The sequence below is a fragment of the Arthrobacter sp. MDT2-3 genome (assembly GCF_059090465.1).
This window is the reverse complement of the sequence record NZ_JBNHFS010000002.1, coordinates 56,828-114,224: the sequence shown is the minus strand read 5'-3', so window position 1 is coordinate 114,224 and position 57,397 is coordinate 56,828. Positions and strand designations below refer to the sequence as shown.

The following is a 57,397-nucleotide window of genomic DNA, read 5'->3' as shown; positions in this document are numbered from 1 at the left end:
GTGGATCCGGACACCGACGTGGAGCTGTTGCTGGGGGACGGAGAAGAGTTCGACGCCGGCACCCGGCTCGCGCGGGTCAGCGGCCGGGCCCGGTCCGTGCTGCTTGCCGAACGCGTGGCCCTGAACCTGGTGCAGCGGATGTCCGCCATCGCCACGAGGACCGCAGAGTTTGTCCGGCTGACCGAAGGCACGTCAGCGCGGATCACCGACACCCGCAAGACCACGCCCGGGCTGCGGATCCTGGAGCGGTTCGCGGTGCGCTGCGGCGGCGGCGCCAACCACCGGTACAGCCTCTCCGACGCCGTCCTGGCCAAGGACAACCACCTTGCCGTGATGACGGGCGGGGATGCGGCCAGGCTCACCTCGCTCCTCGCCGCAGCCAAAGCACAGCTGGGGCACACCACGCACTTTGAGGTGGAGGTGGACCGGATGGACCAGATCGAGCCCGTCCTGGCGGCCGGTGTGGACACCATCATGCTGGACAACTTCACGGTTGAAGAGCTGAAGGCCGGTGTGGCCCTGGTAGCCGGGCGAGCGCGGGTGGAGGCCAGTGGAAACGTGAACCTCGGGACGGTGGCGGCGATAGCGGCCACCGGAGTCGACGTCATTTCCGTTGGTGCCCTCACCCACACGGTGGCGGCCCTGGACCTCGGGCTGGACGTCGAACTGACTGCCAGGTGACCTTCCATGATCTTCCTTGACGCAGCCGCCACCACCCCGGTGCGCCGTGAGGTGCTGGATGCCATGTGGCCGTACCTGACGGGTGAGTTCGGTAACCCCTCCAGCCATCACACCCTGGGCGAGGCTGCTGCCGATGCGCTCGCCGGTGCCCGCTCCTCCGTCGCAGCCGTCCTTGGCTGCCGGGCCGGGGAAATTACGTTTACGTCCGGGGGAACGGAAGCGGACAACCTCGCCGTCAAAGGGATCGCCCTGGCCCGGCAGGCGGCGAACCCGCAGCTTAACCGGGTGGTGATCAGCGCCGTCGAACATCCCGCGGTGGAGGAGTCTGCCCGATACCTGGAGCGCTTCCATGGTTTCGCAGTTGATGTGGTTCCCGTTGACGCAGAAGGGCTAGTGACGCCGGAGGCGTTCCGGGCCGCGCTTCGGCCGGAAACCGCGGTGGCCAGCGTCATGTACGCCAACAACGAAGTGGGGACCGTTCAGCCCATTGCCGAACTGGCCGCCTTGGCGCGCGGACTCGGCATTCCGTTCCACACTGACGCCGTCCAGGCGGCCGGCTGGCTGCCGCTGGACATCAAGGCATTGGGCGTGGATGCGATGAGCATTTCGGGTCACAAGATAGGGGCTCCCAAGGGGTGCGGCCTGCTGTTCGTCCGCGGGCGCACCAGGTTCGAGCCGCTGGTCCACGGCGGGGGGCAGGAACGCGGCCGCCGGTCGGGGACAGAAAACGTGGCCGGAGCCGTGGGCCTCGCCACCGCGCTCACGCTGGTCCAGGCGAAACAGGCGGAGGAACGACGCCGGGTGGCGGCATTGCGGGAAAGATTTATCAATGCCGTGGTCGCCGGTGTGCCGGACGCCGTCCTGACAGGGCATCCCGTGGACCGGCTGCCGTCCGTTGCTTCGTTCTGCTTCCCGGGAACCAGCGGCGAATCCGTGCTCCTTGAGCTGGAACGCCAGGGCGTAGTGTGCTCCAGCGGGTCAGCCTGCGCGGCTGGTTCGGACGCGCCGTCGCCGGTGCTCACGGCAATGGGAATTTCCCCGGAAACAGCCCAGACGGCCATCCGATTCAGCTTCCACGCAGCGGTAACCGAGGCGGACCTGGAAGCTGCGGCAGCAGCGGTGCTCGTCGCCGTCGGACGGGTCAGGGTGTTGGGCGGCTAGCACACCGGTGAAATCAGCTGGCGGCGTTTGAGCTGGTGGGACCCGGCCACGGGGAGGTCCTGACCGGGTTCACAAGCTCACCCACGCCCTGAACCCTGCATACCACCGTGTCCCCGGGGTTCAGCGGCGCGCACTCGGCCGGAAAGCCGGTCAGCACCAGGTCGCCCGGGTGGAGGGTCAGGAAAGACGTCAGGTACACCAGGATCTCGTCGACGTTCCAGCCGAGGTCAGCGGTGCTGGCGGCCTGCAACGGGGTGCCGTTGAGCACAACGTCAATGGCCAGGCCGGACTCGTCCAGGCCCGTGACGATCCACGGCCCTGCCGGCGTGAAGGTGTCCTGGCTCTTGGCGCTGATCCAAAGTTCGTCGGTTTCCTGCAGGTCCCGGCAGGTGACGTCGTTGCCGACGGTGAATCCCAGGACCGCGTCGCGGGCGTTGGCAGGCGTCAGGCCGCGGGCTTTGGTGCCAATCACAACAGCCAGCTCCGCCTCCGGGTCCACCCTGCGCATCCCGGGAGCGAGCTCTATCGCATCCCCCGGTCCAATGACGCTCGTGGCCGCCTTGTGGAACGCCTGCGGCGGCAGGTCACGTCCGGGCTGGCCGGTGTTGTGCGCCATTCCCAGGACATTGGCCGGCACGCTGGGGGCGAGGAACGTGAAGGAGTCCTGCTGGACACGGTCGCCCGGCTGCCACCCTTCCCTGTGCCCGCTGGAAGCGTTGGCCGGCGACTGCGGGAAAGGGCTTTCGGTGACCGTCCAGGTCCTGCCGGCCGCGCTGCCAAAGTCCGCTGCGCCACTGGATACGAAGAACTGCTCCGCCGTTCCGGCAGCGGACAAGGGGCGGACACGGGCGATGCGGCGGGGGAGGGCAGTCATGAGGGAATCCTACGGGTCCGCGGGAAAGCCCCCGACTTACCCCGGTGGCCCCGCGTATGGCGGGCTCCGTCAGTAAAGCTCGCCCACCGGGATCTCGACGGCCAACCGGTTGGACGGTCCGGGCAACGGGCAGGCCCAGGCCTCGTTGTAGGCGCACGACGGGTTGTAGGCAAAATTGAAGTCCAAAACGAACCCCGCGTCCGGGCCCGTCCCGTTGACGCCGTGGAACGCACCCTTGATGGTATCCAGCAGGTACCGCCCGGCCCCATAGCTGCCCCCGGGCTGGCCGGCCGTGGCGTCCCGGAACGGCACAAAAATACCGCCGCCGTACCCCTGCAGCTTCCACACTGCGAGCTGGCCCATTTCCGGCAGGTCGAACGTTCCCAGCCGGATAAACCGGACTACGCCGTCAGTGCCGGTTTCCACGCTCATTTCGCGTCCTGCGCCCTCTTTGGTCAGCGGCACATGGAAACGGTAGATCGGATCGTAGTCGGCAGTCTTCAACCCGGAGAAACGCGCCTTGTCCCGCGCGTCCAAAGCGGAGGCCGGGTGCGTGGCGAACATCAGGTCCCGCTGGTGGCGCCAATAGGAGTGCGCCTCGGCCGGGCTCTCCAGCGAAAGTTTCCGGACGTTGTGGTACAAGGCAAAGGTCTTCAGCCGCCAGTCAGCGATGTCGACGGCGGAGATGTCCGTCCGGTCTTCTTCAGCTGTTCCCAGGTGCTCTTCCATAGCCCCAGCCTAGTCCCAGGAGCCAGCTATACCGCCCGACGGCGACACGCACCCGGATGCCTGTCGTTGGAGGGAGAGGAAACACCCTTCCGGTCACGCCGGCCGGCCGCCGGCCCCCGCTAGGCTGGCTGCATGAGAGGCAAGGCAACAACGACGGTCCTGTCTGGTGCGCTGCTGATGGTTGGCGTCCTTCTTGCAGGCTGCTCGACAGCGGGGCCCGGCGCGCCGGCCTGGACAGCGCAACCCGACTCTGCCGGCGGAACCAACGCGCCGTCTTCAGCTGACGCTGCGGCAACGTCACCGCCGACGGACGGCCCCGGGGCCAGTGCCACGCCCACCACAGACCCGCAGGCGGTTGCTACTGCGCCTGTCTGGAAGACTTTCTCGGATCCCGGCAAGTCTGTCAGCTTCGACCTTCCGGAGGACTGGATAGCGCAGTCCGTCACGCCGGAGGAAGGCACGCTGCCCGGCGCGCTGAAGGTCGAGGTGAAGAAGCCGGACGGCACTTTCCTGGCAGCGCTGCGGACCGGCCTGCCGCCGTCGTCCGCTGAATGTGCCGACGCCTCGCGGCGGCCCTACACGGTGATCAGCAGCGTTCCCGTCGAAGTTTCGGCCGCAGGCGGGGAGGGAACCATACCGCCAAGGGTGGTTTTCCGGGTGATCCAGGGGTACCGCTACTTCGGCTCGTACGGCATCACCAACGTGGTGGCCGGCGCCGGCGGAGAGGCGTGCGAGCTCCGCAACATCGTTCGTGGACCGGCCGGCAAAGGGGACTACTCCTTTGGTGATGTGGTCTCCGTGAAGGCTTATGCCCCGGATGAAAAGGTGGCGCCGGCAAAAGCCTTCGACACCTTGGACCAGGCTGCCCGGTACGTCTCGGAAGGCACTGAATTCGCCAACGTCCAGCGGATGCTAATGTCTCTGGAGATCAAAAACTAGTCCCGTTTCCGGCCCCACCATGCGCCGGGCAGAGCGGGGACTTGTCTTCCACCGCCGAACACCTCCGGAGAGCCATGGAACGCAGTGTTTCCGCACGACTGGTCTTCAAGACCGTAGCCAACACCAAGGTGGCCATGGCCATCGCCGCAGCGCGGAACAACGGCTACTCCTCGTTCGAGGAGTCGCTGTCAGTGACGGCGGGGGGAGGCGATGTTCCCCTCACCGAGGTATCGGACCACCACGGGGGCAGGTTCCATTACATGGAGTTGGCCGAGCCGGCGGAGGTAACGGTGGAATACTCAGCCACGGTGGCCGGTAAGGCGGAGCCCGAGGACGCCGGGCTCGCCGACAGGATCCGCTACGTCCGGCCCAGCCGCTACGCCGAATCCGACCGCCTCCTGCCCACGGCTTATGCAGAGTTCGAAGGAGTCCACGGCGGCGAGCTGCTGCACGCCGTCCGGAACTGGGTGAACGGGGAACTGCGGTACCTCAGTGGATCCTCCCGGGGCACGGACGGTGCGGTGGAAACGCTCCTCAGCCGCCGTGGGGTCTGCCGGGACTTTGCCCATTTGGCCATCGCGCTGCTGAGGTCCAAGGACATCCCGGCCAGGTTGGCCGCCGTCTACGCTCCGGGCCTGAGCCCCATGGATTTCCACGCCGTGGCAGAGGCTTACGTGGAAGGGGCCTGGCACGTCATCGATCCCACGGGCCTTGCCCCGCGGGAATCGATGCTTCGCATCACGGCCGGCCGCGACTCCGCCGATACCGCCTTCCTCTCCACGGTCGGGGGAAGCCTCATCCTCAACCAGCTGCAGGTCACTGCCGTTGTCAACGGCGCCCTGCCGGTAGAGGATCCTGCCCGGCTTATGCAACTGGGCTGAGCGGCGCAGGGTATCTCTAGCTGTACTGCCCAGGCAGGTTGGTTCGGTGAATGTGATGACTCGCTGAAGTCGTTGACCCAAAGGTGAGGACCTCCGGTTGCACAGTGGAGTTGCTTAGACAACCGCTGCAGCGACCAGGAGGTCCTCATGTCCCACGCGCTAATGCCGCTTTGACTCCACGCCAACGGTTACGCGTCGCGCGTCTCGTCGTAGACCACGGCTGGCCGGTGTCCCGGGCCGCTGAACAGTTCAACTGCTCCTGGCCGACGGCCAAGCGCTGGGCTGAGCGCTACGCCGCAATGGGCGAGGCCGGCGTGGCCGACAGATCCTCCCGCCCGCACCGGGTGGCGAACCGCACCCCGCAGCAGCTGGTGCGCAAAGTCGTGCATCTGCGCTGGAAGCAACGGCTGGGGCCGGTCGCGATCGGTGCGAAGCTGGCCATGCCAGCCTCGACCGTGCACGCGGTGCTGGTCCGGTGCCGGCTGAACCGCCTCCATCACGTGGACAAGCGCACCGGGGAAGTCATCCGCCGCTACGAGCACGAGACGCCCGGGGCGATGATCCACGTCGATGTGAAGAAGCTCGGCAATATCCCCGACGGCGGCGGCTGGCGCTACGTCGGCCGACAGCAAGGCAAACAGAACCGGGCTGCAACTCCGTCAAAGCCGAGGAGCAGCCACCGTAATCCGCTGATCGGGACCGCCTACGTCCACACGGTCATCGACGACCACTCCCGGGTCGCCTACGCCGAAATCCACAGCGACGAAACAGCTGCCACCGCAGTTGGAGTGCTCAAGCGTGCAGTGTCCTGGTACGCCGCCCGCAGCGTCACCGTTGAGCGGGTCCTCTCCGACAACGGATCGGCCTACAAATCCCACCTCTGGCGCGACACCTGCCGGGAACTGGGCATCAAGGCAAAGAAGACCCGGCCCTACCGCCCGCAGACCAACGGAAAGATCGAACGCTTCCACCGAACCCTCGCCGACGGATGGGCATTCAAACGCTACTACGCCACCGAATCAGCCCGCAGAAACGCCCTCCCGGCATGGCTCCACAACTACAATCACTGTGAGTCTTGCAGTGGCTGGTCTGGGACTAGCTGGCAGTGTTGATGCCGGTCGTTCTATCTGGCGCGTGACTCGAAAAAACAATTGCCCCTTGAGGGTGCATTTCCCCCGACTTGTCCGCGCTGGGTGGAGCGGCCGGCCTTGACCTGTCCCACGACGGTGGCTTGATTAGAAGCTTGCCCAGCCCCTGCGGTTGTGGCTCATCACAGTATTGCCTCGAAGTGACTCCTCCCAGGTCAGTGCCGGTCGCGATGCGACCAATCTTGCCCATTCGAAAGGAAGGAGGGTGGCCGCGTTGACTATCGTTGCGCAGACCCGCCCATTCGTAATCGGCGTGGACTGCCACGCCCGCACACACACTTACGCCGTCATCGAGACCAGCACGAAGCGACGGGTCGCGTGCGAGCAGTTCCCGACCACCTCGGCAGGGATCTCCCGTGCACTTGCGTGGGTAGGCCGACGGACAGACGGCGATCTGGCCAGTCTGTGGGCCGTTGAGGGCATCGGCTCTTATGGGGCACGTCTGGCCAGGGCAGTAGCCGACGCTGGCTATGACGTCGCCGAAGCTCCACGGATGAACGCCCGAGGGCGCCGGGCGATCGGCAAGTCGGACCCGCTGGACGCTGCAGCCATCGGGACCGCTGTCATCGGCTTAGAGGAGTCCCAGCTACGAGTTCCGCGCCGGGATGAAGGAACGCGTGCCGGACTCAGGATCTTGAGCGCAGCGCGGGATCAGTTGACCCGGGAACGAACAGTGAATGTCAATGCACTCATCGCGTTGCTCCGGGCACATGATCTTGGAATCGACGCTCGTAAACCTTTGGTTCCGGCCCAGATTGCCACGATCACCAGATGGCGGGAACGACAGGAGCAGATCGAACTATCGATCGCGCGCGAGGAAGCAGTTCGGTTGGCGCGCCGCGTTCTCGAAGTGACCACGCAGCTGGCTGCCAACCAGAAGCGCATGACAGAGCTGATCCAGCAAAGCCCGGCAGCGCCGCTGTTGGAGATGGTCGGCGCCGGGGCTGTCACAGTCGCCACCGTCCTGACAGCATGGTCGCATCCAGGAAGGGTTCGCAGCGAAGCTGCCTTCGCCTCGCTGGCAGGGGTGAATCCCTTGCCAGCCTCAAGCGGTAACACTGTCCGGCACAGGCTCAACCGGGGCGGTGATAGACGCCTCAACCGAGCCTTGCACACCATCACCATGACCCGGATGGTCCACGACCCCGGCACCCGGGACTACGTCGCCAAACGCACCCAAGAAGGCCGCAGCTACCGCGAAATCCGCAGATCCCTCAAGCGCTACATCGCCCGAATCCTCTACCGCCAACTCAACTCCCTTTACGCCACCGCGGAACCGGGCCACCTCCTCGTTTCCGACCCGACGATTGGACAGTAGAGTGCGAGGACCAGTACGACGAGTGAGGCCAGTCATCCATGTTTGAACGTTTTGTCAGCGGATTCACACCTACGGCGCGAGAACCCCAGAGGGTCGAAGAGGCAGCGTCTCCCGCTATCCTCTCCAAGCTGTTCGAAACCTATGGAGGAACCTCCTTCAACGATGGCATCTACCGGGTCCACACACCTAGCTCCTCCAGGACAGCCTCCAAGGCCGCTGCCGAGGCTTATCCGGCGCTGCGGATGCCTCTCGTGTGCTTTGGCTTCGACTGGTTAGGACGTCAGTTCGCCCTTGACCTTAACCGTGGAACACCAGAGGACCCGGAAGTAGTGCTGCTGGAACCCGGCACCGGGGAAGCCTTGGAAGTGCCCGTGGCCTTTTCCGACTTTCACGATGACGCACTCTTTCGCTACCGCGATTCCTGCCTCTTCCCGGACTGGTTCGCCGGCTGGCTCGCCAGCGGAGGTGCTGCACCTGCCTTCACTGAATGCGTCGGCTACAAACGGCCCCTTTTCCTGGGCGGCGAAGACGACATGCCCAACCTCGAGCTCACTGACATTGACGTCTACTGGTCCCTGATGGGGCAACTCCTGATCGCCACGCGCCATCTCCCTGATGGCAGCCCAGTTCCGCACCTGAAACTGCGCAACTAGGCCCACCACGGCCGAGGTGTGAGCGTTAGGGGATCCCCTTACGAACCCCCGAACCGGCCTCCAAATCCAACTCGGATGTGTCTCAAAACCTTCGCGCCTCAAGACCCTAGAGACATGCACCGGCCCAGTGTTTCAGTGCAGATCAACTCCGCGACCACTATCAATGCCCGGTGGCTCCAACGAACCTGTCTCAGGAATCGCGTCTTGCACCCCTAGCGAACGAGAGCACAGCAAATGCTGCTTCCAGGAGCAGTCGAAGAATGCTCCAAGAAAAAATGAAACACCACAGGGCGTTGACCGATAGAAACAACAAACCCTGCAGGGGTGTCGAGGAGCTATCAGAGAAGACCTGGCCCAGTGTCAGCACAACCAGTCCGAGCAAGGGGACCGCCAGCAAAAGTGCCCAGAAAGTGATGTCATAGTCTCGGGTCCACATCGCTGCGGTAAGCAAAACCAATGAGAATCCTGCGTATGTCCACGCTAACCGGCTGATGAGCTTTCTGAGGCGGGCCTTTTTCTCGGGTGAAACTCCAGCTAACGCCACAGGCCTTACCTTCTTCTCGTGAGTAATCTGTCCCCACCTTAGAAGACAGGCTAAGCTTCGCCGCCTCGCACTATCGCCCAGAGGCGATTGTCAGGCTTGATGGACGTCCCGCTGGCGTGACCGCGCAAATCAAGTTGAGCGGAGAAGTGCTCGCCTGGCCCTAAGGGGATCGGCTAACGGGACGCCTTGCAGCCGAGCCGCCGCGGACACCGTTCGTCTGACACCGGGCAAGGCAAAGGGTCCGTGCAGTCTTCTCGGAGAGGCAAGCGGGTAATAGGCTTTGCCCATCGCCGATCCGGGAGAGACCTATGGGTAATGACTCGAACACCTTCACGGTCGCCTTGCCCGAGATGCGGAAATACAAAATGCTGGACGTTGCGTGGCGATTACTCTTCTTAGTCTTCTGGATCCTCTCGGGGGTTTTGTCATTCGGAAACATAGAGCTTCCACGCGACAGGGCATTCGCCATCATGGCGGTAGCAATTGTCCTTACCGGCGCCTTCGCGTTCTATGCATATCGAGAGCAGAAGGCACTTCGGCCTCTCATAAACAGAAGATTCGCAGAAGAATTCAGCGCAAAAACTGGGCATGAGTACCCCCAAAACATCGACATCTTGACGGTCAAACAAACCGTAGCCGTCCGGAGAGATGACGGTTCTGTCCTCCTCTGGGCTGTGAACCGCTCGGCGGGCAGCGTCATAATCACGCCAGTGGCACAAGCACGATCGTAAACGCCCTTCAGTTGGGCCGTACCTATGATGGTTCCTGGTCCAGACCTATGTTTCGAAGCGCCCGCTAAAGGATCGTCTACCGGGCCGCCGGCGCTGTCGTGGGCCAACCGTCTCGTATGTCTAGGTTTCGAAACGGAGAGGTTTCGAGACACCCTGGTTGGGAAACTTTAGGGTGTGCCCAAGACGGGGCGGGAGACCTTCAACGGCCGACGCGAATCACTGCTGTGAGGTGGTGGGTTGACTTGAAGTCCAGCCCTAGGTGAGTGGCAACCGCCCATTTATGGAGGCTATGTAACATCCGGCGAGTATGTAGCCGACCGTCCATGCGAATGAAAAGGGCCATCTGGATAAGCGCTGCTGTTCAGATACAGGTTTTGCTCGGATCGCTTTTGCTGGACTGAGAACATTGAGGGGATATCTCATTTTGAGTGGGAAAATGGGCAGCGACGCCAGCAGAACAATTCCGGACGCATAGGCCAGTACTGGGGATCCAATAAATTCAGTCAAGAGTGGCATTGAAATCATGATCACCGCGGCCAGAGTGATCGATATTAGGTGAATCGAGTCCAAGACGCGTTGGGTCTTGGACTCAGGTGTAACGCGCGGCCAACCACCGCTCCAGGCCACGCCCCAGCCCATGAACAAAAACATCGCAAGAATAAGGATTTGAGTCACTAGCAGTTAGCCTCACCGGGAACAGCAGCATTGGTTGGGCTCATTCAGTCCGGTCTCTCGAAAACGCACCGCTTGGAGATCCTAGGGATTTGAGGCGCAGAGGTTACAGAGACACATCAGTTGTCACCGACATCAGCTGGGTCCTGCGGAAAAAGGACCGGATTCAGCGGGGATAGGGAACCCGGCATCGCAGTCAGGAAGAAGCATCGCGGGGCTTCCGGTCCCGTGCCGCCCGCAAGCACCAGGGGATGTAGAAGACGCAGAACAGCCCGAAAGCCAGGATGCAGGCCCCGAGCAGGACGCTGTGAGTGTCCACGTAGCTCTGCCTGCCGAAGTATTCAGGGTGCCCGTATCCGACCTCACCCGACAGCAGGGGCCCGCCCGCATCCACAAGGATGACGGCGAAGTAGGTTCCCAGGGATACCACCGGACAGATGAAAAGGACCGACCAAAGGGTCGATATAAGGTGGTAGCGCCTACGGCGGGCTTTCCAGGCACCCATGCGCTCCTCGAAGGCCTGCTGCCAGTTCTGCGTCGTCACTAATTTTTCATCCCCTATGTAACGGCCCCCACCTGTAAACGCGGACTGCGGTGCCTGATTTAGGACACGTTGCAATGGAATCCACGATTGGGGGGCTGCGCCGTTTGTAGGCTACCACTGCAATAAAGGCGTACCAGTTGAAGATGTTCCTATCAGCGGTGACGCCCGGTAGTGGATCCTTGAACGGACACCAGGAGTCTGATGACCACCCTTCACCGGACGGACAAAGCCGTTTCGATATCCAAAGATTTCGGGACTTCGCCGGCCCTCCCCTTGAATCTGCGCCTCAAAGCTCTAGGAAAAGAGTCGGCTGTCCGAAAACTCCCCTCGTCGGAGTCCAGCTGTCGTGAATGGCCAGGCTTGGTAGATGTCTTTTTGCCCGCCTCCGCCATGGCCTGCGGCGACCCTTCGGGGTTCCCAATCCAACTCTCCGGAGGCGGGCAAGAAGACACTTCCAGCCGACCGGTACGACTGCTTAGATCACTGTTACCACTATTGAAATCCAAAGGGGATCATCCTGATCAAAAACCAAGGGGCGCACATGGACGAGTCAACACGTAAAAAGACGTTCGCCGCTGCCACCGTGCTTTTCGTTTTGGCAGCGATCTTCTGCCACATTGAGGGCAATTCATCCTGGCAAGGAAGCGCCACTGTACTGGCCGCTGCGTACTCTGCCTTCAGCTGGGGACGAAGCAGAGAGCGAAGCGTGTCTCCCCGCGATTGATTGTCTAGCAACACATGCTCAATGTTCGTGGTCAAGCCCGTCGAGGTCTTGTCCACTGCGGATGACGGTAGATCGGCTTGCGCCGGCGGCCGGCGAGACTAACAATTTCGAGAACGGGGCCAGCCAGAAGGCGCCAAGGATGGACGTCTGCACGACCCGAGCGATCGTGAATGATCATCAGAACGGTGCCCTCCCGATAGACATGTCCCGCAACAACGCTGCCGTCAACCGAAGCGAGGGGATCACCTAAGATGATCTCGACTCGGTCATCGGCGTCTATAAATTGCAGCAAGGCGGCACGGGCCTCGGGTTGCCAGGCTCTCGGCCACGAGATCGACTCCATGGCACGATCCTTCCTTATGCCGCGCAATCTCACGGAATTTGCTTCGGACAATGGCGTGGTGGAGTTGACGTTTAAGGGTTGTGCACCGGCAGCGGAGGCCGCAGCCAGTCATCAACGTCCGGATCGTGCTCCACCAGGAGGCCCTCCAACGCCTCCCAGCCGTGGGTCGCAGCGAAGTTGGCCTCAGCAGGGAACAGCGGGACAAGGTTGGCAATGATGATCGGTCCATCCACGTCCTCGCAGACAGCAAACCCATCGGGTTGGTAATAGGGGCTGTACACGAGGAAAGCTTCAAGCCGGGTATCAGGATCGAGCGGCCCTCTGGGACCGATGACCTCACCTCGAAGCGGAGCGCGTCCCTCGTGGATCATCTCCTCCGCGAGCTGCTGCATCATGGAAGGAATGTACCGCTCAAAGTGGCCGCGGCGGACCATCATCAAAAGTTCAATCCGGATTGGCGCCCTGCCCGGCATGGCCAATGCGCACCGGCTCAGCCCCAGCGTCGAGTAGGCAACAACGCCGTCCAGGGGACCGTCGTCGAACTTGACGACCTGCGCATGTGCCGGTCGTCCGTCCGCGTCCCTGGACCATCCCTCAGAGATGGGGCCGAGATATTGTTCAAGGTGCTCGACAAGGTGTGTCATGGCTGCTCCTTCCTTTCCCCGCTGCCGGCGGTCGCGCGCCCAGAGAACTTCGGCCGCGCACCGAGGACAAGTGGCAAATATCGCCTGACAGCCACAATGCATCAAGCCCCGAAAGCCGCAGACCGGCGCAACTCCCCGGTCTTCAGCAGTGTCCGGATCTGATTCGAACTTAAGTTCAGCTCTTCAGCGGCCCGCTCAGTGATCAGGAAGCGGCGCTTCTTCGGTTCCTCGGTCACCAGCTCATCCTATGTGCGGGATAGATGGCGCTGCCGGTGTAGCGGAGGCGCATTCCGGCGTCTCCTATCCCTAGGTATGCGGCAACGGCTTGCTTCCGGTCTTTCGTCGAAACTTACGGGATCTGTGCCGTTGAGGGTTTCCCGCTTCGAGGCGCTGCGCAGCCTCTGCTTAATTAGCGGCGCCTTTTTGCATCTTCATTAGGCCTCGCTTGGCGTCTTTACGCACCCAGGCGCGTTTGTCTCCAAGCATGGCTTCAAGTCCGGCAGCTGCATCAGGGTGTGCCAGCTTAGCCAAGGAACTTGTCGCGTGACCGTTGACGTCTTCCTCGGCGAGAAGGGATAGAAGTAGGTTGATCGCCTCGGTCCGTCGAGATTTACCGAGCCCCAGCACGACCATCTGCCGCGAGTCCCCGTAATCGCGGTTAGATGCGATAGCCGCAAGATCGTCAAAGTATGTATCGTCCCACATGGTCTCAAGGGCGTTTCCCACTGCCCATCTCACGGACGAGGTGAGGGGCTTACCGTCTAGAGGCAAGCTTTCAAATTCCTCAAGGAGAGCGGGCGGCGCAGTTCCTCGTGCCCAAGGGTATGAGAGTGCCCTGACAATTTGTTCCTTGAGTAATAAGTCGTCAGTCTGAAGCCAGCGCAGAAGAATTGGAACGGCCTTGGTGTATCGCCTCCCCGAATTTCGGAGGCCAGCTAGGGACGTGTCCGGAAACCCGGCTGCATTGAGCTCCGAAAGAAGAACTTGCTGATCACCTATCTTTTCCGCGGACATGGAAGAACATTAACAGCCTCGTGAAGAACTTCGTCAGCCCCTCGGCTCGGTGAAGCCTTCCGCACTGATGTCTCGATAGACGTTCCCCTGGGGATCGTGCACTGGAGAGTCTGGAACTATGTTTGCATGAGCATCAGCAGCGCACATGCGGCCTCGTTCTTCGAGGAGATAATCCGTGAAGGGCAAGTTTGGACTATCCGTGATTCTGAAGGAATTCCGGCACCTTATGGCAGCGACGGAAAACGAGCAATGCCCCTTTGGTCTCTGGCTTCTCGTGCCGAGACTGTCATTAGCTCAGTTTCGGCGTACGCCGGATTCACCACAGTAGGGATTCCTCTCATTGAGTGGCGATCCCGATGGATTGAGGGCCTCGAGCGAGACGGGTTGCTCCTTGGAGTCAATTGGTCCGGCGAACGCGCGACTGGCTTCGACGTAGAACCCCGCGCGGCGCTGGCGGCCCTTGTTGCTCGGGAATAGGACACCTCGTCCAACGCCTGGTTTGGGTTCCCATCCAACTCGCTGTCTCGAAACCCTGCTGGCTCAAAACACTAGCCATGCACGACTGGACTACAACGATGGTGTGCCCCGTAAAGGATCCGCCTGCGTGCATAGTTGAGCGAGACTATCTATCACCGGGCGAAGAGGGAGCCACCGAACCAGAAAACCCCGATCACCATATAGAAGAAGCCCATAGCTTTAATGGAGCCGACGTCAGCGAACGTAAAGTGCACCGGCGAGATTCCGCGACCCTCTTTGTAGAGGCGAGACCACGTCGTTGCGGCCCCGTTTACGTCTCGATAGACACAGAAACCGAGAAGAACGAGGGCGCCCCCGGCCGCTGCGACGGCAATCCGAATAGTCCACGGCTCACCTGTAAGAGCGACTAGTAGGAAACCCAGGAGAAACGTCGACGGAACCATCCACGAGAGGGCTCGCGCGGGCTGCGGCATTTCCCGTCCCAACCTCTTGATCAAGCGAATCGTTTTGATAAATCCTCCAAGAGCAACGGCCAGCAGTAATTTCGCGATCTTTCCAATGAGTACTCGCGTCAACTCTAAGCGGGTGACCCTCGAACTCGCGTTCCTCCTGTCCGCCGTCTCTGGACGGATCGTAAACGTTGGTAGAGGAGCGAGTTGGTGACAGCAACAGTGACTGGCATGAGTTGCTCGCGCCGCCCGTAGGCCGGTCGATCACCGTGCCGCGGAAGCCCGCCGCCGCGTTTCGCGCGGTTGCTGGCTTACCCTGTGACTTTTGGCGATAAATGGCGGCTTTTTTGCGGCGCTATTTGGCGCTAGGTGCAGCCGTAAGGGGATCCTCTAACGCTCACTCCTAAGCCGTGGTGTGGTGGTAACCGTGCCTAGAAACCAAGGGAGGCTAACCATGAAGCCGATGAGTCCCGTCCCGAATGGAACCCATAGGTAAGGCGTGAAGCCTGTCGTCAGATTATTTTCGTCCGCAACTATCCCGGCGTGCCAGAGCGCGATTCCGCCGCTTACCAGGAGGGTAATGCTCACCGCCAGCGCGAGCATCGAGATTGCTACCGATTTCCTGATCATGCTGGCCCCCATGGTCTCTTTGTAAATACAAGCGCAAGTTCTCATGCTAGCCGTCCGGATGCTCGCTTAGGCGTCCGTAAGCGGGTCCTCCATTGTGCTACTCCGAGGAGCTGGAGATCGGTGAGTGGCGATGAGATGAGTCGCGTCGCGTCGCCGACTTAGATGCCTTTGATTTCGTAGTGGCGATCAATGTTCGCAGTTACCCTGCCCCATTCGCTTTCGGCGACTCGCAGCTGGTGCGCTCGGAACGACTCAGCATCCTGAAATTTCTCGTCAACCTGCCAGATCAGCGGGTTTTCGGTGACGACCACCTCGAAGAACAGGCACCCTTGCTCAGCGCGCGTCAGCTCGATGTGCACTGGGAGGAACTCTGCAACGAGCACCGCCTCGTTCTGATTGCCACAGACGAGTTGGCCGCTAAGGAAGACGTTACTCACAGAGCCATCCTTGCACCGCTCGACGCAGGGCTTAGAACGTCGTTTGGTGAAGGGCCGGCTACACATTTATCGCTGTGAAAAAGCCTCCATTATCGCTGCGATTTACATAGCGGGGATAGATGACACCTCCAGCCGCCCGTTAGCGGATCGGCTTACGGGCGGTGAGAACCCGTGAACGAGGACGACCTCGGTCTGCTGTTCATCCCCACCGCGTACGGACGAAACCTGCACGGCCGGAACAAGCAACGGCCGCTACGGGTTGTCAGGTGTGCATACAAGCTGTCCTCTTTTCGACCTGGACAACACGTTGTTCGATCACCAGGCGTCCGTCCGCTCGGGACTGAGGAGTTTCCTGCGCCATCTTCAAAGGGATCCGTCCATTGACCTGGAACGGTCCTGGTTTGAAATCGAGCAGCACAACTACGACCGGTTCCTAGCAAAAGAAATCTCCTTCCTGGAACAGCGGCGTGGGCGGCTCCGCCAGTTTCTGCCCTTGGCTGGCATGGTTATTCCGAAAGCGGATACCCAGCTCGATGAACTCTTTGCTGTCTACCTCCGGAATTATGAGATGGCGTGGAGACCGTTTCCGGACGCGGCGCCTGCGTTGCAGCACTTGCGCAGCAAGGGCATTCCGATCGCTGTCGTCACCAATGGCAACCACGCGCAACAGACATCGAAAATTGAACAGCTCGGCCTCGAACCGTTCCTGGACGGGGTCTTCAGCTCGGAGCTGACAGGTTAGGCCAAACCGGCACCCGAGGCCTTCCTGGGGGCATGCAGGAGCCTGGACATCTTGCCGGAAGAGACCCTGTACGTCGGGGATAACTACATCACCGACGTTGAAGGGGCCCGGGCTGCGGGCCTCCAAGCCGTCCATATTCACCGTGATGGCTCCGGGCTGCCCCGCTCCATCCGAAGCCTTGCGGAATTGATGACAATGATGGAACCGCGACCGACATCATTAACAGGGTGGGGGCAGCAGCCGATCGAATAGCATCACAGTCCGCGAGATAGCATCGTCAGGTGATTGTGGCAGTCGAAGGTCCCAGTGCGGCCGGGAAAACGACGTGGTGCAGAAGGACCGTGGCCGAGTTCGTCTCGGAATACGCTCCAACAGGGACCGAGCCGGACGGCAGTGATGCCGCGGGCCAGGCCCATTACTGGACCGAGGTCAATACAAAGCGCTGGTCGCAAGCGCTGGATCTTGAAGACCGTACGCGGGTGGCGGTCTGCGACACGGATCCAATGAAACTCCACTACTCGTGGTGCCTGGCGCGAGTCGGCGCCGCCCCGACTTCACGATTCGCTTTTGAGCTGGCATGCGTGCGCGAGGTAATGAGCCGACAACAGCTTGGATTTGCAGACCTCGTATTAGTGACAGTCCCCGACGAAGAGACTTTGCGGCGACAGAAGGCAGGAGACCGGACACGCTCCCGGCGCTCGTTCGAACTTCATGCAAAGCTGCGTCAGCCCCTCATGGAGTGGTACCAAGGGCTGAACCGACTGAAACCGGGTCATGTTATGTGGGAGCTGCCAGAGGACGGTATCGATTCCATCAGCAGAACATCGCCCTGCCTCGACCGCCGGTACGACGTGCGGGTTCTCGATGCACTTGTAGCCGAACTGCCTCAACTCAATTGAGTTGTCCGGTGAAGGATCCTCCACTGGGACAGCTCTGTCACCAAGGCGTGCCCCGAAGATCGATGTCACCTTTCGGCCACTCGCTCGCGTCGCGTTTGGCGGAGCAGATCAGGTTCGGGGCACCCTCAGAAACGACGACGGACTTCTGGTCCAACCGGGACAAACTTCGTTCCGTGGCATACACCTGCACCCACCCCGCTGACTCATAAAACGGCACGACTTCCCTTCGGCATCCGAGAAAGCCAAAGTCGACGCCGGTAACACCACGCATCACCTCTTGGGCATGTTGCATTACTCGCCGGCCGAGACCCGTGCCGCGTGAGCGGTCATCGACTAAGACACCCCCTGTGCCGGCCACCAGGACGTCATCGGTGCCCACTCCTATCCGGCGACGTTGAAAGCCCACATGAGCAGCCAAGGCTTGGCCGCGGAACGCCAAGACGTGAGTATCTGCAGGCGAATACCCGTAGGGTGCCTCCGGGTTCCACGGACCAAATTCGTTCAGGTACTCGCTGTCAAAAAGGTTCTGGAGCGCATCAATTTCCGTTGCAGCGAGGTCGGCGTGTCTTCGCACGCGAATGACTTCAGTCATGGTTTCAGCCTATGTCTTCGCATCAGCGCTAATCTTGGGCGGATGAATGCCCGTTAGTCGATCTGCTTCCGGGCACTGGGTCTTCATCATGGCTGGTTAGAGCGGCCGACCGTAGGGATAGTCCACCCATAGACCCGCGCCTTCTTCTGGGCATGCCAGGTCGGCGCCCTTTCGCGTGGACCAGTAGTCGGCGGGGAAGCGGGCTCCCTGGAGAACGGCGTTCAGATCGACGCCGTGCTCTTCGCGTCCGTCGGCGAATCGCGCGTCATACCGAATGCTGCGGTAACGACTCTTCAGCCAGCGACGCCTCTTCCATGAGGCAGCGGCTCGGATGGCAACCGGCATTTGTGAACTCATTCCTGCATTCTCCCGTGCCGCTCGCCCTTGTCTTGGGATCGGCACACGAAAGCGCAATCGGCATGTGCCCGTAAGCCGGTCGCCCTCAACCTTGGCGGCAGCGTCTACGACCCGCACGATCCAGTAGGAAAGCTGCTATTCAACGTCCTAGGCATGGTTGCCGAGTTCGAAGCCGACCTCATTCGCGCCAGAACGCGGGAAGGAATGGCAGTGGCAAAAGCCAAGGGCCGGCTGCGAGGGAAGCAACCAAAGCTCTCGAAAGCCCAAGAGGCGCACCTCGTTAGCCTCCACCAAGGCGGGGTTCACACCACACCGAGATTGCCGAACTATTCGGCATCGCTCGCTCCACGGTCTACCGCGCCATCCAACGTGCGACACCAACGCCACCCAGGTGACAAATAACGCCCCAAAAAGACCGCCATTTATCGCCGAAAGTCACAGGCTTACCCCATGTACGTAAGACCCGCAGGATCAAATGCACGGTGACGGGGGGATTACTGCAACCCTGTTCCTCATGACTGGAATGAAGATCGGTTATGCCAGGGTCTCGACAAACGAACAGGACCTAACCGCCCAACGAAACGCTCTCCTTGCCCTTGGTGTTGACGAGAAGCAGATCTTCGTCGATCACGGACTGACGGGATCTAATCGGGTGCGCCCTGGACTCCGTGAAGCCATGGCGGCATGCCGAGCCGGCGATACGCTGGTGGTGACCAAACTAGACCGTTTGGCGCGTTCCCTTTCCGATGCCCGGGACATTGCCGATGAGCTGACGGCCAAGGGCGTTGTGCTTAGTCTCGGCGGCAGCACCCACGATCCGACTGACCCCGTAGGCCGGCTGCTGTTCAATGTCCTGGGAATGGTGGCCGAGTTTGAAGCGGATCTGATCCGGGCGCGCACCCGCGAGGGCATGGCGGTCGCCAAAGCGAAGGGGCGACTGAAAGGCAAGCAGCCAAAATTGTCCAAGACGCAGCGGAAGCACTTGCTGACACTGCACGACGCCGGCGAGCATACGCAGGCCGAACTGGCCGAACTGTTCCGGGTATCCCGGACGACGGTGTACCGCGAGCTCCAAAGGCGAACCATCTGAAGACGGATGCAGCGCCTCCTGCTAAGAGTGCCATTAAGCGCTGCCAAATGAACGCCATTTAGTTCTGCGATTCACAGGCTGGAGCCGCGCACGCTCCACTGCCCCGGCAAGCCCGTGCTGACCGCGAGAGCACCTCAACGTAGCCCGGAGACCGCGCGTTGCTTGAAGACTCCGGTTCCGGCCTCGCCCAGCTGGCGCCTAGGTTTACTGCACGGACCTCGCTTCGCTCGGGCTGTAGAAGCGTTTTTCTGTTTTTTGCTGCTGTCCTGCGGATCGTACGTGCCCGCTCCACCGGCTCAACCGTCCTGCGGACGGCTGCGCAGCCGATGCCTTGTGTCCGGCGCTTCGCTTATTTCCTCCCACAACCCATCCGCTGCTTGCCCTTCGGGTTGCCCCGGCTCCGTCGGGCACAGCTACGCGCTGCTCCGCCAGCAGGCAAAAAACGCCCGGGGGAGAGGGGACGCTGGCCGGTCGCTTGAGCCGCCCCGCCCACCGGATCCTCAGCAAAGGACGAGAGAAACCATGAACGATCGCATTGCACGCGCAGCCCTGACCCGCCTGTTCGAACCCGGCGACCGTGTCGGCCGTGCCCTTGTGGGCCGGCTCGGCGCGTACGCCACCTTGCGGCTTGCCACGGGCGCGCAGCCTGCACACGCCGTTCCGGAGGCCACGGTCGAAGAAATTTCGAAGGCATTGAAGCGGTGGGCTCCACGGGTGCCGGACCTCGACCCGGAGACGGACCTGGCCACCATGGAACGCCTGGGCGGCGGCTTCCTCATTCCGGGGGATGAGCGCTGGCCGGAAGGCTTGGACGATCTGCCCGACGCCCCGTACGGGCTGTGGTACCGGGGCAACATCGACAACGGCATCCCGGCGCCTTCGAAGTGTGTGGCCCTGACAGGTTCCCGGGACTCCACCAGTTACGGCGCCTCCGTCACAGGGGATATGGCTTACGGGTTGGCTCAGCGGGGAATCTGCGTGATCTCAGGGCTGGCCTACGGCATCGATGCACACGCGCACCGGGCCGCGTTGGCCGGTAGCAAGGGAGAAGGACCGGCAACCCTGGCGGTACTGGCCGGAGGCCTTGACCGCGACTACCCGTCCGGTAACGCTGACCTCGCGGCCGCGATCCGCGGCAACGGCCTGACCCTCTCAGAGCTCCCGCCCGGTTCCGCCCCGACCCGATACCGGTTCTTGCAGAGGAATCGCATCATTGCCGCTCTTGCAGGGGTGACCTGTGTCGTGGAAGCCCGCTGGCGCTCAGGGGCGCTGAACACCGCCCACCACGCCGAAACTATTGCCCGGCATGTCGCGGCCGTCCCCGGGAGCGTCCACAGCGCCAATTCGGCAGGATGCCACCGGCTCCTGAAAGAAGGCACGGCGGTGCTGGTGTCCGATGCGGCCGATGTGGCCGAATTGCTCGCGGGCTAGTCCCTCCAGGTGGCCGTCCCGTTGCCGGGGCGGTCACCGCGGGCGGTCCGCCGCACGGGTTGGCTCCGGTATCGGGTTGACGGCGGCGGACCGCCAACCGCCTGGGACAGCCATGGGGGACCGAGTGGCGCGGACCGCCAGCCGCTGGACGAGCATGAGCATTCCGCGGTGCTGATACATGGTTCGCAGAGCTCACCAAGAGAACGGGCGTCCGCTGGCGCGGCCGGCTGTTGGGGCCAGTGCCGGCTCCGCAGGGCTCCGCCGTCCCTGGCCCTGTCCTGTCTACGACGTTTTGGCTGCTGTCCTGACGGATTGTACGTGTCCGCTCCGGCCCGTCTAGCCCCTCCTTCGTCGGGGCCTGCGGCGCACGAAATGTCCCTGCGGCGCTCCTTCGTCGCTAATTTCCTCCGGGAATTTCCCGCCCCTTGCCCTCACGGGTAGACAGGCCTCCGTCGGCCACAGCTCCGCAAGCTTCGCCAGCAGCCAAAACAACGGGGGGAGAGGGGACGCTGGCCGGTCACCTAAACCGCCCCGCCCACCTAATCCTCAGCAAAGGACTTTCAACATGAACGACGCAATCCGCATCTCCGGCCCCGCCGACATCCTCGGTTTCATCCCGCACTCCCTCGGGTTCGTACCGCGGGAATCCTTTGTGTTCCTGACCATGCGGGGCAAGACTCTGGGCGCGACACTGCGCGTCGACGCCCCCGCGTTCGCCGAACCCGCCGGTTTCGCCCGCTCCATGGTGGACTACCTCGCACTGGACACACAGGCCACGGCGGTACTGCTGGCCATCTACACAGCCAGCACCCCCGCCCTCGGACAACCCCGCCCCTTCCACGACCACGTCGAGGCCGTCGTTGAGGCGCTGGAGGGTGCAGGTACCCCGCTGCAGATGCTTGGCTGGTCACCCCGTCGCACTGGCAAAACCTGCTGTGCGACAGCGACGCCGGGTGCTGCCCGCCCGAATCACTGGAATCCATCACGGACGGGCAGCTGAACGCGGAACTGGTGTTCCGTGGCAGCAGCTACCAAAAGACGCCCGGCACCAGCTACGCGCCGTTCGCGGGCCCGGCGGACAGGGAGGAGGAGATCCGTCACGCGCTCCCGGGCGTGCTCGGCGCGGAGCTGGGCCCGGGCCGGGAACTGTGGGCAGAGGCCCTGACCCGGGACGGCTGGATGGATCCGCAGACAGCGGTGGAGCTGCTGGCGTGTTTCCAGCGCCCGGACCTGCGCGACACGTTGCTCTGCAACGTCATCGACCCGGAGATGCCGGACGCCGAGGACAGCGGAAATCTGCTCATGGGGGAGGGTATCGCCCCGGACTGGGACCGCGTGGACCGGGCACAGGAAACCGCCCGGGACCTCATCGACGCCGCACCGGAAGGCTACCGGGCACCCCTGCTGACCTTGATCGGATGGCTGGCCTACCTCAAAGGTCAGTCGTCAGTCGCTGCGGACCACTTCAAGCTAGCTCTGGCCGATACGCCGGGCTACAGGCTCGCGGAACTGATGGACCAGCTGGTGAGCCGGGGAACCATCGCCCCGGTCGCGAAGAACCAGGCCACCGCCTATAAGCGGCACCGCTAAAAGCAAAGGGGCCGGACCGGGAAAACGGTCCGGCCCCTTGGGTGCGGTGGCGGCCTCCCCCGCATGCGCTCTTCCGGCCGCCGATCACGCTGCCGCGGGCGCAGCACCACAAGCCGGCAACGACCGAACACCGGGCTACAGTGGAAAAGGAACACGATCCACTAAGAGCCTGGGGGCAGCACATGAGCCACGAGTACATCCTGACCGACGATGACGCAGCACCTGCCGATGCCACCCATGCCCAGGACATCCTCGAGCTCTCGATGTTGACCATGCCGCAGCCAGGCGCCCCCATCGTTGATATCTCCTGGGAGAAATCCCCGCTGGACCTGTAAGTCTCTGTAGCGATGACGCTGCAGCATTGAGTTTCCTTTTGCTGAGGGAAAACTGAGGCCGGCCCCACGGGGCCGGCCTCAGCCCTTTTAAACGCTGAAACGGGCCTCGCTTCGCTCGGGCTGTAGAAGCGTTTTTCTGTTTTGGCTGCTGTCCTGACGGATTGTACGTGTCCGCTCCGGCCCGTCTAGCCCCTCCTTCGTCGGGGCCTGCGGCGCACGAAATGTCCCTGCGGCGCTCCTTCGTCGCTAATTTCCTCCGGGGATTTCCCGCCCCTTGCCCTCACGGGTAGACAGGCCTCCGTCGGCCACAGCTCCGCAAGCTTCGCCAGCAGCCAAAACAACGGGGGGAGAGGGGACGCTGGCCGGTCACCTAAACCGCCCCGCCCACCGGCAAACCAACTGGGTCCGCGCCCGCCCCCGTACTCATTTCCGCCGCTTGACAGACATAGAAGCGTCCACAGGCCCCACACCGCAATCGGAGGCCACCCGCCCATCAGCCGCTTAACCAACCTGCCTGGGCAGTACATCTAGCGCAGCGGGCGGGGACCCAGCGAGCCCCTCAGCTTCTCGGTCAACCTTCGCAACTCCTTCTGCTCAGCGGGGGTCAGGGCGGGGCCCATCAGGATGGAAATGTCCCGCACGTGCTCGCGCCCGATCTCTTTCTGCAGTTCCCGGCCGGCGTCCGTCAGCTGCAGGAGCACGCCCCGGCCGTCCTCCGGGGCAGGCATCCTGGCCACGAGCCCGCGCTTCTCCAGCCGCTCCACCAGTCGGCTGAGGCTGGACTGGCTCAGCAGGACGTTATCGTTGAGCTCGTTGAGGCGGAGCCATCCGGTGGGACAGCGTGAGAGCGTGAACAGGACGTCATACTCGTTCACCGCGAGCTTCCGGAACGCCGGGCCGGACTGCAGCTTGCGCATCACGGCCACCTGGGCCCGGAACAGCGACTCCCAGGTTTCCGCGGCGAGGCGGACCGGTGACTCTGCATCCCTGGCGGCCATCATGCCTCAGCAGCGGACTTTTCGGCGTCCTGGGCTGCCAGCAGTGCAGCCACCCGGCCGGCGTGGGTAGGCGGTTCGGGAATGTGGGCCGGCTTGCGGGCCGCATATTCCTTGCGCAGGACGGGCAGGACTTCCTCGCCGAACAGGTCCAGCTGCTCCAGGACGGTTTTCAGCGGCAGGCCCGCGTGGTCGATGAGGAACAGTTGCCGCTGGTAATCGCCGAAGTACTCCCGGAACGTCAGGGTCTTTTCGATGACTTCCTGCGGGCTGCCGACGGTCAGCGGCGTCTGCGAAGTGAAGTCCTCCAGGGACGGGCCGTGACCGTAAACCGGAGCGTTGTCGAAGTACGGGCGGAACTCCTTGACGGCATCCTGGGAGTTCTTCCGCATGAAGAACTGGCCGCCCAGTCCCACGATCGCCTGGTCTGCCTTCCCGTGGCCGTAGTGCTCGTAGCGCTCACGGTACAGGCCGATCAGCTGCTGGTAGTGCTCCTTGGGCCAGAAGATGTTGTTGGCGAAGAAGCCGTCGCCAAAGTATGCAGCCACTTCGGCAATCTGCGGGGTGCGGATGGAGCCGTGCCACACGAAGGGGGCGACGCCGTCGAGCGGTCGGGGGGTGGATGTGAAGTTCTGCAGCGGGGTGCGGAACTTTCCGGACCAGTTCACGGTGTCCTCGTCCCACAGCTTGCGCAGCAGGCTGTAGTTCTCGATCGCAAGCTCGACGCCGTCCTGGATGTTCTTGCCGAACCACGGATAGACGGGAGCCGTATTGCCGCGACCCAGGACCAGGTCCACCCGGCCGTCGGCGAGGTGCTGGAGCATCGCGAAGTCTTCGGCGATCTTCACGGGATCATTGGTGGTGATCAGCGTGGTGGCCGTGGACAGGGTGATGCGTTCGGTCTGCGCCGCGATGTAGGCAAGGGTGGTGGTGGGGGAGGAGGAGAAGAACGGCCGGTTGTGGTGCTCGCCCAGGGCGTAGACATCCATGCCGATTTCCTCGACCTTTTTGGCGATGGCGACGGAGGCCTTGATGCGTTCGTTCTCGGTGGGGGTCCGGCCCGTGGTGGGGTCCGTGGTGATGTCGCTGACGCTGAAAACACCGATCTGCATGATGTGCCTTTCCGTTGCTTGGACTTGCTGGCCTTGGTTCCAGTATAGGCCAATGTAGATGCATTTGCATCTATCGCCGGATACAACGCTGCCGGCTGGAAAATATTCCGCTTTTGCTATTCGGGGCTTCCGGGTGCGGCGCGGCGCCCGCTGACCTTGGGGACCATCCCGGTGGTCCAGTCGCGGAACTCTTCGTCCATGTCCGCTCCGGGGCCAAACTCCGGGCGTTCCTGCAGTTCCCGGAGCAGCGCCTTCCGTTCGCGGCGGCCCTCCACCAGGCGGTACAGCACAGGCACCAGTACCAAGGTCAGAGCTGTAGAGGAGATGAGCCCGCCAATCACCACAACGGCCAGCGGCTGCGAAATGAAGCCGCCGCCGCCCGTGAGGCCCAGCGCCATAGGGGTGAGGGCAAAGACGGTGGCCAGGGCGGTCATGAGGATCGGGCGGAGCCGCTGGCGGGCACCATGCGTGATGGCATCAGCCACGTTCATTCCCGGCCGGCCGTCGCGCGGTTGCCGGTACTGGTTGATGAGGTCGATGAGCACAATGGCGTTGGTGACCACGATTCCCACCAGCATCAGCATGCCGATCAGCGAGGGCAGTCCCAACGGGACCCCCGTCACCAGGAGCAGGGCAACGGCACCGGTGGCCGCGAACGGCACCGAGACCAGCAGGATCAGCGGCTGGATCAGCGACTTGAAGGTGGCCACCATAATCACATAGACGATGGCGATGGCGGCCAGCAGGGCGAGCCCGAGTTGCTGGAATGACTCCTGTTGCTGGGTGGTGGCACCGCCGAGTTCAGCGGTGACTCCGGCCGGGAGCTGGACGTCCGCCAGGCGTTTCTGGACTTCCGCGTTGACCGCACCCAGGTTGGACTCCGACGGCGTCACGGAGACACGCGCTGTGCGCTGGCCATTGCTGGCGGTGATGGATACCGGCACGTCCGCCTGTTCCACCGATGCGATGCTGGCCAGCGGGACGGGCCCGCTGGCGGCAGGCAGGGGGATGCGGCGGACAGCGTCAATGCTCGTGAACCTGGTGCCCTGGCCGATTTGGACCGGGAAATCCTCCGTGTCGATCCGTACTGTTCCGGCGGGGATGGGGCTGATGGTTGACGCGAGGACGCCTGCCACCTGCTCTTCGTCGAGCCCCGCAGCCACAGCTTTCGCCCGGTCCACTTTCACCTGAACCACCGGCTGGCTGGCTGCAAGGTTGGTGGCGACCTCGCTGGTGCCCGGAACGCCGGTCATGGCCTGGACCATGGTGTCGCTTGCTGCCTGCAGGTCCGCCGTGGTGGCGGCTTTGATGGTGATGTCCACGGTGGACGAAGTCCCGAAACCGCCCTGTTGGGTGCCCACGGAAACCTTCCCGGAGTCGGGCACCTTTGTCAGTTCGTTCCGCACCGTCTCCTGCAGTTGCTCCTGGTCTGCCTTTTCATCCGTCACCACGGTGAACGTTGAGTTGGAGGAGCCGGTGGAGGTGAGCGCCGCAAAGCCGGCCTGGGCGTTGCCCGACGTCACCTGGACGTCCCGGACGCCGTCGATCCCGCGCAGGACCTCCTCGAGGCGGATGGCCGCGGCGCTCGTGTCCGCCAGGCTGGTACCCGCGGGGAGCACCTGACGGACGGTCAGGCTGTTCTGGCCGGAATTGCCCAGCAGGTTGGTGGCTAGCAGCGGGGTCATGGCGGCGGTCGCGCCGAGGACCAGGCCGGCGGCCACAAGGGTGATCACGGGATGCTTCTGGGTCTTGGACAGGACGGGCAGGTACCCCCGCTGCAGCCTGCTGCGCTGTTCCGCTTCCTGGGCTTTGGCCCGGGCACCGGCTGCGTTCTGCCGGACTGCGTCGCTCCCAGCGGAACTGCCGGGATTCCGCAGGAACCAGTACGCCAGCACGGGAACGATGGTCAGCGAGACCAGCAGGGAGGCCAGCAACGCCATGGTGACTGTGAGTGCGAACGGCCTGAACAGTTCGCCGGCCAGTTCACCTACGAAGGCGATGGGGAGGAAAACGGCCACGGTGGTGAGGGTGGATGCCGTGATGGCGCCGGCCACTTCCCTGATGGCCGTCAGGATGGCGGTGACTTTATCTTCCCCGTAGCTGAGGTGCCGCTTGATGTTTTCGATGACCACGATAGAGTCGTCCACCACCCGGCCGATGGCTATGGTGAGGGCGCCGAGCGTGAGGATGTTCAGCGAGTAGCCGGTGGCTGACAGGCCGATGAAGGTGATCAGGAGCGAGAGCGGGATGGATACGGCCGTTACCAGCGTGGACCGGGCAGACATCAGGAACACCAGGATGACCGCAACGGCGAAGCCCAGTCCCAGCAGGCCCTCGGTGGTGAGGTCCTTGATGGATTTTTCGATGAAAGGGGCCTGGTCGAATACCGGCGTGAACTTCGCGTTCGAACCCAGTTCGGCTTCAAGTTCGGCAAGTGTGTCTCGCACGGCATGCGAGATGCCAACGGTATCGCCTTCGGGTTTTTTGGTGACGGAGACGGCGAGCGTTTCCTCGCCGTTGGTCCGCGTGATGGAGGTTCGTTCGTCGTCTTTGAGCGAGACGTCGGCCACAGTGCCGATGGTGGCGGCGTTCTTTGCCCCGGCGAGGGGGAGTGCCTTGATCGCGTCCAGTGAATCCACCGGGCTGCCGATCTGAAGGGACAGTGTTTTGCCCTGCTCTTCAAGGGTCCCGGCCGGAACCAGGGCGCCGTTGTTGCCCAATGCATCGCGGATGGCGGCGATGGTGGCGCCGGCCGAAGCCATGGCCTCCGGGCGGGGGAGGATCTCGATGTGCTGGGTGGCCCCGCCGGTCACGTCGGCGCCCCGGACGCCGTCGATCTTCTGCAACCGGGGCACGCTCAGGCGCTGCAGGTCTGCGTTGAGTTCGCTCAGCGTCTTGTCCGAGGACACCGCCAGGAACACGATGGGGAAATCGTTAATGCTGCCGGCGAAGGCCTGCGGCTGTACATCCTCTGGCAGGGACCGCTTGGCGTTGGAGATGGCGCGGTCGATCTGGTTCCGGGCCCGGTCCAGGTTGGACCCGTACGTGAAGACCATAGTGATCTGCGAGACGCCGTTGCGCGACGTGGAGGAGGTGGATTCCAGCCCCTCCACGCCGTTCAGCGCGGTCTCCAGCGGCCCGCTGACCTGTTTGTCCACCACCTCCGGGGAGGCCCCCGGCATGGCAGTCAGCACCGTGATCTGGGGAAACTCGATCGAAGGGATGAGTTCCTGCTTCAGCGACGACATGGTGATCACGCCGAAGACGGAAGCGAAAACGGTGACGAGAGCGATCAATGCCCGGTTTGCCAGTGAGAGTTGTGCCAGCCGGAACATTAAATCGGTCTCCTGTGGGGTTTAACGTACTGTTGCGGTACCGGAAGCCGGCCACATACCCCGGCAGGGGTCAGTGGTTGGCGGAAACGCTCTCCAGCTGGAGGGACCTGGCCGTTGCCCTTTCGAGCTCCATCGCAAGGTCCGGGTTGTCGTCAAGCTTGACGCCGTAGCCGGGCATCATGTCCTTCAGCTTGGACTGCCAGCCCTTGAAATTCTTCGGGAACGCCTTCCTCAGCAGTTCGATCATGATGGGCACCGCGGTGGAGGCCCCGGGCGAAGCACCGAGGAGTGCGCCGATGGAGCCGTCACGGCCGGCGATCACTTCAGTGCCGAACTGAAGGACACCGCCCTTCTGCGGGTCTTTCTTAATGATCTGTACACGCTGGCCGGCCGTGATCAGTTCCCAGTCGCCTGCTTTGGCTTCCGGGTAGTACTCGCGAAGCGCCTCCACCTTGTCGGCGTGCTTCTTGGCCACTTCCTTGACCAGGTATGCCGTGAGGTCCATGTTGTCCTTGGCGACAGCCAGCATCGGGATGATGTTGCTGGGCCGGATGGACAGGGGAAGGTCCAGGTAGGAGCCGCTTTTCAGGAAGTTGGTGGAGAAGCCGGCGTAGGGGCCGAAGAGCAGGGAACGCTTGCCGTTGACGTACCGGGTGTCCAGGTGCGGCACGGACATGGGGGGAGCGCCAACCGACGCCTGGCCGTACACCTTGGCGCTGTGCTGCGCCGCCAGAGTCTCGTCCGTGCAGCGGAAGAACTGCCCGGAGACCGGGAACCCGCCGTAGCCCTTGCTTTCCGGGATGCCGGAGGCCTGCAGCAGGTGGAGCGCACCACCGCCGGCGCCAACAAAGACGAACTTGGCGTGGATCTTGCCGTGCTCCCCGGACTTGGGGTACTTCAGTGAAAGGTTCCAGCCGCCGTCGGACGCCCTGGAGATACCGGTGACGTCGTGGCTGTAATTGATTTCGACGCCGTTGTTCCCCAGGTAAGTGGTCAGCTCCCGGGTGAGTGCCCCGAAGTCAACATCGGTGCCCTCGGCGGCGCGGGTGGCAGCGATCCGCTGTTTGGGGTCACGGCCCTTCACGATCAGCGGAGCCCACTTGCCGATCTGGCCGTGGTCTTCCGAGTACTCCATGCTGCGGAACAGGGCGTGCGGCTTGAGGGCCTCGTAGCGGGTCTTCAGGAACTTGGTGTTCTCCTCGCCGATCACGAAACTCATGTGCGGCACGGTGTTGATGAAGCCCTTGGGCGAACCGATCAGGGACTGGTCCACAAGGTGTGACCAGAACTGGCGGGAAAGCTGGAACTGCTCGTTGATGAGCAGTGCTTTGCCGGGGTCCACCGAGCCGTCTTTGGCTGCGGGGGAGTAGTTGAGTTCACACAGGGCGGCGTGGCCGGTTCCGGCGTTGTTCCACGGGCCGGAGCTTTCCAGCCCGGGCTCGTCCAGCCGCTCGAACATGGAGATGGTCCAGTCCGGTTCCAACTGCTTGATGAATGCCCCCAGCGTGGCGCTCATGATGCCGCCGCCAATCAGGACGACGTCGGCATGTGGGGTCTTGGAAATGAAGGTCACGATCAGTCTCCGATTGCAGCGGCTCTGGCTGTCACAGAATATCCCCGGGCAGCCCTACTACTGAAATTGGACGGGCCCGTCAAGGCTTCAGTTGCACTTTGGTGAAAACTTCATTTAAGACAGGCGACGCCGGATAGCTCAGCACCCGGTCCGACAGGGCCAGTGCCGAGATGGGGAAGGCTATGGGCACCGCGGGGACGGACGCAGCGATCTGGGCGTTGATGGTGTGATATTGCTCATCGCGTTCCTCTCCCTCCGGCAACCCGCGTGCGCGGTTGATTTTGGAAAAGACCTGCGGGTCCTGGTAACCGAACTCGCCGTTTTTCTCCCCGAACAGGGGGCCAACGAAGTTGTCGGCGTCGGAGTATGAGCCGTTCCACCCCAGCAGGTGCAGCGCGTGGTCCCCAGGGGACTGGACCCTTTGGAGGTAGCCGTCAGACCAGTCGATGGGAACCGGCTGGATGTTGAGCCCTACCGCCGTGAGCTGGCGGCTGATTTCGGCGTATACCTTCTCCGGCGTTGGAAGGTAAGGCCGGGTGACGTTCATCGGATAGTAGAACCTCAGCGCTTCGCCGGCGTAGCCGCCCTCCTTGAGGTACTCCCTGGCCTTCGTTGGATCATGGCCCAGTGCGGGGGCGTCGTTGTTGAACCCGCTGATTTTGGGCGGGACAAACTGGGTTGCCTCGGCGGTGTTGTCGATGAAGAACCTGCGGATCAGCGTCTCTTTGTCGATAGCCATCTCGATGGCCTGCCGGATTTTCTGGTTCTGCAGGACCGGAATCTCCTGGTTGATCCCCAGGTACATCACCGAGAACGGATCGCGCTGCACAATCTGTTTTCCGCGCTTCACCAGCTGGTCGAAGTTGCCCACCGTGACGGCGTCGTATCCGTCGATCTTGCCGTCCAACAGGGCCTGGAGACGCGCCTGGGGATGGTTGTAGGCCACGAAGTTGATGGTGCCGATCTGTCCGCGATCCCCCCAGTAGGTCGCGTTGCTGGTGAGGGTGACGCTTCCTTCATCCCAGGACTTCAGGCTGAAGGGCCCTGTTCCCACCGGGTTCGTGCCGAAGGCGGATACGGCCTGGCCGCCCCGGTTTTGGTCCAGCACATCGGCGTTGCCCGCGGCCAGTGCTGCGGGGGAGGCGATGGCGAAGGCCGGCAGGGTCAGAGCCTGCAGGAAAGCGGTAAAACGCTGGGAGAGGTCGATCTGCACGGTGTCCTGCGACAAGGCGGTACAGCTCTTGAAGATGGACAGCTGCGGCTCGTCGGAGTGTGCCTTGAAAACGCCCTTGAAAGAGCTGCCGGGAGCCTGCCGGCGCAGGTCCTCGGAGAAGGCAAACCACCGGTTGAAATTGGTGCAGACCGCGTCGGCGTTGAACGGGGTGCCGTCCGAGAATATGACGCCGCTGCGCAGCTTGAATGTGTAGGACCGGCCCTCATTGGACTCGCTCCACTCGGTGGCGAGCAACGGGGTGGGCTTCCCTGTGGTCTGGTCCACTCCCACCAATCCCTCGAGGATCTGCCGGGTGATGCGCTGGGACTCAACGTCGCTGGAGAGTGCGGGGTCCAAGCCCAGCGGCTGCACTGCGGTGCCGAAGTTGAACGTGAACGTGGGCTCGGCAGTGGCGGTGGGGGCCGGCGAGGTTGACGACGGCGAGGGGGCCGGAACACCGGTGCATGAGGTGACGCTCAACGCCAGGAGGACGGCGCCGGTCGTGATGACCGTACGCCGCGATGGACTGCTGGGCACTCGTTTATCACCTCTGGATATTGCCGCCCCCGCCAAGTGCGGGCCGAACCCAGTCTAGTTGACCCCATACCCCCGTTTACCGGCGGCCTTCGCTAAGGTGCCTGTCATGTGCGAAGGGCCGGGGCCCGGTCCTGTTGGATCGCGCCCCGGCCCTTCTGTGGGTTACTTCGGCATCAGCACCGAGTCGATCAGGTAGACCGTGGCGTTCTTCGTCTGGACGCCGCCGCAGATCACACTGGCGTCATCCACCTTGAGGGCATCGCCGCTGCCGGTCACCGTAACGGAACCGCCCTGGACCGTGGCGTGGGTGCCGGCGATCTTGTCGGGAGTGATCTGGCCCGGAACCACGTGGTAGGTCAGGATCTTGCTCAGGAGGGCGTCATCTGTCTTGAGGGTTTCGATGGTGGCTGCATCAATCTTCGCGAAGGCATCATCCACCGGTGCGAAGACCGTGAACTCTCCGCCGTTGAGGGTGTCCACCAGGTCCACCTTCGGGTTCAACTTGCCGGAAACCGCGGCCGTCAGGGTGGTAAGGATCGGATTGTTCGATGCTGCCACAGCCACTGGATCAAGTGCCATGCCTTCAACGGAGCCGGCGCCGGTGGGGACCTGCTCGGCGTACCCTGCGCAACCCGGACCAACCAGGTTTGCGGCCGGATCCATAGCGGCTGCGGAGGCGCTGGCTGACGGGGAAGGAGCCATGCTGGAAGCCGAGGGGGCGGCCGCCGGGGCGGAGGAAGTTGCGGTGCCGGCCGAGCCGCCACACGCTGTGAGGCTCAGCAGAGCTGCAGCTGCAACGCCTGCGACGGTGAAAGTTGTGCGCTTGATTGTCTGCATTTCGGTTTCTCCTTGGTTTTAGCGTTTCGCCTGGCCGCGGACCGGATGTCCGAAGCGTTGTGCGCGTCTGGCTGGTGGGCACCTGCCCTTGGCTGGTGTCTCAATGGGTATTCGGCAGTTGCGCGAATCCGGATGGGTCAAACGTCAAGGAGTTTTCGGCGGGGCCCGAATGAGTCGGTTTCCGGCCCCGGCACCGCGAGCGTGGGGCGGGCATTAACGAAAAGAGATCCCCCGGCCGGAGCCGAAGGATCTCTTTTCTCTTCAGTGTGCGCAAGGGGGGACTTGAACCCCCACGCCCGAAGGCACAGGAACCTAAATCCTGCGTGTCTGCCAATTTCACCACTCGCGCTTGGTCCCGGCAGCGCGTTTCAGACCGTCAATAACAGGGCTGCAAAACGTACGACGCCGGATGCCAGTTTTTATTGTAGCGTCGCGCAGGCGGGGCCTGCGTCAGCGGCGGTCCGGTCAGGCTTCCAGCTTCAGGTCCCGGCGCAGCTTGGCCACGTGTCCTGTAGCGCGGACGTTGTACTGGGCGAGCGCCACCTTCCCATCCGGATCAACCACGATGGTGGAACGAATCAGGCCCTGGTAGGTCTTGCCGTAGTTCTTCTTTTCGCCCCATGCCCCGTAGGCCTCGGCCACGGCATGGTCCTCGTCCGAAAGCAACGGGAAGCTGAGGGATTCCTGGGCGGCAAATTTCGCCAGTTTCTCCACCGGGTCAGGGGAGATGCCGAGCACGTCATACCCCGATGACTGCAGGGAGGCCAGGCTGTCGCGGAAATCGCAGGCCTCCTTGGTGCATCCCGGTGTTGACGCTGCGGGGTAGAAGTAGACGATGGTGTGGCGGCCCGGGCGCGGTGCCAGGCAGACGTCCTTACCGGCTGAATCCTTGAGCGTGAACGCGGGTGCGCCGTCACCGGTTACGAGTTTGTCAGCCAATGTTTTTCTCCTTGTCGCAGGCGGGACACACCAGCCTAGTAATCAGTCTGGAGGAGTGCTAATCGACACTTGGCTATACTTGCTGCTATGCCTGATATGGATCACTGGCCCACAGGGCGCCTCTTGTCCACTGCTGCGCGCCTCGTCGAACACTCATGGAACGAAAAACTCGGGGCTATAGGCCTTACCCATGCTGGTGTTATCGCTATTGAGGTTCTCAACGCGCAAGGACCTATGACACAGGCGCAGCTCGCCCAGTACGTGCGGGTTCAGGCGCAGACTATGGGTAAAACCCTTAGCAGGCTGGAGTCACACGGCCACATTGCGCGGGTCCGCAGCACGTCGGACCGCAGGAGCCATGTGGTGTCGCTCACCGAACGGGGCAAGGAAGCCGTTGCAGCTGCCGTGGAGATGGAGCGGTCGGTGCTGGCGGCAGCCACTATCGACCCCGACGTCCTGCGGCAGGAGCTCCAGGCAGTTGTCAGGGAACTGGCAAGCCAGTTTGGGTCGCCCACAACCGGAGCACTTCTGGACAACCCCTCCATGACCCCCTAAGCATCGCTGCCAGTACTGCCGGTGCCACCGGCATCCGGGCGTGATTCCAGCTTCCTGGCGAAGCTGGCGTCACGCCTTTCTTTTTCCCGGGGCCAGCGATGGCTGCCAGCCCGGCTATTGCGAATTGAACGCCAAAGGTACCGGATAAAACAAAACAGCCCCCGGCCCGCGTTTCCGCAAGCCGGAGGCTGTTTTCCCAGTGGTGCACCCCCCGGGACTTGAACCCGGAACCCATTGATTAAGAGTCAATTGCTCTGCCAATTGAGCTAGAGGTGCATCTTTTGTTTCGATCGTTTGGGGCTTTTTATTTCCCCGCTGATCTCCGCAACGACATGAAACTCTACACGAACTTTTGGTGCATGTGAAATCGAAGCCCGCCAGCACTCCCGGCTTGGCCCAATGGCGGTAAAACCAGCACAAAGTCGAGGTTTTCGTTGTTGGTCAGCAACCAAAACCGCCTTTGAGCGTGCGCGCTACGTCCCGGATCCGTCCGCGCTCCCGTGTGAAATGGGCCACAGGGGCGCCGGTCTCTTCCCTCGGCGGGGTGCCGGCGACGCCCGCCAGCCGGCGCCGGACCTGCTTTGCTGGATGTACAGCTAGATCCGCCTCCGCCTTGGCGCCCGAAATCCTGCGGCCTCCGCGTGGGCCGCAGTTTCAAACCACACTTCAGCACGGATCTGCTCATATTCGGGATGTCCCTCCTCGTAGTAGACCATCGCACCGGCATCCCCCTTGACCGTGTAGCCTGCCGGTCCGCTGCCGTCCGTCCCAGCGGACGCTGAGCCCGCGCCATACGGCTCTTGCGCCGCCAGGTGCCCTGCCGGCCCCTGCTCTCTCGCGGCAGCACCGCCCGTTGGGTCCTGGACGTGGTTGGCCCCGGTTTCCACCAGCGCAGAGGACTGCGCGCGCTCCCTCGTTTCTGCTGCTCCGGCATCGCTGGGGAGGTGGAGGCCGGCAGCGGCGGCATTCTCTTCGCTGTCATCGGGACCGGACGTGTTGCCAAAGGGGACAGGGGCGGAAACTGCCGTACCGGCGTCGTCCGCGTCTTCCACGGCCGCGGTCTCGGCGCCTGGAAGGGTGGGGGCGTGGGGTTCCGTGTACTCGGGGTGATGAACCGGCTGCGAGGTCCCGGCGCCATCACCGGCAGTTGCGGGCGGCGCGCCGGCCTGTGCCTGTGCGGGCGATGCCGGTGCGGCGCCTTCCCGGTGGCCGGCTCCCTCACGGACAGGGGCGGGTCCGGACGCCTCCGACCACTGGGTTTCCCATTCCGTCCCATCCTGGGCCCGGCCACCATCGGGGGCAGTTGCTTCTTCACGGTCCGTCCCGGCTCCGGTAGCGACAGCAGAGGCGCCCGCCCGGCTGTGGCCCTGCGCTGCGGCCGGAGCGCTTGCCGCCGGCGCCTTTGTCTCCGCCGGTTCATCTGCAGTGGTGGGCGCCGCGGGCTCGGCCGGGGCACCAAAACCGGCAGCCGTGGCAATTCCGGTAGTGCCTGCTGCTTCGGCCGAGGCCGCGGCGCTGCCGCCGGAGAGTGCTCCATCCGCGCGGTTTTCCCCCTCGCTGCTGCCCTTTTGGGCCTCGCCGGCATTGCGCTCGCCGGCATCACCTCGTGCAGCGGGGGATTTCTTGGCGTTCAGCCTCCACCACACAACACCTACCAGTACAGCGAGCAGAATGATCAAGAAGAAAGCTTCCATGGCAAGCCCTTCGGTCAGTTGGCAAGGTCCCTTTCCCTGACGCTACGTGGGGTCCACACTGCTGTCCAGCACCTTGACCGGCCCGAACGTCCCTCTGGGCGTCCCGCCAGCGGTGGCGTCCCTGGCGGGGAACCAGGGACGGATCCGTCGGATTCAAAGCAAGCGCCTTGGTGACCTCGACCACAAAAACGGTTGGGCATGTGCCTGCTCATCTCAATATTCGAGATGGCAGTCCACTATCTGATCGAAATAATCCCGTTTTTGCGCTTATCCGGAGCTTCGCGGTCGTTGCGCCCCTGCGTGGAGCCATAGAATTTCCCCTATGAGTGAGGACACCCAGATCGCGACCGACAACAAGCCTGACATCAAGCCCCGGAGCCGGGTAGTAACTGACGGCATCCACGCTGCCCCTGCGCGCGGTATGTTCCGTGCCGTTGGCATGGGCGACGATGACTTCGCCAAGCCCCAGGTCGGTGTCGCCAGTTCCTGGAACGAAATTACTCCCTGCAACCTCTCGCTGAACCGGCTCGCGCAGGGCGCCAAGGAAGGCGTGCATGCCGGCGGCGGGTTCCCCATGCAGTTCGGTACCATCTCCGTCTCGGACGGCATTTCCATGGGCCACGAAGGCATGCACTTCTCCCTGGTTTCCCGTGAAGTCATCGCCGACTCCGTGGAAACCGTGATGCAGGCCGAGCGCATCGACGGGTCGGTCCTGCTGGCAGGCTGCGACAAGTCCCTCCCGGGCATGCTGATGGCCGCTGCCCGCCTGGACCTGTCCAGTGTCTTCCTCTACGCCGGCTCCATCATGCCCGGCTGGGTGAAGCTTGAAGACGGCTCCGAAAAGGAAGTCACCCTCATCGATGCCTTCGAGGCCGTCGGTGCCTGCGCAGCCGGCAAGATGAGCATGGAAGACCTGACGCGCATCGAAAAGGCCATCTGCCCGGGCGAAGGTGCCTGTGGCGGCATGTACACGGCCAACACCATGGCCTGCATCGGCGAGGCCCTGGGCATGTCGCTGCCCGGCTCCGCCGCCCCGCCCTCGGCAGACCGCCGTCGTGATGAGTTCGCCCGCAAGTCCGGCGAAGCGGTGGTGAACCTGCTGCGCCTGGGCATCACCGCCCGCGACATCATGACCAAGAAGGCCTTCGAAAACGCCATCGCCGTCACCATGGCTTTCGGCGGCTCCACCAACGCCGTGCTGCACCTGCTGGCCATTGCCCGCGAGGCCGAGGTGGAGCTGACCCTCGATGACTTCAACCGCATCGGCGACCGGATTCCGCACCTCGGTGACCTGAAGCCGTTCGGCCGGTACGTGATGACGGACGTCGACAAAATCGGCGGCGTGCCCGTCATCATGCGCGCACTGCTCGACGCCGGCCTGCTGCACGGCGACTGCCTCACCGTCACCGGCAAGACCGTCGCCGAAAACCTTGAGGCCATCAACCCCCCGGATCTCGACGGCAAGATCCTGCGCGCGCTGGATAACCCGATCCACAAGACCGGCGGCATCACCATCCTCCACGGCTCCATGGCCCCCGAGGGCGCCGTGGTGAAGAGCGCCGGCTTCGACGCCGACGTTTTCGAAGGCACCGCCCGCGTTTTCGAGCGTGAACAGGGTGCCCTGGACGCGCTGGACAACGGGCAGATCCACGCCGGCGATGTCGTGGTCATCCGCTACGAAGGACCCAAGGGCGGGCCCGGCATGCGCGAAATGCTCGCCATCACCGGTGCCATCAAGGGTGCGGGGCTGGGCAAGGACGTCCTGCTGCTCACCGACGGGCGCTTCTCCGGCGGTACCACTGGCCTGTGTATCGGACACGTTGCTCCGGAAGCGGTGGACGGCGGCCCCATCGCCTTCGTCAAGGACGGGGACCGGATCCGCGTGGACATCGCAGCCCGCAGCTTCGACCTCCTGGTGGACGAGGCAGAGCTCGAAGCCCGCAAGGTGGGCTGGGAGCCGCTCCCCGCCCGGTACACCAAGGGCGTCCTGGCAAAGTACGCCAAGCTGGTGCACAGTGCCAGCACAGGTGCGTACTGCGGTTGATACCTTCCCCTTGCGTGGGGCGCTGAGCGCCCCCGCAAGGGCCCCGCGGCATCCGCCTTATCAAGCCCTTCCGGGCCGGGGGATGAGCTGAAGGTTTTGATCCCTTTCGCTAAAGAGATCAAAAGGTGGACAATGATGTCCACATGGTGAGATCGGGTAGCGCCTCGTTGACACGTATCTCACCAGAGGGAAAACTGAACGCATGACCTTCGTTACCGGCACCGTCGTCGTCCTTACCCAGCGCGTGGCACATTAGCCAGGTAACGAACCGTCACGCGCAACCCCTCGAAGAGCCGCCAGGCTGAGGGGTTTTTTTATTTCCCGCAGTTTCCACGAACCACAGATGATCCACAAGGAAGAGTCCGATGAGCAAAGGATCGCCGATCAGCCCCTCGCTGATGGCTACTAAGTCCGCTGGAGCCGCCAAGGCTCCGGAACGCGCCGACCGGACGGCCGACCACGCCGTCGTCGTCGCCGACCTTGCTGCTGCCTCTCCTGTCCTTGGGCCGAACAACGTTGTACCCCCAACGGTGATGACCGGCTCGCAAGCTATTGTCCGCTCGCTCGAAGAACTCGGCGTCGACGATATTTTCGGTTTGCCCGGTGGCGCGATCCTGCCCACCTATGACCCCTTGATGGCCTCCAGCATGAACCACGTCCTGGTCCGTCACGAACAGGGAGCCGGCCACGCCGCGCAAGGCTACGCCATGGTTACCGGGCGGGTGGGCGTTTGTATCGCCACCTCGGGTCCGGGCGCCACCAACCTCGTCACCGCCATCATGGATGCCCACATGGACTCTGTGCCGCTGGTGGCCATCACCGGCCAGGTGTCCAGCGGGGTCATCGGCACTGACGCCTTCCAGGAGGCTGACATCGTGGGCATCACCATGCCCATCACCAAGCACTCCTTCCTGGTGACCGACCCCAACGACATTCCGCACGTAATGGCTGAGGCGTTCCACCTCGCCTCCACCGGGCGCCCGGGACCTGTCCTCGTAGACGTGGCCAAGGACGCCCAGGTTGGCCAGATGACCTTCTCCTGGCCGCCTCGGATCGACCTGCCGGGCTACCGTCCGGTCACCCGGGGACACAACAAACAGGTACGCGAGGCTGCAAAGCTGATCGCCGCTGCCCGCAAGCCTGTCCTGTACGTGGGCGGCGGTGTGGTCAAGGCGCATGCCTCCGCCGAGCTGCTCGCACTCGCCGAGGCCACCGGAGCCCCGGTTGTGACCACGCTGATGGCCAAGGGTGTCTTCCCGGACTCCCATCCCCAGCACATGGGGATGCCCGGCATGCACGGCACCGTCTCTGCCGTGACCGCCCTGCAGCAGTCAGACCTCCTGATCACCCTCGGTGCCCGTTTCGATGACCGCGTTACCGGCGTGCTGAAGACCTTCGCGCCCATGGCGAAGGTAATCCACGCCGACATCGACCCTGCAGAGATCTCCAAGAACCGCACCGCCGACGTCCCCATCGTTGGTTCCGTCAAGGAAATCATTCCGGAGCTCACCGAAGCCGTGCGCGCCCAGTTCGAGGCTGCAGGCACTCCGGACCTCACCACCTGGTGGGCATTCCTGAACAACCTCAAGGAAACCTACCCGCTGGGCTGGACCGAGCCGGACGATGGACTGACTGCACCGCAGAAGGTTATCGAGCGCATCGGTGCGCTGACCGGGCCGGAAGGCATTTACGTGGCGGGCGTCGGCCAGCACCAGATGTGGGCAGCACAGTTCATCAAGTACGAGCGCCCGCACGCCTGGCTGAACTCGGGCGGCGCCGGCACCATGGGCTATGCCGTCCCGGCTGCCATGGGTGCGAAGGTGGGCGAGCCGGACCGTGTGGTCTGGGCGATCGACGGCGACGGCTGCTTCCAGATGACCAACCAGGAACTGGCCACCTGCGCCATCAACAACATTCCCATCAAGGTTGCGGTCATCAACAACTCCTCACTGGGCATGGTGCGGCAGTGGCAGACCCTCTTCTACGAGGGCCGCTACTCGAACACGGACCTCAACACCGGCCACGACACTGTCCGCATCCCGGACTTCGTCAAGCTGGGGGAGGCCTACGGCTGCGCTTCGTTCCGCTGCGAACGCGATGAGGACATCGACGCCACCATCCAGAAAGCCCTCGAAATCAACGACCGCCCCGTGGTCATCGACTTCGTGGTGAGCCCCAACTCCATGGTGTGGCCGATGGTGCCCGCCGGCGTGAGCAACGACCAGATCCAGGTTGCCCGCAACATGACCCCGGAATGGGAAGAAGAGGACTGATCATGAGCCGCCACACACTCTCCGTCCTGGTTGAAGACAAACCCGGCGTGCTGACCCGCGTCGCCAGCCTCTTCGCCCGCCGGGCCTTTAACATCAACTCCCTGGCCGTTGGCCCCACCGAGGTCCCGGGCATCTCCCGGATGACCGTGGTGGTCGACGCCGACGGCGACCTCATCGAGCAGGTCACCAAGCAGCTCAACAAACTGATCAACGTCATCAAGATCGTTGAGCTGACCTCCGAATCTTCCGTACAGCGTGACCACATCCTGGTCAAAGTACGTGCGGATGCCGCAACACGTCTGCAGGTGACCCAGGCTGCAGACCTGTTCCGAGCCTCAGTGGTCGACGTCTCCACCGATTCCGTCGTCATTGAAGCAACCGGCCACCCCGAAAAGCTCACCGCACTGCTCTCAGTGCTCGAGCCCTTCGGCATCCGCGAAATTGTGCAGTCCGGCACCCTCGCCGTTGGACGGGGATCCCGCTCCATGAGTGACAGGGCGCTGCGTTCCGCCTAGGACACTGCCAAGGTTCCGCCTGGCATGACGCAACGCCCGTAACCGCACCACCAAAACACCTATCTACACATCCACTCAAGAGGAGTTACGCAAGTGACTGAAATGTTCTACGACGACGACGCCGACCTGACCATCATCCAGGGCCGCAAGGTTGCCATTGTTGGCTACGGCTCGCAGGGCCACGCGCACGCACTCAACCTGCGCGATTCCGGCGTCGAGGTCACCATCGCCCTGAAGGAAGGTTCCAGCTCGACCGCCAAGGCCGAGGACGCCGGCTTCACGGTCAAGAACGTCGCCGACGCCGCCGAATGGGCTGACGTCATCATGATCCTGGCACCGGACCAGCACCAGCGCTCGATCTACAACGACTCCATCAAGGACAAGCTGACCCCGGGCAAGGCCCTTGCCTTCGCCCACGGCTTCAACATCCGCTTTGGCTACATCCAGGCCCCGGAGGGCGTTGACGTCATCCTTGTTGCCCCGAAGGCTCCGGGCCACACCGTCCGCCGCGAGTTCGAGGCCGGCCGCGGCATCCCCGACATCATCGCCGTCGAGCAGGATGCTTCCGGCTCCGCCTGGGACCTGGCCAAGTCCTACGCCAAGGCAATCGGCGGCACCCGCGCCGGCGTCATCAAGACCACCTTCACCGAAGAGACCGAAACGGACCTCTTCGGCGAGCAGGCTGTCCTCTGCGGCGGCGTGTCCCAGCTGGTCCAGTACGGCTTCGAGACCCTGACCGAAGCCGGCTACCAGCCGCAGATCGCCTACTTCGAGGTGCTCCACGAGCTCAAGCTCATTGTTGACCTCATGTGGGAAGGCGGCATCGCCAAGCAGCGCTGGAGCGTTTCGGATACCGCAGAGTACGGCGACTACGTCTCCGGCCCGCGCGTTATCACCCCTGCGGTCAAGGAAAACATGCAGGCTGTCCTCGCCGACATCCAGTCCGGTGCCTTCGCCAAGCGCTTCATCGAAGACCAGGACAACGGCGGCGTCGAGTTCAAGGAACTGCGTGCCAAGGCTGAGCAGCACCCCATCGAGGCTGTTGGCCGCGAGCTGCGTTCCCTGTTCTCCTGGCAGCAGCAGGACGTGGACTACGTTGAAGGTTCCGCCGCCCGCTAAGGCTGCCCGTTGGGCGCCGCATAAAGGCAGCAGTGAGGCCGGGTTCACACTTAACAATGTGAGCCCGGCCTTTCCGTCGGCCTAGACTTGTTTCCATCCCCAGGACTGCAACGCAGAGGATCAGCCGTGTCAAAACCCGTAGTACTGCTCGCCGAAGAACTTTCCCCCGCCACTGTCGAGGCCCTCGGCCCGGACTTCGAGATCCGCCAGACCGACGGCGCCGACCGTTCCCAGCTGCTCTCTGCCATCGGCGACGTCGACGCTATCCTGGTCCGTTCAGCCACCCAGGTGGACGCCGAGGCGATCGCCGCTGCGAAGAACCTCAAGGTCATCGCCCGTGCAGGAGTCGGCCTGGATAACGTGGACATCAAGGCCGCCACCCAGGCCGGCGTGATGGTGGTCAACGCCCCCACGTCCAACATTGTCTCCGCGGCCGAGCTCACCGTGGGCCACATCCTTAGCCTGGCCCGCCACATCCCGCAGGCAAGTGCCGCCCTCAAGGACGGCGAGTGGAAGCGCTCCAAGTACACGGGCATTGAACTGTTCGAAAAGAAGATCGGCATCATCGGCCTGGGCCGGATCGGTGCCCTCGTGGCCGCCCGCCTAAAGGGCTTCGACACCAAGATCCTGGCATACGACCCCTACATCACCTCCGCCCGGGCAGCACAGCTCGGTGTGCAGCTGGTGACCTTGGACGAACTGCTGGCCCAGTCCGACTTCATCACCATCCACATGCCCAAGACCCCTGAGACGGTGGGCATGCTCGGCGCGGATGCCTTCAAGAAGATGAAGAACACGGCCTACGTGGTCAACGTCGCGCGCGGCGGGCTCGTGGATGAGGAGGCCCTGTTCACCGCCCTCCAGGACGGCACGATTGCCGGTGCCGGCGTGGACGTATTCTCCAAGGAGCCCAGCACCGATCTGCCGTTCTTCAAGCTGGACAACGTGGTGGTCACCCCCCACCTCGGCGCATCAACTGACGAAGCCCAGGAAAAGGCCGGCGTCTCGGTGGCCAAGTCCGTCCGCCTGGCACTGGCAGGCGAGCTCGTCCCGGACGCAGTCAACGTCGCCGGCGGCGTCATTGCCCCCGACGTCCGCCCTGGCATCCCGCTGATTGAGAAGCTGGGCCGGATCTTCACGGCCCTGACGCATGCGTCCCTGACCCAGTTCGACGTCGAGGTGGCAGGTGAGATCTCGTCCCTGGACGTCAAGGTCCTGGAGCTTGCGGCCCTCAAGGGGATCTTCGCGGACGTGGTGACCGAGCAGGTCTCCTACGTCAATGCCCCGGTGATCGCCGAGCAGCGCGGCATCAACGTCCGCCTCATCACCACCCCGGAAACCGAGTCCTACCGCAACGTCCTCACCCTGCGCGGTGCCCTCAGCGACGGCACCCAGATCTCCGTGGCCGGCACCCTGACCGGGCCCAAGCAGATCGAAAAGCTGGTGGGCATCAACGGGTTCGAAGTTGAAATCCCCATCAGCGAACACCTGGTGGTGGTTGGCTACACCGACCGTCCCGGCGTAATCGGCACCATCGGCCACATCCTGGGCATGAACAACATCAACATCGCGGGCATGCAGGTGGCACGCCACGACCAGGGCGGCCAGGTGCTCGCGCTCCTCACCATCGACAGTTCCGTACCCCAGCAGGTCCTTGACGCCATCAAGGCCGGCATCGGTGCCGATATGGTCCGGGAAGTGGACCTGGAGGACTAACCCGCGCTCGGCCGAAACGCCGTACCACCACCCTCCGCTCGGCGCGTCCCGGCGGGGCCACGTATGATTGGCCGGTCTGCTTACAATGGCTGGGTCCCCTTACCGGACCGGGCCGGCAGGCCGGCCAATACCTTTTGCACATCCGTCCGTGATCGTCCACGTCCGCCCCGAGCGGTTTCGAATGTGCGCACGCAATCCAGGTTTCAGGGAGTTCAATGAACGCCGTCCAGAGGTTCATCAGAAGCAAAGTGCTGCTGTTGACCGCGGCCATCTTGATCGCAGCCATGTGCTTGTCGGTCCTCGTCCAAAGCCAGTCGCAGGCGGCGCTCAGCCGGACCGTGGACGAAAATTCACGGGGGCTCTACGATGTCCTGGTTCAGGCAAAAGCGCCCTCGGGCGCACTGCTGCAGCCGGAGATCGCCAACGGCACCGGCGGCATCAGCTTCGAACAGCTGGAGGCAATCCGGAAGCTGTCCGGCACGTCCGTGGCCGCACCCATCAGCCTGGTCTCCCGCGTGACGCAGAACCTCGAAGCGCCGCGCCTGGATGCCATGGACTACCTCGGCTACAACGCCGGGCTCGCCGGCACCGCGACGGCGGACCAGGCCGCCGGGGCCACCGCTCCTGCTGAGTGGCCCGCGGCCGAGTCCGTGCTGAGCGATGAGGCCAAGAAATACCGCCTCACCGCCACCGCAGTGAGCTCCGACGGCGTTTCAGAGCAGACGCTCTTCAAGTCCACTGCCGAAGGCACCCTGGGCAAGGCCAAACTCGTGGAGGAACGGGCAGCCGGGGGGAGCAGCATCCGCATTGCCGCTCCCGAAGGTGAAACGGGCATCAAGTTCCCTGCCCCGGCCGGGGGTTCCGAACACAACCTGTTCAACCTGTCAGTGTCGCTGCCCCTCGCGCCGGAGGTCACGGAATCCGTGGTCGCCGTCGATCCCGCCGCCGAGCGTGCCCTGCTGGGTTCCGCCGGTGACTTCCTGGCCCCGCTGGAAAAGGCTCCGCCCGCTGACGCGCGTGATGCCGGAGCGATCGGCCGCTACTTTGAAGGTCTTTTCACCAACGGCATCGGCTTGGACGAGCTGGAAGAAGGCCCGGACTTCCTGGGCGTGAAGCTCAAGCACTGGGCACCCCTGATGACGCAGTACCAGCAGGCAAAGCGCAACGGCCAGTTGACCGCCGATTCCCAGGCCATTCCCCTCATCGTGCGTTCGGGCACGTCGCTGGACCTGAAGTACAACGTCAAGATTGAGGAAATCGACGACTCCGGCAAGGTGGTCAAGGACGTCGGAACAGCCTCCCAGTCATTGGGGGAGGACTATCTCCCGTTTGTCTCCAAGGACCCCTTCGTTCTCTCGTGGCCCGGATCCACGGACCACTCCTCCCTCCTCGGAGCCACCGGCAACTTCAACCAGGGCCTCTACACGCCTGCTGAATGGAGCACGGACTTCGCAGCGGCCCCGAAATACACCGACGGCGAGGCAGCGGCCAACGGCGCCGCCGGCAAGAACGCGGTACCCGGCGAATGGGTTACCATCAACCGCCTGCCCGAAAAGAGCGCCAGTGGCACCCCCGTTGACCAGACCCAGCGCGAGCCCGTGGACGAACGCTCTTACCGTGAAAACCTGGAGACGGGGGAGCAAAAGGCAGCAGCCCCCCTTGCCATGGTTTACGGAACATTCGATCCTTCCGCAGTGGCAGAGGCCGCCGGGGACGTCAACAAGCTTCCGTTGGGCGGCTACGACCCCACTCCCTTCACCCTGGTCAAGGACGCCGAGGGCAAGGACGTTCCGGCCGCCGAGCTTGAGCCCTCGCTGAGCGCCACTGGGCTTGCCAGCCAGTCCGCCGGCGCCATTACCGACTACTACGGCCTTGCGGCTGCCCGCGGCTACAAGGACAACGCGGCAGTCATCGACGCCGTCCGTGTCCGTGCCGAAGCGCCCGGCAGCTGGAAAGAGGCACAGCCGGACGTTGAAAAGCTCGCCGGGGAAATCCGCGCCATGGGTCTGGAGGCCACGATCGTGGCCGGTTCTGCCCGCGAGGACGCCAGCATCTTCGTTCCCGGCTACTCCAAGGACGACGCCGGCAAGGAATCCGCCCTGGGCACGGTCCAGCAGTCATGGGTCCGGCAGAATGCAGCCGACGCCGTGACTGGCTCCCTTTCCGGAACCAACACCACGCTGCTCTTCCTGACGCTTTGCGGCGCCGCCCTTCTCACCGGTGCTTCCACCGTCAGCTACATCCGCAAGCGGCGGAGCGAGGCAGGAACGCTGCGCGCCATGGGCTGGACCCAGCGCCGGATCCGCAGTTGGGTGCTGGAGGAATTCGCTGTGGGCGCAGTGCTGCTTGCCGTGGCCGGCATCGTTTTGAGCCTGGTCAGCTGGAGCCTCACCACAGCCCTCGTGTGCGTTTCCGTCCTGGTCCTGTACGCCGGAGCTGCGTTCTTCGCAGCCCAACAGCTGCGCCACCGCGACGTTATCGACCAGGAACCGCAGCACGACGAGCGCCTCATACCGGTAGATTCACCCCTGACCTTCGCGAACCGCCAGCTGGGCACCAACAAGTTCAACACCCTTGCCTTGGCTGTTGCCGTCGGCGTCTTCGGGGCAGCCGTGGGCGGCCTCATTGCGCTGCTGATCGACATTCCCCGCGCGGCCGGCGCCAGTGCCCTGAGCGGGCTCGCCGCTGCCAGCGTGGCGCTGCCGAGCATTCTCCTGGCTCTCGCAGGCGTCGTCGTGGGTCTGGTATTGACCCTGGTCACCGGCCGCTTTGAACTCAACGCCAAGCGGCAGTACCTGGGAATCCTTGAGGCCATGGGCTGGAACCCGGACATGCTCCGCCAGGTCCGGCTGTTCGAGAACGCGCTGGTGGGAACCGTGGCACTGCCCCTGGGCGTGCTGGGCGCCCTGGGCATCGGCCTGCTGCTGGCACCTTATGCCGCACTGTGGGCAGGCGTGGCCGGCCTCGTGGCTGTACTTTGCTGGATACCGATTGCAACGAAAGTGGTCCAATGACAAACCAGACCAATGTCCAGCGGAGCCGCAGGAGCGGCTCCGGCGACGTCGCCCTGCAGACGCGCGCCAATACCATCGTCAAGGCCGCTGACCACGGCACTCCGCTGGAACTGAGCGACATCACCATCCGCTACGGCGGCGGCAAAGGCGGCGCTGAGGCGGTCAGCGTGGTGGAAGGCTTCGACCTCACGCTGCACGCGGGCGAGATGCACTGCGTCGCCGGCCGAAGCGGCTCCGGCAAGACCAGCATCCTGACGGTCGGCGCGGGGCTCACGCTGCCGACGTCGGGCCGTGTCTTCTGGGAAGGCGATTCCCTCGAGAGCATGGGCGACGACGAAATCGCCGACCGCCGTCGTGCCCTCATTGGTTACGTGGACCAGGGCGGCGCCCTCATTGACGGAATGAGCGCGCTGGAGAACGTCCTCCTGCCGGCTGTTCCGGACGGGGAAGTGGACCAGCGCCGGGACATGGCCAAGGACCTGCTGGACCTTGTGGGCCTGGGCCGCCGCATGCGGCACCGCCCCGCGCAGCTGTCCGGCGGTGAACGCCAGCGCGTTGCCATCGCCCGCGCCCTGATCCTGGGTACCAGGGTCCTGGTGGTTGACGAACCCACCGCGAGCCTGGACCGTGCCTCCGCAAACCGCATCATCAGCATCCTCAAGGACACCACGTCGGATGGCATCGCGGTCCTGGTGGCTTCGCACGACCACGAACTCGTCCGGCTCAGCGACTCCCTGACCGAACTGATCTAGCCTGTCCCTCCGCACCGAAAGTACCGTCCGCACGTGACTGCTACAGAGAAAACGCCGTTCTACATCACCACGGCCATCACCTACCCCAACGGCGTGCCGCACATCGGCCACGCCTACGAGTACATTGCCACCGACGCCATGGCGCGCTTCAAGCGGCTGGACGGCTATGACGTGATGTTCCTGACCGGCACGGACGAGCACGGGATGAAGATCGCCCAGACCGCCGAAAAGGAAGGCATCACGCCCAAGGAACTGGTGGACCGGAACGCAGAGGTCTACAAGGCGGCACACGCGGCCCTGGGCATCACGTACGACCGTTTCATCCGGACCACGGACGAGGACCACTACGCCGCTTCGCAGGCCATCTGGAAAAAGATGGAGGCCAACGGCGACATCTACCTTTCCAAGTACGAGGGCTGGTACTCCGTCCGGGACGAGGCGTTCTACGTCGAAGACGACACCGTGGTCAAGGACGACGGCGTGCGTTACTCCAAGGAGACGGACACCGAGGTGACCTGGACGGCGGAGGAGAGCTACTTCTTCCGGCTTTCGGCCTACCAGGACAAACTGCTGGCCCTGTACGAGGCCCAGCCCGAGTTCGGTGCCCCGCAGTACCGGTTCAATGAAGTCATCAGCTTCGTAAAGCGCGGCCTGGAGGACCTGTCCATCAGCCGGACCACGTTCGACTGGGGCGTTCCGGTCCCGGGCAATGACAAGCACGTGATGTACGTGTGGGTGGACGCCCTGACCAACTACCTCACCGGCGTGGGCTACCCCGACGTCGATTCGGAGAAGTTCCGGAGGTTCTGGCCAGCGGATGTCCACGTGATCGGCAAGGACATCTCGCGGTTCCACGCCATCTACTGGCCGGCCTTCCTGATGAGTGCCGGCCTGGAACTGCCCAAGCGCGTTATGATCCACGGGTTCCTGCACAACAACGGCGTGAAAATGTCCAAGTCGCTGGGCAACGTCGTGGCCCCGGCCGACTTCGTGGAGCAGTACGGCCTTGACCAGGTGCGCTTCTTCTTCCTCCGCGAAGTGCCCTTTGGTGCGGACGGCAGCTACAACCACGAAGCAATTGTCGGCCGGATGAACGCCGACCTCGCCAACAACTTCGGAAACCTCGCCCAGCGCTCCCTGTCCATGGTGGCCAAAAACTGCGAGGGCAAAGTGCCCGTTCCGGGGGAGTTCACGGCCGAGGATAACGCCATCCTGGCGCAGGCCGCAGGCCTCCTCGACACTGCGCGGGCGGCATTTGATAAGCAGGAGTTCAGCCGCGCCCTCGAAGCCGTTTGGGGCGTCCTGGGCGACACCAACGCCTACTTCGCTGAGCAGGCGCCCTGGGTGCTGCGGAAGACCGACGTCGAACGCATGAACACAGTGCTGTACGTGACGCTGGAAGTCCTGCGGATCGTGGCCATCCTGGCCCAGCCCGTTATGCCGACAGCAACAGCTGCGCTCCTTGGCACCCTCGGCCAGCCGGAAGGGGAGGCCCGCCAGTTCTCCGCCATCGGGACGCCGATTGCTGCGGGTACTGAATTGCCGGCTCCGTCCCCGGTGTTCCCCAAGTACGAGGAGCCCGCTGCGGGCTGACGCTCTCTCACTTTCTGCACGTTTTCCGCGAACGCCCACTCACCTTCCGGATGGAAGGTGAGTGGGCGTTTGCTGTCTCTTCCCAGAAGTGAAGGCGGCCCCAGAGGGCTGTTCGGATAATGAGACGGCTTGACCAGCATATGGATATCTTGGCTACGCTGAAAGCATGAGCGCATCCTCCATCGATCTTGCAGTTATTCCCGGCGACGGCATTGGCCCTGAGGTCATTGCGGAAGCACTCAAGGTGCTGGAAAAGGCTGTCGCTTCCGAGGGCGTCGAGCTCAAGCAGACGCACTACAAGCTCGGCGCCGAGCACTGGCTGGCCACGGGCGAAACCTTGCCGGACCACGTCCTGGCCGATCTTCGGACCCGGGATGCCATCCTGTTCGGGGCAGTAGGTGCAGCCCCAGGTGATACCCGTATACCGTCCGGCATTATTGAACGGGAAATGCTGCTCAAGCTCCGCTTCAGCCTGGACCACTACGTCAACCTGCGGCCCTCCCGGCTCTACGGAACCGTGGGCAGCCCGTTGGCCAATCCCGGGGTCATCGACTTCATCGTGGTCCGCGAAGGTACCGAGGGCCCCTATGTCGGCAACGGCGGCACCCTGCGCGCCGGAACTCCGCATGAGGTAGCTACGGAAGTCTCGCTCAACACCGCCCACGGTGTTGAGCGCGTTGTCCGGGATGCCTTCCGCCGGGCCAGCGCGAGGGAGCGCAAGCACGTCACCCTGGTCCACAAGCACAACGTGCTGGTCTACGCCGGGCACCTCTGGAAGCGCACGGTCGAGGCCGTGGCACAGGAGTTCCCGGAAGTAACCCACGACTACCTGCATGTGGACGCCGCAACCATCTTTATGGTCACCGATCCGTCCCGCTTCGACGTAATCGTCACCGACAACCTCTTCGGCGACATCCTCACCGATCTTGCTGCAGCCATCACCGGCGGCATCGGGCTGGCAGCTTCGGGCAACATCAACATGGACCGCACCGCGCCGTCGATGTTTGAGCCGGTCCACGGCTCTGCCCCCGACATTGCCGGCCAGGGCAAGGCCGACCCCACCGCGGCCATCCTGTCCGCAGCCCTCCTGCTGGACCACCTCGGCTACACCCGGGCAGCCCGCAGGATCGAGGCGGCAGTGAGTGCCGACGTCGAAAAGCGCGACGGCGGTGCACGCACCACCAGTGCGGTGGGCGACGCCATCGCCGCCGGCCTGTAGCCGCGCCTGGGGCTGGCGGCAACGGGCGTAAGCTTGTCTCGAATCACCAAATGCCGCCTTGACGTTCAACGCTGAGGCCAAGGCGGCCGATCGTGGAGGAACCATGACTCAGACTGCCCACGGCGTCGAATTTTCGCAGCAGCTCTCGGACAACCCGAAGTCTGCTGAAGAGCGTGCAGCCATCCTGGCCAACCCGGGATTCGGCAATCACTTCACCGACCACACCGCAATCGTCGACTACAGCGTGGACGAGAACGGCAACGGCGGCTGGCATAACGCCCGGGTGGAAGCTTACGGACCGATCTCCCTGGACCCGTCAGCTGCAGTGCTGCACTACGGCCAGGAGATCTTCGAAGGGCTCAAGGCGTACCGCCACGCAGACGGGTCCATCTGGTCCTTCCGCCCGGAGGCGAACGCAGCGCGCCTGAACAAGTCCGCCCGCCGGCTCGCCCTTCCGGAACTGCCTGCCGAGTACTTCCTCGGAGCAATCCGTGAACTGGTTGCCGCCGACAAGGACTGGGTTCCCAGCGGCGACGGTGAGGCCTTGTACCTGCGGCCGTTCATGATTGCCACCGAGGCCTTCCTGGGCGTCCGCGCCGCACGCGAGGTTTCCTTCCGGGTGATCGCCTCACCGGCCGGCAACTACTTCGGCGGCGAACTCAAGCCCGTGTCCATCTGGATCTCCCGGGAATACGCCCGAGCAGGCCGTGGCGGTACCGGCGATGCGAAGTGCGGCGGCAACTACGCAGCGTCGCTGATCGCCCAGCAGGAGGCTGAAGCCAACGGCTGCAAGCAGGTCCTCTTCCTCGACCAGTTCAACGACAACGCAGTCGAGGAACTGGGCGGCATGAACGTCTTCTTCGTGATGAAGGACGGCTCACTGGTCACCCCTGCGCTGACCGGCACCATCCTTGAAGGCATCACCCGGATGTCCGTTATCCAGGTGGCCAAGGACATGGGCCGCGAAGTCACCGAGCGGAAGATCACCCTCGACGAATGGCGCGACGGCGTTGCCTCCGGCGGGATTGCCGAGGTCTTCGCCTGCGGTACTGCCGCCGTCATCACCCCGATCGGGGTCCTCAAGGACACCACCGAGTTCATTGGTTCCGAGGACGCCAAGGCCGGGGAAACCACCATGGCCATCCGCGAAAAACTGCTTGGCATCCAGACCGGCGCAGTCCCCGATACCCACGGCTGGCTGACCCGCCTCGCCTAGTCCCGCTTTTCACTGACTGACAAATTACGACGGCGCCTGCCAGGCTCATCCCCGGCAGGCGCCGTTCGTTGTGCAACGGGGGGATTAGCGCCGCGCGGCCTTCCGGGCGGCATTCTTCAGTGCCTTGCGGGAAACGGGCTTCAGGGCCTTCCTGGCCGCTTCTTCCTCCAATGCACGGTTGCGGCGGGCGTCAATAATGTCGTTCCACAGCGTGGTGGCGAAGACGCCGCCGTCCTGGGCGTACACATCGTAGGGGTAGTCGGCGAATATAGGCGGCGTAGTGCTGCCGGAGGGCAGCTCCTGCCCTGTTGCTTTCGCGACGGCGTCTGCCATAGCCCAAGTCCTTGTCAGGTGGGGCGTGAGGTTCTCCTGGACAAACAAGGCGGCATCGCCGGAGGCAGCGGCCCGTTTCAGGAGCTCGTCCAGCTCTTCCACCAGGAGCCCGGAGGCCGCTTCCTCCACGGGCGCCGCACCCCGCTTGAGAACCTCGGTGAGGCCGTCCACCGCCGCACTCCAGTCGGCGGTTTCGCGGAACTTCTTCCAGGTGGGAAACCAGACAATGCTGCCTGTGGCGTGGTTGTGGATGTGCAGAAGCCCGCTGTTCTTCTCCGTTGCGGCATGGTCGTGACCGGCTGAATCGGCTTCGGCGAGGAGGTCTGCAATCGTGGTGGTGCTCATGTGATGTGGTTCCGGCTTCCTGGGAGACAACGAGGGGATTCACTGGTGGTCAACCCGGGCACCCCGCTGTTCTATTCCGGCCTGTTCCCCGCGCTACGGCCGCTGCGCTCCAGAGTCGGATGCAAAGATGAGATGGTGACTCCAGCTTCCGGCTCCCTCCTGCAGCGCAGCTCAGCCCTGACGCAGTTCGTCCTGGCCCCCAACCCCGGGCCAATGAGCCTCGCCGGCACCAACTCCTACGTGCTGCGGCACCCCGGCCACCCGGGCGCGGTCGTGGTTGATCCGGGTCCCCTGGACGAGGACCACCTCCAGGCACTCGCCGCTGCCGGCCCCGTTGAACTTATCCTCATCACCCACCGCCACGGCGACCATACCGGCGGCTCCGCACGGCTGCATCAACTGACCGGCGCCCCCGTACGCGGCTCGGACCCTGCGCACTGCCACGGCAACGGCACACCGCTGCTGGACGGCGAGGTACTCCAATCTGCGGGCCTTGACGTCAGCGTGGTGGCAACGCCCGGCCACACGTCCGATTCGGTTTGCTTCCACCTCCCCGGCGACGGCCCGCACGGTGCGGTACTGACCGGGGACACCATCCTGGGCAGCGGCACCACGATGCTTGACTATCCGGACGGGACCCTCGGGGAGTACCTAACCTCCCTCGACAGGCTGGAATCGCTGGGGCCGGCCACCGTCCTGCCCGCCCACGGCCCTGTCCTGCCGTCCTTGACCGACGTCGTCGGCGACTACCGCGCCCATCGCCTCGAACGGCTGGCGCAGATCCGCGCGGCCCTGGACCGGCTCGGCCAGGATGCCACTGTGGGTGAAGTCGCGGACGCCGTCTATTCCGACGTCGACCCTTCCGTGCGGCGCGCAGCTGTTACGTCCGTGGCCGCCCAGCTTCACTACCTGCGGGGCTGGGCCGGCAGGCCCTAAAACGACAGGTGCCGGTGTGGCGAGACGGTAGGGTAGGAGCCATGCGTATTGCCAGGTTTGTCGTCGATTCTGATCCCCTCTACGGCGTTGTCGAAGGTGACACGGGCAGTGAGGAAATCACTGTCATCCATGGGGACCCTTTCTTCAACGGAGTGGAGCGTACCTCCGTCCGCCACAAGCTGGAAGACGTCCGGCTGCTCGCCCCCATCATTCCCCGCAGCAAAGTGATCGGCGTGGGACGCAACTTCGTGGAACACGCGCATGAACTCGGAAATGAAGTTCCCACCCAGCCGCTCCTTTTCCTGAAGCCCAACACCGCCGTCGTTGGCCCCAACGATCCCGTGGTGCTGCCCGAGTTCTCCGAGGAAGTCTCCTTCGAGGCGGAACTGTGCGTTGTGATCGGACGGATCTGCAAGGACGTGCCCGAGGAACGCGTGGACGACGTCATCTTCGGCTACACATGCGGCAACGACCTCACGGCCAGGGATGTCCAGAAGACAGACCTGCAGTGGACCCGGGCCAAGGGCTTTGACACCTCCGCGCCCCTGGGCCCGTGGATCGAGACGGACCTTGATACGGAGGACCTGCAGATCCAGGGCCGGCTCAACGGAGAGCTGCGGCAGGACGGCAGCACCAGCCAGATGATCAGGGGAGTACGGGAACTCGTCTCCGTTGTCTCCCAGGCGTTTACCCTCCTGCCCGGCGACGTGATCATGACCGGGACGCCGGCCGGAGTGGGCCTGGTCAGCGCAGGCGACCGCTTTGAGGTGGAGATCGAGGGGATCGGCCGCCTGTCCAACCCCATCGTCCGCCGCTGACACCTGGCTCCGCGTTGGGGCTTTGCGCCAGACGGTAAAGTTGGAGCCACTATGACTACTGCTTCTGCGGCGAATGCTGCCTCCATCCCGCCCGTCACCGCTGACACGCCCGTTCGGGTCCGCTTCTGCCCGTCGCCCACCGGCACTCCCCACGTCGGGCTGATCCGCACGGCGCTGTTCAACTGGGCCTACGCCCGCCACACAAAGGGCACCATGGTGTTCCGGATCGAGGACACGGACTCGGCCCGGGACAGTGAGGAAAGCTACCACCAGCTGCTCGACGCGCTGAAGTGGCTGGGCATCGACTGGGACGAGGGCGTGGAAGTAGGCGGCCCGCATGAGCCGTACCGGCAGTCGCAGCGGAGCGGAATCTACCAGGACGTCATTGCTAGTCTCCGCGAGGGTGGCTTTGTTTACGAGTCGTACTCCACGCCGGAGGAAATCGAAGCGCGCCACCGTGCCGCGGGACGCGACCCGAAGCTTGGCTATGACGGCTTTGACCGCCACCTGACGGAGGAGCAGCTCGCCCAGTTCAAGGCGGAAGGCCGCGAGGCCGTCCTGCGGCTGCGGATGCCGGACGAGGACATCACCTTCAATGACCTCGTGCGGGGCGAGATCACCTTCCGTGCCGGGTCGGTCCCGGACTTCGCAGTGGTCCGTGCCAACGGAGCGCCCCTTTACACGCTGGTGAACCCGGTGGACGATGCCCTGATGGGCATCACCCATATCCTCCGCGGCGAGGACCTGCTCAGCTCCACTCCGCGCCAGATTGCCCTCTACCGCGCCCTGTACGCCGTGGGCGTAGCCCAGTACATGCCCGAATTTGGCCACCTGCCGTACGTCATGGGCCAGGGCAACAAGAAGCTTTCCAAGCGCGATCCCGAATCGAGCCTGTTCCTGCACCGGGAGCGCGGCTTCATCCCTGAAGGCCTGCTGAACTACCTCTCGCTCCTGGGCTGGTCCCTGAGCGCGGACGAAGACATCTTTACTGTTGAACAGTTGGTGGAGCACTTCGACATCCATGACGTCTTGGGCAACCCCGCACGCTTCGACCTCAAGAAGGCTGAAGCGATCAACGGCACGCACGTCCGGATGCTCCCGCCTGAGGTTTTCCGGGAACGCCTCGTTCCTTACCTGCGCGCAGCGGACCTGGTGGGGGAGATCCTGACCGACCGGGAAGAGGATATCCTCACTGAGGCCGCGCCCCTGGTCCAGGAGCGCATCACTCTGCTGGGCGAGGCGCCCGAAATGCTGGCGTTCCTCTTCAAAGCGGACGACGCCATCGACGTTGCCGCTGATGCCAGGAAGGGGCTCCCGGAAAACCTGGCGGAAGTACTGGATGCAGCCATCGCAGCACTCGAACCTGTTGAGGACTGGACGCCCGACAACATCCAGACCGCGCTCAAGCAGGCCCTCGTTGAGGACCTTGGCATCAAACCCCGCCTTGCTTTCGGACCCGTGCGCACGGCTGTTTCGGGCCGGCGGATCTCGCCGCCGCTGTTTGAGTCCATGGTGATCCTGGGCAAGAATTCCTCTCTCCGCCGCCTTCGCTCATTCCGCGGCTGATGACGGCTCCCATGCAGGTAGGCAGCGCGGTCCTGGACACGCCTTTCGGTTCTGTCCGCGGGGTGTTATTCGATATCGATGACACCCTGGTCGACTTGGAATACTCGATGACCACTGCCTTGCGGGAGGTCAGCGAACACCTCCTGCCCGGCCTTGACCAGGCCGGGTGGGAGCGGTTCGGACGCATCTTCACCCATGAGACCACGCACTACTACGACCGCTACCTGGCAGGCGAGCTGACGTTCAACGAACAGCGCCTGTTGCGGGGCCGCGCGGCCTTGGGCCACTTCGGGATTGAACTTGCGGAGGGCGAGCAATCTCACCAGTGGCTTAGCGCGTACATGGAAAAGCAGCCCGCGTACGTGAAGCCTTTTCCGGACGTGATGCCGCTGCTGGATGTCCTGGACGAAGCCGGCATCCCCTATGGGGCGGTCAGCAACAACGTGCATGACTACCAGCGCGCCAAGCTGGATGGGGCTGGACTCGCCCGGGTAAGGCGGCTCGTGGGAACGGACACCCTCGGTGTGGCCAAACCCGATCCGGCCATCTACCTTGAGGGGGTCCGGCTTCTGGGCACCGCCCCTGCCGACACACTGTATGTGGGAGACAACCGCCTCCTTGACGCTGAGGGCTCGACTGCGGCCGGCCTCCTGGGCGTCTGGCTGAACCGGGCGGGTGAGATGGCTGCCGGATTCGACGGCGGTATGGTGACCTCCTTGGACCAGCTGGTCAGCTAAGTCACACCGGACCGATTTGTGCGAGCCCGAAGTCTCGGGTAAAGTAATTTCTCGTGCTGAGGCGCACGGAGCAGGGCAAAGGCCCTGAAAACCGGCCCGAAAGTATCATTGGGATATGGTGTAATTGGCAACACTACGGTTTCTGGTACCGTCATTCTAGGTTCGAGTCCTGGTATCCCAGCTCTGTTCAGAAGCCCCGCTGCGGGCCAAAAGCAGAAGGTTTCAGCCGGTTCGCCGATTTGAAACCACGGCGAAGTGTGTGAAACAATCACTGAGCTGACCAGCGGAAACGCTGAAAGAAGTACGGTAAAGTACACGGCCCCATCGTATAGCGGCCTAGTACGCCGCCCTCTCACGGCGGTAACGCGGGTTCGAATCCCGCTGGGGTCACCAAGGAAATGGTCGCGGGCAAACGCCCGGGGCCATTTTTCGTTTCCGCAACCATTAGTGGAACGCGCCATCACTTCCCGGGGCAGATCGTGCAACGCCCCATCACTTCCCGGGGCAGATCGTGGAACGCCCCATCACTTCCCGGGGCAGATCGTGGAACGCGCCATCACTTCCCGGGGCAGATCGTGGAACGCGCCATCACTTCCCGGGGCAGATCGTGGAACGCGCCATCACTTCCCGGGGCAGATCGTGGAACGCCCCATCACCTTCCGCGACAAATCCTGGAACGCGCCATTGCTTTCGGTCCCGGGAGGAACCCTCCTGAGCTCGGCCCGCGGCGGCACCGCCGTCGAACCCGCACCAGAAACTGGTGGGGCGTTCCGGGAAAAGGTGCGGGAGGTGGTGGGGCGTTCCGGGAAAAGGTGCGGGAGGTGGTGGGGCGTTCCGGGAAAAGGTGCGGGAGGTGATCGGGCGCATGGCAGGCAGCCGCACCCATTCGAGCCGCCAACTGGCATGATGTTGCTGTGACCTCCCGGAACGAGCAAGACGAACCGCACGATGAGCAGCGCCCACCTTCGAGCAGTGCCGGTGCCCTTGCAGCAGTAGCGCTCCTGGAAGAGGTGCGCGGTGATCTTGCCGCCGCGGCACTGCCGCTGGCACTGCCCGACGTGGAGCAGGCCCGGCGTGACGCCGCCGGCGCCGTCGCCCAACTCGACGACTACATCCTCCCGCGGTACCGCAGCCTCGATGCCCCGCTGCTGGCAGTCGTCGGAGGTTCCACGGGTGCGGGCAAGTCCACACTCGTCAACGCCCTTGTCGGCCACCCCGTCACCCGTTCGGGCGCCATCCGGCCCACCACCCGCCAGCCCATCCTCCTGCACCACCCGTCGGAGGCAGCCTGGTTTGAAGGCCAGCGCGTCCTGCCAAGCCTGAACAGAATCCGCGGAAGCGTCGCCAGCAGCCCTGTACCGGCCAGCCGCGCAGGCGCCGTTCCGGACGCCGGAGCCATGTCTTCCCTGGTGCTCGTGGCGGACCCGGCTGTCCCCGCAGGAATCGCAGTCCTGGATGCTCCCGACGTCGACTCCATCTCAGACGATAACCGCAAGCTGGCAGCACAGCTCCTTGCTGCCGCCGATTTGTGGATCTTCGTCACGACGGCCAACCGCTATGCGGATGCCGTCCCGTGGAAACTGCTCGTGGACGCAGCTTCGCGGGACATCATGGTGGCTGTGGTGCTGGACCGCGTACCGCCGGGGGCGGAAAAGGAAGTCAGCGAGGACCTGCGCAGCCTCCTGGACCGCGAGGGCCTGGACGCCGCACAGCTGTTCATGATCCCGGAGACCCCACTGGATCCGCTGGGCATGCTGCCGGCCGGCACCGTCCTCCCGTTGA

At 63.6% G+C, this 57,397-nt stretch carries 49 protein-coding genes, 4 tRNA genes and 3 pseudogenes (2 of these 56 cut by a window edge); 34 read left to right on the top strand and 22 right to left on the bottom strand.

Annotated elements, in window-relative coordinates; genetic code table 11:
• Both nadC and AC5RUQ_RS06155 read left to right on the top strand, forming a co-directional pair.
• A protein-coding gene (nadC, locus tag AC5RUQ_RS06160; protein WP_493946495.1) for a carboxylating nicotinate-nucleotide diphosphorylase crosses the window boundary here: on the top strand, positions 1–681 show its 3' portion. The gene continues 237 nt to the left of window position 1, outside the view; 681 of the gene's 918 nt are visible here — the last part of the coding sequence; its start codon lies off the left edge, out of view; its stop codon occupies positions 679–681.
• A gap of 6 nt (positions 682–687) precedes the next feature.
• Positions 688–1,842 (top strand): cysteine desulfurase family protein, encoded by a 1,155-nt coding sequence (locus AC5RUQ_RS06155; RefSeq protein WP_493946494.1) that lies wholly within the window; start codon positions 688–690, stop codon positions 1,840–1,842.
• 13 nt (positions 1,843–1,855) lie between these two features.
• On the opposite strand, the gene AC5RUQ_RS06150 is transcribed toward AC5RUQ_RS06155, so the two are convergent.
• Both AC5RUQ_RS06150 and AC5RUQ_RS06145 read right to left on the bottom strand, forming a co-directional pair.
• Positions 1,856–2,716 carry a fumarylacetoacetate hydrolase family protein gene (locus AC5RUQ_RS06150; RefSeq protein ID WP_493946493.1) on the bottom strand — a complete coding sequence of 287 codons (861 nt, stop codon included), beginning with the start codon at positions 2,714–2,716 and terminating at the stop codon, positions 1,856–1,858.
• A gap of 69 nt (positions 2,717–2,785) precedes the next feature.
• Positions 2,786–3,445 (bottom strand): DUF1684 domain-containing protein, encoded by a 660-nt coding sequence (locus AC5RUQ_RS06145; protein ID WP_493946492.1) that lies wholly within the window; start codon positions 3,443–3,445, stop codon positions 2,786–2,788.
• A gap of 132 nt (positions 3,446–3,577) precedes the next feature.
• Here AC5RUQ_RS06145 and AC5RUQ_RS06140 point away from each other — a divergent pair, with 132 nt between their 5' ends.
• The 6 genes from AC5RUQ_RS06140 to AC5RUQ_RS06115 all read left to right on the top strand — a co-directional run bounded on the left by AC5RUQ_RS06140 (position 3,578) and on the right by AC5RUQ_RS06115 (position 9,659).
• Positions 3,578–4,384 (top strand): hypothetical protein, encoded by an 807-nt coding sequence (locus AC5RUQ_RS06140; protein WP_493946490.1) that lies wholly within the window; start codon positions 3,578–3,580, stop codon positions 4,382–4,384.
• Positions 4,385–4,458: 74 nt separating this feature from the next.
• On the top strand, positions 4,459–5,265 hold the full coding sequence (locus AC5RUQ_RS06135; protein WP_493946489.1) for a transglutaminase-like domain-containing protein: 807 nt from the start codon (positions 4,459–4,461) through the stop codon (positions 5,263–5,265).
• Positions 5,266–5,390: 125 nt separating this feature from the next.
• Entirely contained in the window at positions 5,391–6,377 is a 987-nt protein-coding gene (locus AC5RUQ_RS06130; RefSeq protein WP_493947170.1) for an IS481 family transposase, read from the top strand.
• Positions 6,378–6,627: 250 nt separating this feature from the next.
• Complete coding sequence (locus AC5RUQ_RS06125) at positions 6,628–7,731, top strand: IS110 family RNA-guided transposase (protein ID WP_493947169.1); 1,104 nt, start codon at positions 6,628–6,630, stop codon at positions 7,729–7,731.
• Positions 7,732–7,769: 38 nt separating this feature from the next.
• A complete protein-coding gene (locus AC5RUQ_RS06120) occupies positions 7,770–8,384 on the top strand; it encodes a T6SS immunity protein Tdi1 domain-containing protein (RefSeq protein WP_493946487.1) in 615 nt (204 codons plus the stop codon).
• Between the two features lie 852 nt (positions 8,385–9,236).
• Complete coding sequence (locus AC5RUQ_RS06115; protein ID WP_493946486.1) at positions 9,237–9,659, top strand: hypothetical protein; 423 nt, start codon at positions 9,237–9,239, stop codon at positions 9,657–9,659.
• Positions 9,660–9,914: 255 nt separating this feature from the next.
• Here the strand turns inward: AC5RUQ_RS06115 and AC5RUQ_RS06110 are convergent, their stop codons facing one another.
• The 6 genes from AC5RUQ_RS06110 to AC5RUQ_RS06085 form a co-directional block, all read right to left on the bottom strand.
• The gene (locus AC5RUQ_RS06110) at positions 9,915–10,334 is read right to left on the bottom strand and encodes a hypothetical protein (protein ID WP_493946485.1); all 420 of its coding nucleotides are present in this window, start codon (positions 10,332–10,334) and stop codon (positions 9,915–9,917) included.
• A 193-nt stretch (positions 10,335–10,527) separates the two neighbouring features.
• Positions 10,528–10,875 (bottom strand): hypothetical protein, encoded by a 348-nt coding sequence (locus tag AC5RUQ_RS06105; protein WP_493946484.1) that lies wholly within the window; start codon positions 10,873–10,875, stop codon positions 10,528–10,530.
• A 755-nt stretch (positions 10,876–11,630) separates the two neighbouring features.
• Positions 11,631–11,942 (bottom strand): hypothetical protein, encoded by a 312-nt coding sequence (locus tag AC5RUQ_RS06100; protein WP_493946483.1) that lies wholly within the window; start codon positions 11,940–11,942, stop codon positions 11,631–11,633.
• 71 nt (positions 11,943–12,013) lie between these two features.
• Positions 12,014–12,586, bottom strand: coding sequence for a suppressor of fused domain protein (locus AC5RUQ_RS06095; protein WP_493946482.1), 573 nt, complete (start codon positions 12,584–12,586; stop codon positions 12,014–12,016).
• A gap of 101 nt (positions 12,587–12,687) precedes the next feature.
• Positions 12,688–12,822, bottom strand: a complete 135-nt coding sequence (locus AC5RUQ_RS06090) for a hypothetical protein (protein WP_493946481.1) — start codon at positions 12,820–12,822, stop codon at positions 12,688–12,690.
• A 169-nt stretch (positions 12,823–12,991) separates the two neighbouring features.
• Positions 12,992–13,600, bottom strand: a complete 609-nt coding sequence (locus tag AC5RUQ_RS06085; RefSeq protein ID WP_493946480.1) for a HEAT repeat domain-containing protein — start codon at positions 13,598–13,600, stop codon at positions 12,992–12,994.
• Between the two features lie 126 nt (positions 13,601–13,726).
• On the opposite strand from AC5RUQ_RS06085, the gene AC5RUQ_RS06080 reads away from it, so the two are divergent.
• Entirely contained in the window at positions 13,727–14,077 is a 351-nt protein-coding gene (locus AC5RUQ_RS06080; protein WP_493946479.1) for a DUF2750 domain-containing protein, read from the top strand.
• Between the two features lie 839 nt (positions 14,078–14,916).
• Here AC5RUQ_RS06080 and AC5RUQ_RS06075 read toward each other — a convergent pair.
• Together AC5RUQ_RS06075 and AC5RUQ_RS06070 are read right to left on the bottom strand one after the other, a co-directional pair.
• Complete coding sequence (locus tag AC5RUQ_RS06075) at positions 14,917–15,168, bottom strand: hypothetical protein (protein WP_493946478.1); 252 nt, start codon at positions 15,166–15,168, stop codon at positions 14,917–14,919.
• 146 nt (positions 15,169–15,314) lie between these two features.
• A complete protein-coding gene (locus AC5RUQ_RS06070; protein ID WP_251420274.1) occupies positions 15,315–15,593 on the bottom strand; it encodes a putative quinol monooxygenase in 279 nt (92 codons plus the stop codon).
• A 268-nt stretch (positions 15,594–15,861) separates the two neighbouring features.
• Between AC5RUQ_RS06070 and AC5RUQ_RS06065 the strand changes: the two are divergent.
• Both AC5RUQ_RS06065 and AC5RUQ_RS06060 read left to right on the top strand, forming a co-directional pair.
• A pseudogene (locus AC5RUQ_RS06065) lies at positions 15,862–16,587 on the top strand (HAD family hydrolase).
• 89 nt (positions 16,588–16,676) lie between these two features.
• Positions 16,677–17,234, top strand: a complete 558-nt coding sequence (locus AC5RUQ_RS06060) for a hypothetical protein (RefSeq protein ID WP_493946477.1) — start codon at positions 16,677–16,679, stop codon at positions 17,232–17,234.
• A 37-nt stretch (positions 17,235–17,271) separates the two neighbouring features.
• Here the strand turns inward: AC5RUQ_RS06060 and AC5RUQ_RS06055 are convergent, their stop codons facing one another.
• On the bottom strand, positions 17,272–17,826 hold the full coding sequence (locus tag AC5RUQ_RS06055) for a GNAT family N-acetyltransferase (protein WP_141002418.1): 555 nt from the start codon (positions 17,824–17,826) through the stop codon (positions 17,272–17,274).
• A 429-nt stretch (positions 17,827–18,255) separates the two neighbouring features.
• On the opposite strand from AC5RUQ_RS06055, the pseudogene AC5RUQ_RS06050 reads away from it, so the two are divergent.
• The 5 genes and pseudogenes from AC5RUQ_RS06050 to AC5RUQ_RS06030 all read left to right on the top strand — a co-directional run.
• Positions 18,256–18,578: pseudogene (locus tag AC5RUQ_RS06050) on the top strand (recombinase family protein); the annotation flags it as partial.
• Between the two features lie 119 nt (positions 18,579–18,697).
• A complete protein-coding gene (locus AC5RUQ_RS06045; protein ID WP_493946476.1) occupies positions 18,698–19,273 on the top strand; it encodes a recombinase family protein in 576 nt (191 codons plus the stop codon).
• Positions 19,274–19,795: 522 nt separating this feature from the next.
• Positions 19,796–20,704 (top strand): DNA-processing protein DprA, encoded by a 909-nt coding sequence (gene dprA, locus AC5RUQ_RS06040; protein ID WP_493946475.1) that lies wholly within the window; start codon positions 19,796–19,798, stop codon positions 20,702–20,704.
• A 565-nt stretch (positions 20,705–21,269) separates the two neighbouring features.
• Positions 21,270–22,294 (top strand): annotated as a pseudogene (locus tag AC5RUQ_RS06035) (DUF4192 domain-containing protein).
• Positions 22,295–22,476: 182 nt separating this feature from the next.
• Positions 22,477–22,629: a hypothetical protein gene (locus tag AC5RUQ_RS06030; protein ID WP_171059168.1), complete on the top strand. Its 153-nt coding sequence runs from the start codon at positions 22,477–22,479 to the stop codon at positions 22,627–22,629.
• A 527-nt stretch (positions 22,630–23,156) separates the two neighbouring features.
• On the opposite strand, the gene AC5RUQ_RS06025 is transcribed toward AC5RUQ_RS06030, so the two are convergent.
• The 8 genes from AC5RUQ_RS06025 to bcp all read right to left on the bottom strand — a co-directional run bounded on the left by AC5RUQ_RS06025 (position 23,157) and on the right by bcp (position 33,170).
• The gene (locus AC5RUQ_RS06025; RefSeq protein ID WP_493947168.1) at positions 23,157–23,627 is read right to left on the bottom strand and encodes a MarR family winged helix-turn-helix transcriptional regulator; all 471 of its coding nucleotides are present in this window, start codon (positions 23,625–23,627) and stop codon (positions 23,157–23,159) included.
• On the bottom strand, positions 23,627–24,736 hold the full coding sequence (locus AC5RUQ_RS06020; RefSeq protein ID WP_157241868.1) for an LLM class flavin-dependent oxidoreductase: 1,110 nt from the start codon (positions 24,734–24,736) through the stop codon (positions 23,627–23,629). Before AC5RUQ_RS06020 ends, AC5RUQ_RS06025 begins: the two co-directional genes overlap by 1 nt.
• A 116-nt stretch (positions 24,737–24,852) precedes the next feature.
• A complete protein-coding gene (locus tag AC5RUQ_RS06015; RefSeq protein ID WP_493946474.1) occupies positions 24,853–28,071 on the bottom strand; it encodes an efflux RND transporter permease subunit in 3,219 nt (1,072 codons plus the stop codon).
• Positions 28,072–28,141: 70 nt separating this feature from the next.
• Positions 28,142–29,644: a malate:quinone oxidoreductase gene (locus AC5RUQ_RS06010; protein WP_493946473.1), complete on the bottom strand. Its 1,503-nt coding sequence runs from the start codon at positions 29,642–29,644 to the stop codon at positions 28,142–28,144.
• A 79-nt stretch (positions 29,645–29,723) separates the two neighbouring features.
• On the bottom strand, positions 29,724–31,394 hold the full coding sequence (locus AC5RUQ_RS06005; protein ID WP_493946472.1) for an ABC transporter substrate-binding protein: 1,671 nt from the start codon (positions 31,392–31,394) through the stop codon (positions 29,724–29,726).
• Positions 31,395–31,556: 162 nt separating this feature from the next.
• Positions 31,557–32,231, bottom strand: a complete 675-nt coding sequence (locus AC5RUQ_RS06000) for a fasciclin domain-containing protein (RefSeq protein ID WP_493946470.1) — start codon at positions 32,229–32,231, stop codon at positions 31,557–31,559.
• Positions 32,232–32,498: 267 nt separating this feature from the next.
• A tRNA-Leu gene (locus AC5RUQ_RS05995) sits at positions 32,499–32,580 on the bottom strand.
• Between the two features lie 116 nt (positions 32,581–32,696).
• Positions 32,697–33,170, bottom strand: a complete 474-nt coding sequence (gene bcp / locus AC5RUQ_RS05990; protein ID WP_493946469.1) for a thioredoxin-dependent thiol peroxidase — start codon at positions 33,168–33,170, stop codon at positions 32,697–32,699.
• Between the two features lie 96 nt (positions 33,171–33,266).
• Here bcp and AC5RUQ_RS05985 point away from each other — a divergent pair, with 96 nt between their 5' ends.
• Positions 33,267–33,725 (top strand): MarR family winged helix-turn-helix transcriptional regulator, encoded by a 459-nt coding sequence (locus AC5RUQ_RS05985; protein WP_493947167.1) that lies wholly within the window; start codon positions 33,267–33,269, stop codon positions 33,723–33,725.
• A 200-nt stretch (positions 33,726–33,925) separates the two neighbouring features.
• On the opposite strand, the gene AC5RUQ_RS05980 is transcribed toward AC5RUQ_RS05985, so the two are convergent.
• Together AC5RUQ_RS05980 and AC5RUQ_RS05975 are read right to left on the bottom strand one after the other, a co-directional pair.
• A tRNA-Lys gene (locus tag AC5RUQ_RS05980) sits at positions 33,926–34,001 on the bottom strand.
• Between the two features lie 320 nt (positions 34,002–34,321).
• Positions 34,322–35,419, bottom strand: a complete 1,098-nt coding sequence (locus AC5RUQ_RS05975; RefSeq protein WP_493946468.1) for a sunset domain-containing protein — start codon at positions 35,417–35,419, stop codon at positions 34,322–34,324.
• A 322-nt stretch (positions 35,420–35,741) separates the two neighbouring features.
• Between AC5RUQ_RS05975 and ilvD the strand changes: the two genes are divergently transcribed.
• The 10 genes from ilvD (at position 35,742) to AC5RUQ_RS05925 (ending at position 50,880) form a co-directional block, all read left to right on the top strand.
• The gene (gene ilvD / locus AC5RUQ_RS05970) at positions 35,742–37,463 is read left to right on the top strand and encodes a dihydroxy-acid dehydratase (RefSeq protein ID WP_461171714.1); all 1,722 of its coding nucleotides are present in this window, start codon (positions 35,742–35,744) and stop codon (positions 37,461–37,463) included.
• Positions 37,464–37,828: 365 nt separating this feature from the next.
• Positions 37,829–39,736 carry an acetolactate synthase large subunit gene (locus AC5RUQ_RS05965; RefSeq protein ID WP_493946467.1) on the top strand — a complete coding sequence of 636 codons (1,908 nt, stop codon included), beginning with the start codon at positions 37,829–37,831 and terminating at the stop codon, positions 39,734–39,736.
• A gap of 2 nt (positions 39,737–39,738) precedes the next feature.
• Positions 39,739–40,251 carry an acetolactate synthase small subunit gene (ilvN, locus tag AC5RUQ_RS05960; RefSeq protein ID WP_050054685.1) on the top strand — a complete coding sequence of 171 codons (513 nt, stop codon included), beginning with the start codon at positions 39,739–39,741 and terminating at the stop codon, positions 40,249–40,251.
• Positions 40,252–40,344: 93 nt separating this feature from the next.
• A complete protein-coding gene (gene ilvC / locus AC5RUQ_RS05955) occupies positions 40,345–41,370 on the top strand; it encodes a ketol-acid reductoisomerase (protein ID WP_493946465.1) in 1,026 nt (341 codons plus the stop codon).
• Between the two features lie 126 nt (positions 41,371–41,496).
• Positions 41,497–43,086 carry a phosphoglycerate dehydrogenase gene (gene serA / locus AC5RUQ_RS05950; RefSeq protein ID WP_493946464.1) on the top strand — a complete coding sequence of 530 codons (1,590 nt, stop codon included), beginning with the start codon at positions 41,497–41,499 and terminating at the stop codon, positions 43,084–43,086.
• A 215-nt stretch (positions 43,087–43,301) separates the two neighbouring features.
• Positions 43,302–46,100 carry an ABC transporter permease gene (locus AC5RUQ_RS05945; RefSeq protein WP_493946462.1) on the top strand — a complete coding sequence of 933 codons (2,799 nt, stop codon included), beginning with the start codon at positions 43,302–43,304 and terminating at the stop codon, positions 46,098–46,100.
• Complete coding sequence (locus AC5RUQ_RS05940; protein ID WP_493946461.1) at positions 46,097–46,852, top strand: ABC transporter ATP-binding protein; 756 nt, start codon at positions 46,097–46,099, stop codon at positions 46,850–46,852. The genes AC5RUQ_RS05945 and AC5RUQ_RS05940 overlap by 4 nt, the downstream gene beginning before the upstream one ends.
• Before the next feature lie 33 nt (positions 46,853–46,885).
• Positions 46,886–48,445, top strand: a complete 1,560-nt coding sequence (gene metG, locus AC5RUQ_RS05935) for a methionine--tRNA ligase (RefSeq protein WP_493946460.1) — start codon at positions 46,886–46,888, stop codon at positions 48,443–48,445.
• 166 nt (positions 48,446–48,611) lie between these two features.
• Complete coding sequence (locus AC5RUQ_RS05930) at positions 48,612–49,664, top strand: 3-isopropylmalate dehydrogenase (RefSeq protein ID WP_493946459.1); 1,053 nt, start codon at positions 48,612–48,614, stop codon at positions 49,662–49,664.
• Positions 49,665–49,767: 103 nt separating this feature from the next.
• Positions 49,768–50,880: a branched-chain amino acid aminotransferase gene (locus tag AC5RUQ_RS05925; RefSeq protein WP_493946457.1), complete on the top strand. Its 1,113-nt coding sequence runs from the start codon at positions 49,768–49,770 to the stop codon at positions 50,878–50,880.
• 84 nt (positions 50,881–50,964) lie between these two features.
• On the opposite strand, the gene AC5RUQ_RS05920 is transcribed toward AC5RUQ_RS05925, so the two are convergent.
• On the bottom strand, positions 50,965–51,558 hold the full coding sequence (locus AC5RUQ_RS05920) for a hypothetical protein (protein WP_493946456.1): 594 nt from the start codon (positions 51,556–51,558) through the stop codon (positions 50,965–50,967).
• A 132-nt stretch (positions 51,559–51,690) separates the two neighbouring features.
• On the opposite strand from AC5RUQ_RS05920, the gene AC5RUQ_RS05915 reads away from it, so the two are divergent.
• The 7 genes from AC5RUQ_RS05915 to AC5RUQ_RS05885 form a co-directional block, all read left to right on the top strand.
• The gene (locus AC5RUQ_RS05915) at positions 51,691–52,494 is read left to right on the top strand and encodes an MBL fold metallo-hydrolase (protein ID WP_493946455.1); all 804 of its coding nucleotides are present in this window, start codon (positions 51,691–51,693) and stop codon (positions 52,492–52,494) included.
• Positions 52,495–52,535: 41 nt separating this feature from the next.
• Positions 52,536–53,312: a fumarylacetoacetate hydrolase family protein gene (locus AC5RUQ_RS05910; protein ID WP_493946454.1), complete on the top strand. Its 777-nt coding sequence runs from the start codon at positions 52,536–52,538 to the stop codon at positions 53,310–53,312.
• Between the two features lie 51 nt (positions 53,313–53,363).
• On the top strand, positions 53,364–54,878 hold the full coding sequence (gltX, locus tag AC5RUQ_RS05905; protein WP_493946452.1) for a glutamate--tRNA ligase: 1,515 nt from the start codon (positions 53,364–53,366) through the stop codon (positions 54,876–54,878).
• The gene (locus AC5RUQ_RS05900; RefSeq protein WP_493946451.1) at positions 54,878–55,615 is read left to right on the top strand and encodes an HAD family hydrolase; all 738 of its coding nucleotides are present in this window, start codon (positions 54,878–54,880) and stop codon (positions 55,613–55,615) included. The genes gltX and AC5RUQ_RS05900 overlap by 1 nt, the downstream gene beginning before the upstream one ends.
• Positions 55,616–55,724: 109 nt before the next feature.
• A tRNA-Gln gene (locus AC5RUQ_RS05895) sits at positions 55,725–55,796 on the top strand.
• 136 nt (positions 55,797–55,932) lie between these two features.
• Positions 55,933–56,008: transfer RNA gene (locus AC5RUQ_RS05890), tRNA-Glu, on the top strand.
• Between the two features lie 521 nt (positions 56,009–56,529).
• Positions 56,530–57,397, top strand: the 5' end (the start) of a protein-coding gene (locus tag AC5RUQ_RS05885) for a dynamin family protein (RefSeq protein WP_493946450.1). The gene runs 926 nt beyond the window's last position; 868 of the gene's 1,794 nt are visible here — the first part of the coding sequence; it begins with the start codon at positions 56,530–56,532; the stop codon falls past the right edge of the window.

Bases quoted from the DNA above. Each gene is read 5' to 3' on its own strand.
- AC5RUQ_RS06155 (WP_493946494.1), top strand. From the start codon at position 688: ATGATCTTCCTTGACGCAGCCGCCACCACCCCGGTGCGCCGTGAGGTG.
- AC5RUQ_RS06150 (WP_493946493.1), bottom strand. From the start codon at position 2,716: ATGACTGCCCTCCCCCGCCGCATCGCCCGTGTCCGCCCCTTGTCCGCT.
- AC5RUQ_RS06145 (WP_493946492.1), bottom strand. From the start codon at position 3,445: ATGGAAGAGCACCTGGGAACAGCTGAAGAAGACCGGACGGACATCTCC.
- AC5RUQ_RS06140 (WP_493946490.1), top strand. From the start codon at position 3,578: ATGAGAGGCAAGGCAACAACGACGGTCCTGTCTGGTGCGCTGCTGATG.
- AC5RUQ_RS06135 (WP_493946489.1), top strand. From the start codon at position 4,459: ATGGAACGCAGTGTTTCCGCACGACTGGTCTTCAAGACCGTAGCCAAC.
- AC5RUQ_RS06120 (WP_493946487.1), top strand. From the start codon at position 7,770: ATGTTTGAACGTTTTGTCAGCGGATTCACACCTACGGCGCGAGAACCC.
- AC5RUQ_RS06115 (WP_493946486.1), top strand. From the start codon at position 9,237: ATGGGTAATGACTCGAACACCTTCACGGTCGCCTTGCCCGAGATGCGG.
- AC5RUQ_RS06100 (WP_493946483.1), bottom strand. From the start codon at position 11,942: ATGGAGTCGATCTCGTGGCCGAGAGCCTGGCAACCCGAGGCCCGTGCC.
- AC5RUQ_RS06095 (WP_493946482.1), bottom strand. From the start codon at position 12,586: ATGACACACCTTGTCGAGCACCTTGAACAATATCTCGGCCCCATCTCT.
- AC5RUQ_RS06085 (WP_493946480.1), bottom strand. From the start codon at position 13,600: ATGTCCGCGGAAAAGATAGGTGATCAGCAAGTTCTTCTTTCGGAGCTC.
- AC5RUQ_RS06080 (WP_493946479.1), top strand. From the start codon at position 13,727: ATGAGCATCAGCAGCGCACATGCGGCCTCGTTCTTCGAGGAGATAATC.
- AC5RUQ_RS06075 (WP_493946478.1), bottom strand. From the start codon at position 15,168: ATGGGGGCCAGCATGATCAGGAAATCGGTAGCAATCTCGATGCTCGCG.
- AC5RUQ_RS06055 (WP_141002418.1), bottom strand. From the start codon at position 17,826: ATGACTGAAGTCATTCGCGTGCGAAGACACGCCGACCTCGCTGCAACG.
- AC5RUQ_RS06045 (WP_493946476.1), top strand. From the start codon at position 18,698: ATGACTGGAATGAAGATCGGTTATGCCAGGGTCTCGACAAACGAACAG.
- dprA (WP_493946475.1), top strand. From the start codon at position 19,796: ATGAACGATCGCATTGCACGCGCAGCCCTGACCCGCCTGTTCGAACCC.
- AC5RUQ_RS06030 (WP_171059168.1), top strand. From the start codon at position 22,477: ATGAGCCACGAGTACATCCTGACCGACGATGACGCAGCACCTGCCGAT.
- AC5RUQ_RS06025 (WP_493947168.1), bottom strand. From the start codon at position 23,627: ATGGCCGCCAGGGATGCAGAGTCACCGGTCCGCCTCGCCGCGGAAACC.
- AC5RUQ_RS06020 (WP_157241868.1), bottom strand. From the start codon at position 24,736: ATGCAGATCGGTGTTTTCAGCGTCAGCGACATCACCACGGACCCCACC.
- AC5RUQ_RS06015 (WP_493946474.1), bottom strand. From the start codon at position 28,071: ATGTTCCGGCTGGCACAACTCTCACTGGCAAACCGGGCATTGATCGCT.
- AC5RUQ_RS06000 (WP_493946470.1), bottom strand. From the start codon at position 32,231: ATGCAGACAATCAAGCGCACAACTTTCACCGTCGCAGGCGTTGCAGCT.
- AC5RUQ_RS05985 (WP_493947167.1), top strand. From the start codon at position 33,267: ATGGATCACTGGCCCACAGGGCGCCTCTTGTCCACTGCTGCGCGCCTC.
- AC5RUQ_RS05975 (WP_493946468.1), bottom strand. From the start codon at position 35,419: ATGGAAGCTTTCTTCTTGATCATTCTGCTCGCTGTACTGGTAGGTGTT.
- ilvD (WP_461171714.1), top strand. From the start codon at position 35,742: ATGAGTGAGGACACCCAGATCGCGACCGACAACAAGCCTGACATCAAG.
- AC5RUQ_RS05965 (WP_493946467.1), top strand. From the start codon at position 37,829: ATGAGCAAAGGATCGCCGATCAGCCCCTCGCTGATGGCTACTAAGTCC.
- ilvN (WP_050054685.1), top strand. From the start codon at position 39,739: ATGAGCCGCCACACACTCTCCGTCCTGGTTGAAGACAAACCCGGCGTG.
- AC5RUQ_RS05945 (WP_493946462.1), top strand. From the start codon at position 43,302: ATGAACGCCGTCCAGAGGTTCATCAGAAGCAAAGTGCTGCTGTTGACC.
- AC5RUQ_RS05940 (WP_493946461.1), top strand. From the start codon at position 46,097: ATGACAAACCAGACCAATGTCCAGCGGAGCCGCAGGAGCGGCTCCGGC.
- AC5RUQ_RS05930 (WP_493946459.1), top strand. From the start codon at position 48,612: ATGAGCGCATCCTCCATCGATCTTGCAGTTATTCCCGGCGACGGCATT.
- AC5RUQ_RS05925 (WP_493946457.1), top strand. From the start codon at position 49,768: ATGACTCAGACTGCCCACGGCGTCGAATTTTCGCAGCAGCTCTCGGAC.
- AC5RUQ_RS05920 (WP_493946456.1), bottom strand. From the start codon at position 51,558: ATGAGCACCACCACGATTGCAGACCTCCTCGCCGAAGCCGATTCAGCC.
- AC5RUQ_RS05915 (WP_493946455.1), top strand. From the start codon at position 51,691: ATGGTGACTCCAGCTTCCGGCTCCCTCCTGCAGCGCAGCTCAGCCCTG.
- AC5RUQ_RS05910 (WP_493946454.1), top strand. From the start codon at position 52,536: ATGCGTATTGCCAGGTTTGTCGTCGATTCTGATCCCCTCTACGGCGTT.
- gltX (WP_493946452.1), top strand. From the start codon at position 53,364: ATGACTACTGCTTCTGCGGCGAATGCTGCCTCCATCCCGCCCGTCACC.
- AC5RUQ_RS05900 (WP_493946451.1), top strand. From the start codon at position 54,878: ATGACGGCTCCCATGCAGGTAGGCAGCGCGGTCCTGGACACGCCTTTC.